Below are 57,671 nucleotides of genomic sequence, written 5' to 3'. Positions count from 1 at the left end.
CCATTGGGCACCACAGCCAACAACCGACCCCATTCGCGGGCCAATTGTTCGGGAGAGATTTTGGGCATGTTGTTTTTTGAATCCGACAAGGGGCGCAAGCTTAGCCGCAAATCGGGAACCGGGGCACACGCTGGTGTATCACATCGTGAATGGAAAAAAGGTCTTTCTGGCAAGGCCGTACTATCCCTTGTTAATGGTTCATTTCATGTTGCAGGAGGTGCTGTATGTTTTCGTTGATTGGAACGCTGTTCGTGGGTTTGATCGTGGGGTTATTGGCCAGGGCGCTCAAGCCTGGCGATGACAAATTGGGTTGGATCATGACGGCGGTGTTGGGGGTGGCTGGCTCGTTTGTAGCAACGGCAGTCGGCAATTGGTTGGGCTGGTACCGGCCTGGTCAAGCAGCAGGCTGGATCGCTTCGGTGTTGGGTGCGATCACCTTGTTGGTGATTTATGGCCTGATAAAGAAAAAGGACTAACGGGCATGAGAAATACATTGCCCAGCGCCCAAACGCTTGCTGGAGCCGATCCGGCCTTGCAGGCGGCGGTGCAACGCAGTCGGCGGTTATTGCATCGGCGCGCTTTGATGGCAGCAGTAGCTAGCAGTGTGCCTGTTCCTGGATTGGATTGGGCTGTGGATGCGGCCCTGCTATCGCGCCTGCTGCCGCAAATCAATGCCGAGTTTGGCCTGCTGCCAGAGCAAATTGCACGGCTAGATCCCCACCAACGTGAGCAGGTACAAAAGGCCGTGGCAATGGTTGGCTCGGCGCTCATTGGCAAACTCGTGACCCAAGATTTGGTGCTCAAGTTGGCCCAAACCGTGGGTATTCGCATGGGCAGCAAACAACTGGCGAAGTATGTGCCATTGGCTGGTCAGGCGCTGTCTGCCGCATTGGGTTACGCCACTTTGCGCTATTTGGGTGAACAACATCTGTGCGACTGTGTGCAAGTGGCCAAGACGGCGCAACTCACCTTGCCAGCGCCTGGGCGCTGAAATGCTCAGAAGCTGGGGCGCTCTCCAGCAGGAATCTGCGAGGGCGACAGGGCCGGCGGCTGCATTGCAGTGGGGTTGGCTGTGCAGGTTTGCGGATCGCTAAAGTAGGCCGCAGGGCCATGTTGCTGTAAACGCTGCAAATAGCAGCCATAGTGCTTGGCCCAACCAAAAGCCTGTGTGTCAGCCAGCAGCCCTGGCACATTGGCCACCTTGATCTCTTGGATATACAGGTGCTGGCCCGCAGTGGCTTGCAACAAGCCTTCGGTCAACAGCATGTCAGACAGCAGGTAATTGGCATACGGTGGCGCAATGCCTGTGTGCTGTACGGTAGCATCTAAGGACAGAGGTGCCAACTGTTCAATGGCCGCGGCCAAATCGGTACGTTGGAGCAAGGCGCTGTGGTGTGGCTGTGTGGTGGGCAGCAGCCGTTGCACGGCTGTTTGCACACCCTGTGTCACGGGGCGGCTGATGGCCGTCATGCTCACAGATTCAGGCAAAGCAGCCGCAAGATCATGCAATTGCTCTTGCAAGAGTTGACGCGCTTGGGCCAGTTCTGTGGCATTCAGGGGTTGCAGCGTGCAAGCCGGTGGGGCCTTGGGGCGCAACTGTTGGCACAACACCCGATGCCAAAATTTTTGCCCCAAGGCTTTACCATAGGTGCTGCGTTCCCCAGCAATTTGCAAACTGCCACCACCAATGTCCAGAATGTGGCTGGTTTGCAGGCGTGCGCCCAATTTTTGCCGGGCAGCAGTGTAGCCATAACTGCCTTCTACCGTTTGGGGGATTACCAACAGCGCCACGCCGCTGCCGGTATGGATCTGTTGCAAAGCAGATAGGGTTTGTTCTGCCGACTGGCTCCAAGCCAGACGCCACGCCGAAAAGCCTCCGGCCACCCGCTGACAACCAGAATCCAATTGGGCTTGCACAGGCAACTGGCGCAGGGCCGTGGTGGTGGGGGCGATGATCTCTTGCAGCCCACGCCCAGCCCAAAGGGGGCTGAGGTAGTCAATGTCGACACGGGCTGTGGGCTGGCTGTTGGACGCCCCCACCCGTATGCCAGAAGACCCCACATCAAAAGCGATGCGGCAGTGTTCGTCGGCATGGGCGGCCATGGCCGTCAGCCCCAAGCTGCAAGCCCACAAGCACTGGCGCAGACGGAGATACATCACAGGTGCAGATAACCCATGATGCCTGCACCCAACCCCAGTGCAGTGGAGCCATAGACCCCCAGCAACATCCACCGCTTGCGTGTGAGCAGGGCGATAGCGGCCAACGCAATAGCGACTTGCAGCAGCGTGGTACCCATAGCCCAACGCTCATGCACCCGCATCTCTAGCTCGCTCTTTTTGTTGGCGGTCTCGGCAGCCAGCTCCAACTTTTCGGCTGCCGCCTTGATCTCCACTTTCTCTTGTTGGTAGCGCCCTACTTCTTGGCGAAATTTTTCTTGTGCATCACCCGACGTCAGGGTGACCGACAGCTCCGCCAAATTTTGCTTGTTGCTTTTGGCTTGGTAGTAGTTCCATTGGTTGGAGGCGGCCGTTTTTTGAATCGAGGCTTCGTTTTTGTACAGCAGCGCGGCATTTTGCGAATGCCCACCCATATAGCCAAACACGGCACCAATGGTTGAAATAATGGCCGTCAGTACCGCCAGGCGCGACGTGAAATCATCGCCGCCATGATGGGCGACATGCTCAACCTCATGGTCGTGCGGGCCATGAACGTGAAATCCACCACCAGACATGCAATTTCCTTGGAAACAAGACAGGGCGGCTATGGTAACAAGACCAGCGCAAAGCTGTGCAGAAGGGCCAATGGTTTGCCGGACAATCGGCGGCTTTGTCTTCTGGAGAAACCCCCATGGCCTTTGCCGACCACTTACAACAGCTCCCCTCTATTACCCATCTGGCCGCCCTAGAGCTGATCGACAGCACTGGGCATGTGGCCGCCACCATTGAGAACAAACCGGGCAAAGCCGGATCGCTGGCAGTTTATGCGGCTTTGGCAGCCCAACATGGCGGCATCAATGCAGCCGCTGCCCAACAAGGGCTGGATCTGTTTGCCGAACACACCGACGATGCCCGTGCCCATCCTGGCAAACATCCCAACATCGACCGCCTGCTGGCAGTGGTGGCATCAGGACAAGGCTATACGGTACGGCTGATTCCAGCATAAGCCCCGCACGTTAATACCTGCATAGCTTCTTTGTGTTCAAAAAATCATTATTTGCATACAATAAGTCTATGTTTGGTATTTTATTGGTGGCATCCCCATGGTGGCAAAAGACTTACAGTACAAGGAAGTTCGGGGTCTGAGCCGTGGTTTAGGGCTGATCCGGGCTCTGAACCGGATGCCGGGCGGGTTTGCATCTACCAGCGAGTTGGCTCGGTTGTGCGGCATTCACCGCACAACCGCCAAGCGTTTGCTGGAAACCCTGCGTGCGGAAGGTTTGGTGCGCTCGGGGAGTCGCGATGGTCAATACCACTTGACCCAAGATGTGCGCCAGCTCAGTGAAGGCTTTTGTAATGATGCCTGGATTGCGCAGGTAGCCGCACCGCTTTTACGGTCGGCGGTACGCGAGTTGCTCTGGCCTTGTGATTTGGCTACTGTGCAGGCGGGTTGGATGATTGTGCGCGAGTCCACCCACCGCTGGAGCATGTTGTCACAGCACCATGCCATGCCCGGCGATCGAATGCCCTTGCTATCGACTGCACTGGGGCGTGCCTATTTGGCGGCCTGTAGCGCCGAAGAGTTGGAAGCTCTGCTGTGCTACTTGGATGAGAATACTGCGCAGATGGATGTGGACCCTTGCCAACGCAGGCATATTCACCAGATCGTGGGGGAGACCCGCACCCGCGGCTTTGCTTTCAATGATGGCGAGTGGAGCAAAGAGCCGCATTTTGCGGCGGTGGCCGTGCCGTTGCTCAGTGCAGGTTGTCTGCTGGGTGCCCTGAACATGGTTTTTCCCAAAAATGCCATGTCTCTGACAGAGATTACCGAACGCTATGTGCCCAAGCTGCAATTATTGGCCGTTCGCATTGGAGCGCATATTTCTTTGCCACCCACGCATTGAGCAAAAAAGGTGCTGCATCGCCACTTGGGCAATACAGCACCTATTCAAAACCCAGGGGTGTCGCAATGTTCTCCGTAGAGCACCCTGTGTTCAAGCTCCATCCCAACCACCATCAGGCTGGAGCCTGTTTCTGGCGTTAAAACACGTGGCGGATGCCTACGGCATACACATTCTGTTTGCTGTCGCTCGACGTCGTGACTGCCATGCTGGCCTTGCCACCGTTGTCTACCTTCTGGTGGGAGTAAGCGCCATAGACAGAAGTGCGTTTGCTAAGGTAATACAGTGCCGAGAGGTTGAACTGGCGCACGTCTTCATCGCGTACTGATTTATCGTTGAGGTGCTGGTATCCAGCAGCCAGATGCCAACCGCCCACGGGTATTTTGACCATCAGGTGAAGCACATCACCATCGCTGTCCTTGACGTTTTTGGCGTTCTTCTGGCTGGTGTAGATACCAGCGAGCTTAGCCATGCCCAGATCGTAGCCCACCCCAAGTGCCCAAAGCTTGTCATCATCGGTGGTAGCGGTACAGCCCGTGGTGATGCTAGAACACTTGCGTACGATATAACCCAAGCCAGAACTGAGCGCACCAGCGTTGTAGCCCAGGCCTACCGATGAAAGCTGGCCAGTCTTGGCGCTGCTGGCATCGGGGCGTGATTGCCACATGGCGTTGAATTTGAAGCCCGAGAACTCTGGTGAGGTGTACTTGAAAGAGCTGTCGATGCGGGTGCCACCGAGGGTATTGTCAAAGCGTGCCACCGTCGAACCGGGGGCTGCAATGCCATCGACCGCACCACCGCCCACACCAAAGGTGGGAGCACCACTGAGCGCAATCAAATGATCATAAACAGGGGTGTACTGACGCCCCAACGTGAGAGTCCCCAGAGTGCTGGAAGACAGCCCCATGAACGCTTGTCGGTTAAACAACGTGGTGGTGGAAGAGCTGGCACCAGTGGTGACATTCAGGCCACTTTCCAGAGTGAACAAAGCACGCAGGCCACCTCCAAGGTCTTCGGTGCCACGAAAACCAAAGCGCGATGTTTGCAGGTAGCCTGAAGCCATTCGGGTTTCGCTTTGGCCCGCATTGTTGCTGTTGTGCATTACACCGGCATCCACAATGCCATAGAGGGTAAGGCTGCTGGTGGCATTTTGTGCCAGTGCGGGGGTGCCTATGGCAGCGATGGCCAGCGCGAGAAAATGCTTGTTCATGCTTGTGTCCTTGATGTTGTTGTCGTGGGCCGGGGCTGGAAGGCCCACTAGCGGAAAAACACACCCCCTCTGGAAGGAGGTGGCCGACAGATTTTTCAAGGATTAGGCCGTTAACCCAACACTGTGCATCGGGTGCACAGTGTGTTCGGGCTTGTACCAATGGTCAGAGGTATTAAAACATGCAAATAAATACCTATTTATTATTTTTGTATACCAGAACCTTCAGTGCCCGATCTGGCGACACATCGGCAAACACCTGCGGATTGGCAACCTGCTCTTGCAGCGCCAGCGTGGGGGCCAATGCTTGCATTTGCTCCTGCAAAAAGGCCAGTCCCAGTTCGGGCGCATTCAGGCACAGCAGTGCATGACCGCCCGGTGCTAGCAAATCAGGCAAGCGCCGCATGAGTCGGGCGTAATCCTTGGTGGCAATGAAACTACCCTTCTGATAGCTGGGCGGGTCCACAATCACCAACCCATACGGGCCATTGCGGCCAATTTTTCCCCAAGAGCTGAAAATATCGTGGCCCAGAAAACTGGCACCACCGGCCAGCCCATTGAGTTGGTGGTTGTGTTGCCCAATCGCCAGAGCGCCCCGCGCCATGTCCACATTGACGACTTGGCTGGCCCCTGCTTGCAGGGCTACCACGGAAAAAGCACAGGTATAGGCAAAGAGATTGAGGACTTTGAGTTTGGGATGACAAGCAGTATGGTGGCGCACCCAACGACGGCCCTCCGCCATGTCCAAGAACAGTCCGTGGTTTTGCCCGCGCAACACATGCACCCGAAAACGGCTACCGTTTTCTGTGACGATATGGGGTTCGGGCACACTGCCCCGCATGAGCCGAGTGTGGGCATGGCCTTCTGCACGGCACTGGAATACCCAATTGAAGGCTTGCTCAGGGGTCAATTGCTGCCAGCGTTGTTGCAAGGCGCTGCCCAGTATGGACAACACATCTTCCGCCACCGGCTGGAAGCTGGTCAATACCCAAACCGGCGGATAGGCGTCCAGTGTCCACTGTTCACATCCCGGATAAAGCCCCCCCCGGCCATGAAAGATGCGCTGCGCATCTTGGGGCAGTGGCATGGTGGCAATGGCGTCGAGCAGGGCTTGCATTGGCGTAGGACAAAACATCAAGCCAGCCACTTAACGACAACCCGCTTCACCAACCCAAAAAGACTCCAAGCCCAAGTCAAGCGACTGTGTACCTTGCTGAAAATACACATGCTGATCCAGTGCCGACACCCCCAAATAGGATTGGGTGCCGGTGTAGTAGCGGTAGGCACTGAAGGGGGGGCGGCCTGTGGTCTGGGTGCTGGCCGATGGCCACAACAGATCGGTCACCATACGCTCCGCCCAATTGAACAAACAGTCTGTGGAGCTGACCGTACCAGCCACCGCCACACGCAAGGCCTTGCTCCAGCCATCGTAGTAGCCATACATGCCAGGGCGCACTTGCAATAGCACCTGTGAACCGCCAGAGGCTGTGAAGTTAAAGCCCGACGTGCTGGCCGCTGGTGCGGGCGTACTGGCCGAGGCGATGGCCTCTACCCCAGACAGGCGAATGTCATCAATGTACCAACCAATGCCCCGGCTGGATTGGGGATAGAAAGAACCACCGACATAGGCATAACGCAAGCGCAACAGCACCGACTGATCAGCAAAGGCCGCCAGCGAAACCGATTTGCTGTTAAAGCTGGATTCACCAAAATTAGAGGTGGTGCCGCTTTGTTGCCCAGCTTGGCGATAAATTTCCTGCCAGTTGCTGCCCTCATCGGTAGAGACTTCCACCAGCGCCACTTGGTTGGCGCTGGACAAGCCCAAACGGCTAGCAAAGCTGAGTGTGGCACTGCCGCTTGGCACAAAGGCCGACTGGAGTTGCAACGTCTGGTCGGTGCCAGTGGTGTGTGCCAAATGGAAGGAGCGCCCCCCGCTGGCCGAGATATCGGTAGCAATCGGGCTGTAGCCGGTGCTGGTGTTGGCAACAAAGGCGGTGGTACTGCCTTCTGCCCCTTCGTCCAGCGCATAGGGTGCCAATGTAATGGCACGCCATTGGAACTCAGTGGCCGCGTTGCTGCCTGTAAATTGGTAACTGCCGGTTTGCCCGGCAACCAGCGTGGTGGCTCCGGTGGGTTGTAGGTTGGGGGTGTCTGTGCCCGGCACATCAGGATCAAACACCGTGACGCTGTAACTGAAACTGCGTGTCTGGCCGCCCACACGGACATTGCTCACCGTGACTTGATAGACCGTATCGGCACTCGGGCGGCTCCAACTACTGCCATCGGTATAAGTGCCAGGCAGCCAGACCAAGGTAGGCTCACCATAGCCGTTTTGCAAAGTTTCTAGGCGGGTGGCCAAAGCGCGACCATTTTCGGTCATGCTGACACTGGCCCCAGAGAAATCCGCCCCCGGATAGGCCAATGACCAGCGGGGATACACCGTGGTGTAAGGCACAAAGCCCGCAGGGGGCCAAGCCACAAAGTCGTCGCGCACAGTAGGGCGGGTAGCTCCTGAGTTGCCATCAAACACCCAAACGGCATTGGCCGACAAGGTGTTGGCCGCGCTGGGGGTCACATCCCCCACCCCCATGATCTTGGTCTGTGGGTACAAGAGCCAGCGCCGATGCCCCACAGGAGCGTTGTTGCTGCCCTGATCGCGGATGTAGCCGTTAGCCACCGAATCAGCCCCGGCCTGGCCCAGCGACAAATTGGAGTTACGGGCACCTTCTGCACCTTCGGCGGTGTAGCAGGCCCAAGCACTGTCTGGATAGTGGCTCAGTGCGCCTTGGGCCGACATCATCAGTGCCGTTTGTTGTGCCTTGCGGTTGTAAGTGCTGTCCAGTCCAATGCTGGCGGGCACGCCAGCCATCGCTCGGAACCAGTTGATACGGCGCAGTGTCGCCGCCTTATAGTCACTGTGGGTGTCACCTGCCGTACAGGTAGACAAATCGCCACTCCAGCCACTGGCCACATTGTTGGAAGAAGCAAAAACGGTGCGATAGAAAAGCCGCGCTGCCTCTCGGCTTGCGAGGCTAATCTGATAGCCTGCGTCTTGTGTGGTGCTGTACGGTATCTGTCGCCAGCGTTCTACCGGCGTATCTGGCAATGTGGAGGGCGACTCTGGTGCGGTAGGCCCAGCAAACGGCACCCCATTCCAAGCGGTTGCATGGGCTGTGGTCTGGGCGAACGCAGAGGCATATCCTCCCAAGGCCAAGGTCAGGGCGGTCATGGCGGGTAGGATGCGTTTCATAGTGTCTTTGAATGGTTCAAGAAGAAGGCGCTGTATGCAGCTTTGATTTTCCCCCATTCTGTTATGGGGTTGGCACATGGTTCAACATGGCCCGCCACGACCGCCACTGGGGCATGAAGGCATCCATCACCGACACAAACCGGGCGTTGTGGCTGGGTTCAATCAGGTGGGCCAGTTCATGCACTACCACGTACTCCAGACACTGCGGCGGTTTTTCGGCCAAAGCGGTATTCAAGCGAATAGATTTTTTGCTCGGGGTGCAACTGCCCCACCGGGTTTTCATGCGCTGCACCAACACGCTTGAAGACTTTACGCCCATCAAGGGTTCCCATTTCTTGAGCAGGGGCAACACTGCTGCACGGACTTGCTCTCGATACCACCCCTCTAACAATGCCGCCCGCTGCTGGACAGATGTGCCAGGACGCACATAAAGCACCATCTGCGGGTGTTGACCCTCCATACGGGGCACCGTGTCGCACTCAAACACGGTCAATCGATGGTGCTGGCCCCACAGCACATGGCTCTCACCGTCGATAAATTGGTGGGGGGCTGGACGCGGTTGCGCCTCCATTTTGCGCTGCTGGGCCTGAATCCACGGCCACTTAGCCAAGGCGAATGCCCGAAGGGTGTCCTGTGCCATGTGTTTTGGCGCAGAAATTTGCACTTGTCCGCTGGGTGGGCCAACACGCAAATACACATGTTTGATGTGTTTTCGGACGACATGGACGGTGGTGCTGCCCAATGCAATGGTTTCAATCATCACTCTGGTGGCGATGTGGCGACTTCCGTCGGTAATGGAAAAGGCTGCGCAATCCTCCTAGGACATGCGCAGCCAGCCACTGGGGCACCCACCTTGTCAGTGGCTGGCAAGCAGCCTCACTTTTTGCTGGGTGGCAAATCGGTGCAAGAGCCGTGCGCCACCTCTGCCGCCATGCCAATGCTCTCGCCCAGCGTGGGGTGTGGGTGGATGGTTTTGCCAATGTCTACTGCATCGGCACCCATTTCAATCGCCAAGGCAATCTCGCCAATCATGTCGCCCGCATGGGTGCCCACCATGCCACCGCCCAAGATTCTGCCGTGGCCGTGCGCCTCGGGTGAATCGTCAAACAACAGCTTGGTCACGCCTTCGTCGCGGCCATTGGCAATGGCGCGGCCCGAGGCTGTCCAAGGGAACAAGCCCTTTTTCACCTTGATGCCTTGCGCCTTGGCTTGGTCTTCGGTCAGGCCGACCCAAGCCACCTCGGGGTCGGTGTAGGCCACGCTAGGAATGACGCGGGCATTGAAGGCGCTGGCCGCCAGTTCCTTGTTGCCTTGCAGTTCCCCAGCAATGACTTCTGCCGCCACATGGGCTTCATGCACGGCTTTGTGCGCCAGCATAGGCTGGCCCACGATGTCGCCAATGGCAAAGATATGCGGCACATTGGTACGCATTTGGATATCGACATCGATAAAACCGCGCTCCGTTACCGCCACACCAGCTTTGTCCGCCGCCAGCTTCTTGCCATTGGGCGTGCGGCCTACCGCTTGCAGCACCAAGTCATACACGCCTTCGGACTTGGTGCCATCCAAGCCTTCAAACTGCACCTTGATGCCTTCGGGCGTGGCTTCTGCGCCCACCGTTTTGGTTTTCAGCAGGATGTTGTCAAAACGCTTGGCATTCATCTTTTGCCAGATTTTGACCAAATCGCGGTCGGCCCCTTGCATCAGGCCGTCCATCATTTCGACCACATCCAAGCGTGCGCCCAAGGTGGAATAGACCGTGCCCATTTCCAGCCCGATGATGCCACCGCCAACGATGAGCATTTTTTTCGGCACACCGGCCAGCGCCAGCGCACCTGTCGAATCCACTACGCGCGGGTCATTGGGCATAAAGGGCAGGCGCACCGCTTGCGAACCGGCAGCGATGATGGCTTTTTGGAAGGCCACCACTTTTTTGCTGCCGGTAGTTGCTTGGCCTGTGCCAGTGGTTTCTTGCACTTCCAAGTGGTGCGAACCGACAAACTGACCCAGACCACGCACGATGGTCACTTTGCGCATCTTGGCCATGGCCGCCAAGCCGCCGGTCAGTTTGGCAATCACCTTTTCTTTGTGGCCGCGCAGTTTGTCCACGTTGACGCTGGGTGCGCCAAAATCCACACCCAAATCCCCCAAGTGGGCCACTTCGTCCATCACGGCGGCTACGTGCAGCAGGGCTTTAGACGGGATGCAACCCACATTCAGGCAGACACCACCCAAGGTGGCATAGCGTTCTACCAGCACCACCTTCAGGCCCAAGTCGGCAGCGCGGAAGGCCGCCGAGTAGCCACCGGGGCCACCACCCAGCACCAGCACATCGCACTCCACATCGGCGGAGCCGGTGTATTGCACCGCACCCGGTACGGGGGCCGTGGGGACGGCTGGTGCCGCTGCTACGGGGGCAGCAGCTACTGGGGCTGTCGCAGCAGCAGCGGGTGCTGGCGCAGCCGCATCGCCTGCGGCCTCTAGCACCAATACCACACTGCCTTCGCGCACCTTGTCGCCCAAAGCGACTTTGAGTTCTTTCACTACACCAGCGTGGCTGGAGGGAATCTCCATCGAGGCTTTGTCGCTCTCAACGGTAATCAGGCTTTGTTCTGCCTTGATGTTGTCACCGGGTTTGACCAGCAACTCAATCACGGCCACATCGGCAAAATCGCCAATGTCTGGGACTTTGATATCTATCAGTGCCATAGCGTGGCCTCCTTACAGCAGCACGCGACGGAAGTCGCTGAGGATTTGGCCCAGATAGACGTTAAAGCGTGCCGCAGCCGCCCCGTCAATCACGCAATGGTCCCAAGTCAAAGACAGGGGCAACATCAGGCGCGGCACAAACTGTTTGCCGTCCCAAACGGGCTCCATTTGGCTCTTGCAGACACCCAAAATCGCTACCTCAGGGGCGTTGATAATCGGGGTGAAATAACGGCCACCAATGCCGCCCAAGCTAGAAATGGTGAAGGTGGCACCACTCATGTCTGCCGGGCCAAGTTTGCCATCGCGCGCTTTTTTCGCCAGCTCGCCCATTTCTTGGCTGATTTGGAAAATGCCTTTTTTGTCGGCATCCTTAATCACCGGCACCACCAAGCCATTGGGCGTGTCGGCAGCAAAACCGATGTGGTAATACTGCTTGTAGATCAGTGCATCGCCGTCCAAGCTGCTGTTGAACTCGGGGAACTTCTTCAGCGCAGCCACGCAAGCCTTGATGATGAAGGCCAGCATCGTCACTTTGATGCCGGATTTTTCGTTCTCTTTGTTGGTGGAGATACGGAAGGCTTCCAAATCGGTGATGTCGGCATCGTCATGGTTGGTGACCGCCGGAATCATGATGGCGTTGCGCAACAGATTGGCACCGCTGATTTTTTTGATGCGGCTGAGTTCTTTGCGCTCAATCGGGCCAAACTTGGCAAAGTCCACCTTGGGCCAAGGAATCAGGCCCAGTTCAGAGCCACCACCCGTACTGCCTGATGCAGCAGGGGCTTTGGCCGCTTGGGCCAAGGTTTGGATGGCCCCCGCCATGACCGACTTGGTAAAGCCTTGGATATCGGCTTGGGTGATACGGCCTTTGGGGCCAGAGCCTTTGACTTCGGCCAGCGGCACGCCCAACTCGCGGGCAAACTTACGCACCGAGGGCGAGGCATGGGGCAAGCCCAGTGCCGGGGTGGCGGTGGGGTTATGGGCTTGGGCCGCTGCTGTGGGTGCTGCCGCAGCTACTGGGGCAGCGGCTACTGTTGGGGCAGGGGCAGCCACTGGAGCTGGCGCAGCACCCGCTGCACCTTCCAGAACAGCCAACAAATCGCCAATGTTGACCTTATCGCCCACCTTGACTTTCAGCTCTTTCAGCACCCCAGCATGGCTGGAGGGAATCTCCATCGAGGCTTTGTCTGACTCTACGGTAATCAGGCTTTGCTCGACCTTGATGCTATCGCCGGGTTTGACGAACACCTCAATCACGGCCACATCTTTAAAGTCGCCAATGTCGGGCACACGCACTTCCACTGGGCCAGCAGCCGCTGCCACCGCAGGGGCCGCTGCCGCTACTGGGGCCGCTGCCGCTACTGGGGCAGCTACAGGTGCTGCCGCCACAGGGGCCGGGGCTGCCGCCACAGGCACAGCAGCCTCGCCAGCGGTTTCTAGCAGCAGCACCACGCTGCCTTCTGCCACCTTGTCGCCCAAGGCGACTTTGAGCTCTTTCACCACGCCTGCGTGGCTGGAGGGAATCTCCATCGAGGCCTTGTCCGACTCAACGGTGATCAAGGATTGCTCAGGTGCAATGCGGTCGCCGGGTTTGACCAACAGCTCAATCACTGCCACTTCACTGAAATCCCCAATATCGGGGACTTTGATTTCTACCAATGCCATGTTTGTCTCCGGTGGGGTGGTTTAGGCGTACAGCGGATTGACCTTGTCGGCATTGATGCCGTACTTGGCAATGGCTTGGGCAACGCGCTCGCGTGGCACCTCGCCTTGTTCGGCCAAGGCGGTCAGGGCCGCCACGACGATGTAGTGGCGGTTGATTTCAAAGTGTTCACGCAGTTTGCTGCGGAAGTCGGAACGGCCAAAACCATCGGTGCCCAGCACCTTGTAGCTGCGGCCTTGCGGGATAAAGGCGCGGATTTGCTCGGCATAGGCCTTGATGTAGTCGGTGGAAGCGACGATGGGGCCGGTGCTGGTGTTGAGTTGCTGTGCCACAAAGGGCAGGCGTGGTGTTTCTAGCGGGTGTAGCAGGTTGAAGCGTTCGGCATCTTGGCCGTCGCGGGCCAACTCGTTAAACGATGGGCAGCTCCAAACATCGGCTTGCACGCCCCAATCCACCGCCAGCAGTTCTTGTGCGGCAAACGATTCGCGCAAGATGGTGCCCGAGCCGAGCAATTGCACCCGTGGGCCAGCCACGCCTTGAGCGCCGGGTTTGCTCAGATACATCCCCTTGATGATTTGCTCTTCGGTGCCGGGCTGTAGGCCGGGCATGGCGTAGTTTTCGTTCAGCAGCGTCAGGTAGTAGAAGACGTTGTCTTGTTTTTCTACCATGCGCTTGAGGCCGTGGTGCAAGATCACGCCCACTTCATGGGCAAAGGTGGGGTCGTAGCTGATGCAGTTGGGAATGGTGCCTGCCAAGATATGGCTGTGACCGTCTTCGTGTTGCAAACCTTCGCCATTGAGCGTGGTGCGGCCCGAAGTGCCGCCCAGCAAGAAGCCCCGCGCCTGCATATCACCCGCAGCCCAAGCCAAGTCGCCAATGCGCTGGAAGCCAAACATGGAGTAATAGACATAAAACGGCACCATGATGCGGTTGCTGGTGCTGTAGCTGGTGGCGGCAGCAATCCAGCTGCTCATGCCACCGGCTTCGTTGATGCCTTCTTGCAGAATTTGCCCCGCCTTGTCTTCTTTGTAATACATCACTTGGTCTTTATCGACCGGGGTGTATTGCTGGCCCAAGGGGTTGTAAATACCAATTTGGCGGAACAAGCCTTCCATACCAAAGGTACGGGCCTCATCCACCAAAATCGGCACCACGCGCGGGCCCAAAGCTTGGTCACGCAGCAATTGGGTCAAAAAGCGCACATAGGCTTGGGTGGTAGAGATTTCACGGCCTTCGGCGGTAGGCTCTAGCACCGCTTTGAAGGTTTCTAGCGCGGGCACCGTAAAGCTCTCTTCGGCCTTTTGGCGGCGTTGGGGCAAATAGCCGCCCAGCGCCTTGCGCCGCTCATGCAGGTACTGCATTTCTGGGGTGTCGTCTGCCGGTTTGTAGAACGGCACTTTAGCCAACTCGCTGTCGGGCACCGGAATGTTAAAGCGGTCGCGAATATATTTGATGTCTTCGTCAGTCAGCTTTTTGGTTTGGTGGACGGTGTTCTTGGCCTCGCCCGCTTTGCCCATGCCATAGCCCTTGACGGTTTTGACCAGCAACACCGTGGGTTGGCCTTGGTGCTTGACGGCGCGGTCAAAAGCGGCAAACACCTTTTGCGGGTCGTGGCCGCCCCGGCGCAGGTTCCAGATGTCATCGTCGCTCATGTGGGCCACCATCTCGAGCGTGCGCGGGTCACGGCCAAAGAAGTTTTTGCGCACATACGCCCCATCAAAGGCTTTGAAGCCTTGGTAGTCGCCGTCTAGCGTCTCCATCATCAGCTTGCGCAGCGCACCGTCTTTGTCGCGCGCCAGCAGCGGGTCCCAGTCGCTGCCCCACAGCAGCTTGATCACGTTCCAACCAGCGCCCCGGAATTCACCCTCCAACTCTTGCACGATTTTGCCGTTGCCACGCACCGGGCCATCCAAACGTTGCAGGTTGCAGTTGATGACGAAAATCAGGTTGTCCAAGCCCTCGCGGGCGGCCAAGCCAATGGCACCCAAGCTTTCGGGTTCGTCCATTTCGCCATCGCCGCAAAACACCCAGACTTTGCGGTTGCTGGTATCGGCAATGCCACGGGCGTGCAAGTATTTGAGAAAACGGGCTTGGTAAATCGCCATCAGTGGGCCTAAGCCCATCGACACGGTCGGAAATTGCCAAAAGCCGGGCATCAATTTGGGGTGCGGGTAGCTGGACAACCCCTCGCCATCGACTTCTTGGCGGAAATGCAGCAGTTGCTCTTCGGTCAGGCGGCCTTCTAAGTAGGCGCGGGCATAAATGCCGGGCGAGACATGGCCTTGGAAATAAATGCAGTCACCGCCGTGGTTTTCGCTCTCGGCCTGCCAAAAGTGGTTGAAGCCCGTGCCAAACATGGTCGCCAGCGAGGCAAACGAGCCAATATGGCCACCCAAATCCCCCCCGTCTGCCGGGTTGTGCCGATTGGCCTTGACCACCATCGCCATGGCATTCCAGCGCATATAGGCGCGCAGACGCTCCTCAATCTCGATGTTGCCGGGGCAATGGGCCTCTTGGTTGGTCTCAATCGTGTTGACGTAAGCCGTATTGGCGGAGAACGGCAGGTCGATGCTGTTTTGACGGGCTTCTTCGAGCAATTGCTCAATCAAGAAGTGCGCGCGCTCTGGGCCTTCTTTGGCAATGACCGCACTCAGGGCATCGAGCCATTCGCGGGTTTCTTGGCTGTCGATGTCGGGGCCGTTGTGCAAGGCCTGGGGATCGGTCGGTGCTGACATGGTTTGTCTCCTATCGGTAAACCGTAAAGAAAGTATGTGCGCGCAGGGACGCTGCATGGCAAGTTTCGCACATTTTTGCATTATTTCAAATAATGACCATTAATATCACAATATAAAAAATTGTTGCAACTGCACATTTTGTGGCGCACGGTCAGCCCCCCAAAGTCAAGCCGGGCCGCCCTACACTTGCAGGCTATGGTTTCAAGTTTTATCACTGCCTCCCGCCAACGTACGGCGGCTTTGCTGCGCCGGTGCGATGACTGGTGGCGCGGCCTGTCGCCCCACCACCAAGACCGTTTTGCGGCCCTGGCCCCGTTGGCGGCGGTGTTGTTGTTCATGGCAGCCATCGTGGCGGCCTTTTGGTATTTGCGCACCGAAGAGGCTGAACGCGAACATGAGGCGCTGCGCCGCGATGTGGAATACGCCCAGCAACGAGTGCGTCTGCGCTTGCTAGAGCGCCAAGAGCAGGTGATGCGCATTGCCCGTGATTTATCCAACCAAGATCTGGCCGAAGAAGCCTTTGGTCAGCGGGCCGAGGCCTTGGTCAATCAGTACCCAGAACTGCAAGCCATCACTTGGGTAGATGAATATGGACGTACCAAAGCCAGCCATCCAGCCCCTTCATTGCCGGGGGAGCTGATCCGCAGCCGTGGCGAAGTGCTGCAAGGCGATGAAACCGCGCAAACCTTTGATTTGGTGCGTGAGCAGCAGCAGCCCGTGTATGCCCAACAAACTGCCAAGGCCAGCCAGCCTGTACCCTTACTGCAGTTGCAAGTGCCCCTGAATGTGCAAGGGCGCTTCAATGGTGTCGTGCTGGCCGAGTACTCCGTCGATGGCCTGATGCGCTACGGCACACCTACTGAAGTGCTGGCCCGTTATGCCATCACTTTTCTGGATGCAAATGCACAGGTGTTGGCAGGAACTCCGCTGGCCCCGCGCACACGCGCTCTGCCTTGGGGCAACATGGGCGTTCATGACGCCAACGCCTACGAAGTGCCCATTTCTCCAGTGGGCGACCGACTGGTCTTGCGGGCGCAGGCGTACCGCACCTCGTTGGGCGTCGTAGGCAGTGGCTTATTTTGGTTGGTGGTCACCCTCAGCGCCATCACTGTCTGGATGCTGCTGGCTACTTGGCGCCACACCCGTCGGCGTATGCAAACACAGTTGGCGCTGGTGGCCGAGACCAACTTCCGCCGGGCAATGGAAAACTCCGTATTGACCGGAATGCGTGCCTTAGACATGCACGGCCAGATCACCTATGTGAACGCAGCGTTTTGTCAGATGACCGGCTGGAGCGAAGAAGAGCTGGTGGGACAAATCCCCCCCTACTCCTATTGGCCTGAATCCGATTACGAACACCTGCACCACCATTTGCAAGAGGAGCTATCGGGCAAGACCATGCCAGGGGGCTTTCAAGTGCGCGTGCGCCGCAAAAATGGCGTGCTGTTCGATGCCCGGCTCTACGTCTCGCCCCTGATTGATGCAGTGGGCAAACAAACCGGCTGGATGACCTCGATGACCGACATCACCGAGCCCAACCGCATTCGTGAGCAACTGACCGCCTCACATGAACGCTTCACCATTGTGCTGGAAGCGTTGGATGCCTCGGTCTCCGTGGCTCCATTGGGCAGCCAAGAACTGCTTTTTGCCAACAAGCTGTATCGACAGTGGTTTGGCTCTCATACGGCGGGGCACCTGCAATTGGTAGCGCAGGCCGGTGTGCTGCCCACAGCCACAGCCACCAGCGCCGACGATGAAGATGGCCTGATGGGCCTGCCCACCGATTCGGTCACCAGTGCCCATACCGAAAACGCCGAAATCTACCTGCCCGAATTGGGCAAATGGCTAGAGGTGCGCTCACGCTATCTGAGTTGGGTGGATGGTCGATTGGCGCAGATGGTGATTGCCACCGACATCACCCCGCGCCGTTTGGCTGAAGAGCAAGCTGCACGCCAAACCGAACGGGCACAATCGGTCAGCCGCCTGATCACTATGGGGGAAATGGCTTCTAGCGTGGCCCATGAGCTCAACCAGCCCCTGACCGCTATCAGCAACTATTGCAATGGCTGCATTTCACGGCTGCGCAATGGTCAGCTCAGTGAAGAAGCCCTGCTCACTGCCTTGGAGAAAACGGCGCACCAAGCCCAACGCGCAGGCCAAATCATCCAACGCATCCGGGCTTTCGTCAAAAAGAGTGAGCCCAACCGCCAATTGGCCGATGTGGCCAAAATGGTGGCCGAGGCCGTGGAGTTGGCCGACATTGAACTGCGCCGCCATAACGTGCGCCTAACGCACCATGTGGCCGCCCGCCTACCGCCAGTGATGGCTGACGCCATTCTGATTGAGCAGGTATTGATCAACCTGATGAAAAACAGTGCCGAGTCTATTGCCCACGCCAACCGCCCAGCATCGGGGCGCAGTGTAGAGCTGCGCGTGGTGCCCAAGACGATAGAGGGGCAGGCTGTAGTGGAATTTGCTGTGCAAGACACAGGACAGGGCTTGGCTGAAGAAATCCGCGACCGGCTATTTGAAGCCTTTTTTTCCACCAAGCAAGAAGGCATGGGCATGGGCCTGAACCTGTGCCGCAGCATTGTCGAATCGCACCAAGGCCGGATGCAGGCACAGAACCTCTACAACGGCTCGGAAGTAACGGGTTGTCTGTTCTCTTTCTGGTTGCCACTGGCAACCCCCCTCGGTGATACGGCACCCACTGTGCTAGCCAATGCCTCCCCGGCCAAAGGGCTATCGCATGGTGCTGATGCCGAAAAAAACCGCTAAATCAATGGGCTGAATGACAAAATGCAGGCGCCCGCTCTTCAAGTACGGCTGTCACAAAGGCCACTGTATGTAGCGGGTTTGCTGTTGTTGGCACTCGTGTTGATCGCAGCATGGCCGGTGACCGACTTTTGGCGAGAGCGCCAGCGCATCTTGGCCGATGCGGCCAGAATGGCCGTACAACAAAGCCAGCTCATGGGGCGCTCGTTTGGTGACACCTTTCTGGCCACCGACTATGTGCTGCGCGATGTGATTGGCAGGGTCGATCTTGCCAAAGATTTAACCTACCCCCACCCCGATACCAGCACCAGCCAGCGCCTCGATACGCTGCTAAAAGAGAAAATCACCACCGTGGTGGGTTTGAGTGATCTGGTATTGCTCAATGGCGACTGTCTTTTTGTGGCGGTAGCCATGTACCCGTTTCGGGGCACCAAGAGCCGGCAAAATTTTTGTACCGAAAGCCACGTCACTCCGGGGCAAAGCCTGCGCATTCAGTATATGCCGCAGGATAAATCGGTCTCTCAGCGCCCGGTGGTTCTCATATCGCGCATCGTTGGCTCAGCGGAGGGGCGCCTTCTGGGCGCTGCAATGGCTGTGATTGATCTGGAATATGCCCAACAATGGATTGCCGCCTTGGCCGTTGATCACCATGACGTCCTGACGATTGTGGACACCAATGGCACCTTGTTGGCACGCAACCCATTCCAGCCCCAATCATTGGGTCGACGCACTTCATCGCCATCGGGCCAACCCAGTTTTGCCGAAATCGGCGATGCGGCCACCTTCATTGCAAGCTCACCCATTGACGGGCGCGAACGTGTCTTTGGTCTGAGCCGGTTGGCCCGGTTTCCGTTTGTGGCCATCGTGGGTTTAGACAAAACGCGCGTGCTGGCGGGCTGGCAACGGCGTGCATGGCAGTTTAGTGCTGGTTTTGTGGTGCTGGCCCTGTGCTGTGTGGTGGCGTTGCGTGCGCATCTGGCGGCTGTGCGCCAAGCGGAGGCGATGCGCGTCTTGGCTACCACCGATGCACTCACGGGCATTGCCAACCGCAGGCACCTGATCGATATTGGCAATCAGGCGTTTGTCCATGCCAACCATGACGGCCAAGCACTCTCGGTGCTCATGCTGGACATCGATAAATTCAAATCCGTCAACGACCGATGGGGTCACGCCACGGGTGACCGTGTCATTCAAACCATGGCCCAGCTCATCGCCTCGACCCTGCGCGACCAAGACACGGGTGGCCGCCTTGGTGGCGAGGAGTTTGCGGTGATTCTCCCGGCAACGGACGTTGCCGAGGCCTTGACGCGCGCCGAGCAACTGCGTCATTTGGTGCAATCGTCAGAAGTGCTGCACACCGATGGAACCACCATGGTGAAATTCACCACCAGTATTGGTATTGCCTCGCTGATGCCGGGCGATGGTTCATTCAATGCCCTGCTGCAACGTGCCGACAGGGCGCTCTACCGGGCCAAACACCAAGGCCGCAATTGTTCAATGCTGGCGGAATTGACCTAACGCCACGGTATGCCCAAACCGTGTGGCCCACCGTTGCGCAGGGCTGCCTGTGTCGAATGCAGGCGCAGAACATCTACAATGGCTCAGAGGTCACCAGTTGCCTGCGCTCGTTCTGGCTGCCACTGGCCGTGCCTTCTGGTGATACTACAAATACTGTAGCAAACGCACACCCCCAAGGACAATTGCATGAGTTTGATTCCGAAAAAAGGCACTGTTTACGTGGTCGATGACGATGAGGCCGTGCGCGATTCGCTGCAATGGCTGCTCGAAGGCAAAGATTACCGGGTACGCTGCTTTGATTCGGCTGAGTCGTTTCTGGCGCGCTACGACCAGCGCGAAATTGCGTGCCTGATCGTGGATGTCCGCATGGGCGGCATGACGGGTCTGGAGTTGCAAGACCGACTGCTAGAGCGCAAGTCCCCCTTGCCCATCGTCTTTATCACTGGTCACGGCGATGTACCGATGGCCGTCAACACCATGAAGAAGGGGGCACTGGACTTTATTCAAAAGCCCTTTAACGAAGACGAGCTGGTGCATCTGGTCGAGCGCATGTTGGAGCATGCCCGCGAAGCCTTTACCGACCAGCAGCAAGCGGCCACCCGTGAAGCCTTGATGTCCAAACTCACCACCCGCGAAAGCCAAGTGCTGGAGCGCATTGTGGCGGGCCGCCTGAATAAGCAAATTGCCGACGATCTGGGCATCAGCATCAAGACCGTCGAAGCCCACCGTGCCAACATCATGGAAAAACTGGGTGCCAATACGGTGGCCGATTTGCTCAAAATCGTGCTCGGGCAGAACGCGCCCAAAGCGTGACCCTCTTGCCACCCTGTCTTTTTTTTCCTGTTCTTCATTTTTCATTGCACCATGACTGCCCAACTCATTGACGGCAACGCCCTTTCTCGCCAACTGCGCACCGAAGTGGCTGCGCGCGCTGCTGCCCTCAAAACCCAAGGCATCACCCCCGGTTTGGCCGTGATTTTGGTAGGAGACAACCCAGCCAGCCAAGTCTATGTGCGCAACAAAGTCAAAGCGTGCGAAGAAGCCGGTTTCTATTCGGTGCTGGAAAAATACGATGCCAGCCTGAGCGAAACCGAACTGTTGGCCCGGGTGGAGGCACTCAACAACGACCCAGCCATCCACGGCATCTTGGTGCAGTTGCCCCTGCCGCAACACATTGACGACCACAAGGTGATTGAAGCCATCTCGCCCCTCAAAGATGTCGATGGCTTTCATGTAGCCAGTGCCGGTGCTTTGATGGTAGGCGAAGTGGGCTTTAAGGCCTGTACCCCCTATGGCTGCATGAAAATGCTCGAATCCATCGGCATGAAGGATTTGCGTGGCAAACACGCCGTGGTGATTGGCCGCTCCAATATCGTGGGCAAGCCCATGGCCATGATGCTGCTGGCAGCCAATGCCACTGTCACCGTCACCCACAGTGGCACGGCAGATTTAGCGCACCATACCCGCCAAGCCGACATCGTGGTGGCCGCCGTGGGCAAACGCAATGTGCTCACTGCCGATATGCTCAAACCCGGTGCCGTGGTCATTGACGTGGGCATGAACCGCAACGACGAAGGCAAACTGTGTGGCGATGTCGATTTTGACGGCTGCAAAGAAGTCGCAAGCCATATCACCCCCGTGCCCGGCGGCGTGGGCCCCATGACCATCACTATGCTGCTGGTCAACACGATGGAAGCGGCTGAACGCGCCGCCGGGGCTTAACCATTCTTTACACACGTTCTCCTTGAACCTGTAGCCCACAACGCCATCTGAACCCGCATGAGCAACCCCCTCCTCGACTTCTCCGACCTGCCCGCGTTCGACCGCATTGCACCCGCTGATGTGGCCCCGGCCATCGACACCCTGTTACAACAGGCCAATGCAGCACTGGAAACCGTCACGGCCCCCGATTTTCCTGCACAGTGGGAGACCATGGCCCAAGTCTTGGACGTGGCTACCGAGAAGCTGGGGCGGGCGTGGGGTGCCGTCAACCACCTCAACAGTGTGGTCGATACCCCAGAGTTGCGAGCGGCTTACAACGAAGTGCTGCCGCGCGTTACAGAATTTTGGACGCGCTTGGGCGCCGATGAACGCCTCTATGCCAAATACAAGGCCATTGATGTGCAAACACTCAATGTAGAGCAGCGCCAAGCCCTGAAAAATGCTGTGCGCAACTTTGTCTTGTCTGGCGCTGAGCTCACGGGCGCGTCCAAAGAGCGATTTGCCCAGATCCAAGAGCGCCAAGCCGAGCTGCAACAAAAGTTCAGTGAAAACGCCTTGGATGCCACGGACGCCTACGCATACTATGCCAGCGCCGAAGAGCTCGATGGCGTGCCCGAAGATGTGCAACACGCCGCACGCGCCGCCGCCCAAGCCGAAGGCCACAACGGTTACAAGCTGACGCTGCGCATGCCTTGCTACCTGCCAGTCATGCAGTTTGCGCGCAGCAGTGCCTTGCGCGAAAAACTCTACCGCGCCTACGTCACCCGTGCCTCTGACCAAGCTCCAACAGATGCACTGAAATTTGACAACACCGCCTTCATCCGCGAAATTTTGGCCTTGCGCCAAGAAGAGGCGCAACTGCTGGGCTATGTCAACTTTGGCGAGGTCTCCGTGGTGCCCAAGATGGCCCAATCAGCCGCCGAGGTCATTGCCTTTCTGCGCGATTTAGCCCAACGGGCACGGCCTTATGCCGAAAAAGACGTGGCCGATTTGCGTGCCTTTGCTGCCGACCATTTGGGCCTGCCCGACCCACAGGCTTGGGACTGGCCCTACATTGCCGAACGCCTCAAAGAGGCCCGGTATGCTTTTAGCGAGCAAGAGGTGCGCCAATACTTCTTGGCCCCCAAAGTGCTGTCGGGGCTGTTCAAAATCATCGAAACCCTGTTTGAAGTCAACATCCGGCCCGATCAAGCGCCCGTCTGGCATCCGGCAGTAGAGTTCTACCGTATTGAGCGTGCTGGTCAATTGGTAGGCCAGTTCTATCTGGACTTGCCTGCCCGCAGTGGCAAACGCGGTGGTGCTTGGATGGACGATGTGCGCACCCGCTGGTTGCGTCCCGACACTGGCACGCTACAAACCCCAGTGGCCCATCTGGTGTGCAACTTTGCCGAAGGTGTCGATGGCAAGCCCGCCCTGCTCACACACGACGATGTCATCACCCTGTTCCACGAATTCGGCCACGGCCTGCACCACATGCTCACGCAGGTCAATGAGCGCGATGTCTCAGGCATTGCTGGCGTAGAGTGGGATGCGGTCGAATTACCCAGCCAGTTCATGGAAAACTTCTGCTGGGAATGGAACGTGCTGCAGCACATGACCGCCCATGTCGAAACTGGCGAGCCGCTGCCGCGCGCCCTCTATGACAAGATGATTGCCGCCAAAAACTTCCAAAGCGGCATGCAAACTTTGCGTCAAATTGAGTTTTCGTTGTTTGATATGCTTTTGCACACCGAACACGATCCGAGCCAAGATTTCATGCCGTTGCTGGGCTTGGTGCGCGCCGAAGTGGCAGTATTGCAACCACCAGCCTTTAGCCGCACTGCTCACACCTTCAGCCATATCTTTGCCGGTGGCTATGCGGCGGGCTACTACAGCTACAAATGGGCTGAAGTGCTCAGTGCCGATGCCTACGCCGCTTTTGAAGAAACGGCCAGCCCTGATGGCGCCCACAACCCCAACACGGGCCGGCGTTACCGCGAGGCCATCTTGGAGGCCGGGGGCAGTCGCCCTGCAATGGAGTCATTCAAGGCATTCCGGGGGCGCGAGCCTAGCCTTGATGCACTGCTGCGCCACCAAGGCATGGCCTGATGGATGGCTGGAGAGATTGTTACCATGTCAAATTCGCATACCCTTCGTCCTTGGAGCATGGCCCTGTTGCTGGGTTTGTGTGCAGGGGCTGCCCTAGCGCAGCCGGTGTACCGTGTGGTTGGGCCGGATGGCAAAGTCACCTTCTCTGACCGTGCGCCCAGCTCCAATGCCGCAGCCGTCACCAGCGGTAGCACCAGTGCAGGGGCCAACAACGCCGGTAGCAGCCTGCCTTTTGCATTGCAGCAAATCGCCAACCGCTTTCCAGTCACTTTGTATACCGGCAACGATTGCGCACCTTGTGCCAGTGCCCGCAACCTGCTGGTGCAGCGGGGCGTGCCTTTTTCTGAGCGCACTGTCTCCAGCAACGAAGACATCGCTGCCTTGCAGCGCCTGAGCGGCAGCGCCAGCCTGCCATTTGGCACGATTGGCAGCCAACAACTCCGAGGGTTTTCTGATGCAGAATGGACACAGTTTCTAGACGCCGCCGGCTATCCCAAACAATCACAATTGCCCAGCTCTTACCGGCGGCCAGCCCCCGCCCCATTGGTCACAGTCCAGTCATTAGATCCAACACGGGCCACCCGCAACCAAGAATCCACCCCCACCGGGGCAGATGCTAACGCACCTCTGCCCAGCGGCCCCACGCCCAGCAACCCGGCCGGAATACGTTTTTAATCCATTGATGGACTGTGGTGCTTCAGCGACCCTCCTACCAGCCCGCATGCTTGCGGGCTGTTTGCTTTGGCCCCAACCTACCCAAGAGAAAAAAGCAGCGTTCCATTATGTTGGTTTCTATTGCATGATGGCCTATCGATGAGAAATCTGTTTTTTCAGGGGCCAGCGCCAACCAGTGCTGTTGGATGAGCCACCTTTCAGGACTACCGCCCCATGCACTTGCGCATTGCCCCGCCTATGGTGAGCTTGACGGCCTCTGCAGCCACACGGATCAGTCTGATTTATTTTGTGTTGGCCAGCGTATGGATATGGGGGTCTGATTGGTTGACTCAAGCCTTGCCCAGCCCAGAGGTCAATTGGTGGGGCTATGTCCAATCGTGGAAAGGGCAATTCTTTGTGTTGCTCACCACAGTGCTGTTGTTTTTACTGGTGGGCCGGGAAGAGCGGCGCCAAGCAGCCTTATTGGCCGAGTTGCGCGAGATCCAGTCACGGTTGGAGCACCTGGTGGATGTGAGCCCCACCGTCATCTACGCGATGGAACAGAGTGGTGCTACCCAAAACCGTCGGTGGACTTATGTCAGTGGCAATGTCCGAGGCGTGACAGGCTATGACCCCGAAGAAATTCTGGGAGCAGATGACTTTTGGTGGAGCCGCCTGCACCCAGACGACCATGCACGGGTTCGCGAGGCATTGGCAACGATGGAGCAAGGTGCAAACACCTTCGCCATGCACTACCGCTGGCAGCACCAAGATGGCTCCTACCGCTGGATGGAAGACCAAGCCTCCATTAACCGCGATGCAAACGGCCAAGTGCTGGAGGTGGTGGGCAACTGGCGGGATGTGAGCTTTGAAGTCCATGCCCGAGAGGAAATGCGCTCGCGGCAAGAATTGCTGGCCACTTTTGCCGACCATGTGCCTGCCGCAGTGGCCTTGTTTGACCGAGACATGCACTATGTGCTGGCCAGCCAACGTTGGCTGGATGATTACGGACTGAATGCCCAGCCAATGGGGGACGGTTCGCGTTATGGGTCATTTCCTCAGATGCCCCAACGTTGGCAACAGGCACATCAACAAGCTTTTGCTGGAAAAGTAACCCGTTGCGAAGAAGATCAATGGGTGCGTGATGATGGAGCGGTACAGTGGCTGCGCTGGGAGGCACGGCCTTGCACCACAGTGAACGGACAGGTACAAACCATTGCTATCCTGACCGAGGACATCACCCAGATCAAGCGCGATCAGGTGTTGTTGCAGGCCTCTGAAGAACGCTGGCGTTTTGCCATTGATGGCAGTGATTTGGGCCTCTGGGATTGGGATGTAGCCACCGGCACCGTGTTGTTTTCCACCCGTTGGAAAAGCATGTTGGGCTACGAAGAAGCCGAAGTGGGTTCAGCATTGTCCGAATGGGAAACCCGCGTGCATCCCGAGGACATGCCCAGGGTGATGGAAGATGTGCAGCAACTCTTGCAAGGCCACACCACGTTCTATAGCAATGAGCACCGTGTGCTGTGCAAGGATGGCCGATACAAATGGATTCTGGATCGAGGCAAGGTGGTGCAGCGTGATGACAACGGCCAGCCATTGCGCGTCATTGGCACCCACACTGACCTGACTGAACTCAAGCAACGTGAAGCCGCCTTGGACTTGCATGCCGGGGTCTTTATGAACAGCCTTGAGGCCATTGTGATTTGTGGCCCAGACAACACGATCAAGTCGGTCAATCAAGCCTTTACTGAAATCACGGGCTACAGTGCCGAAGAAGTGCTGGGGCACCCCCCCTCCTTCATTGCCTCAGGGCGCCACGATCAAACCTTTTACAACGAGATGTGGCGCCAAGTGCAAAATGCCGGACGTTGGCAGGGCGAGATCTGGAACCGGCGCAAAAACGGTGAAGTATTTGTGGAATGGCTGACCGTGAATGTAGATCGGGCATCCACCGGGGAAATACGGCATTACTACGCCATCTTTAGCGACATCACCCAGCGCAAGCAAGACCAAGACCGAATCAGACACATCACACAGCACGATGCCCTGACCGATCTGCCCAATCGTACCGTACTGCGTGATCGGCTGGAGTTGGCACTGTCCCATGCCCAGCGCCAGAGCGAACCTTTGAGCGTGCTGTTTTTGGATCTGGATCGTTTCAAGAATATCAACGATTCTTTAGGGCCGAGAGTAGGTGATGCCTTACTCATTGAGGTGGGCAAGCGCCTGCGCCAAGCCGTGCGCGAGCAAGACACCGTCTCGCGCCAAGGGGGGGATGAGTTCACCCTGCTGCTGCCACAGGTGAATGCAGATGGGGCCGCCCATGTCGCCCAGAAGCTGCTCGATGAGTTGTCCCAGCCGATGGAAGTGGGCAGCCATCAATTGGTGGTGCCGCCCTCTATTGGCATTGCGGTGTATCCGGCAGATGGCAAAGATGCCGATGGTTTGTTGCAGGCCAGCGATATGGCCATGTACCGGGCCAAAAATGCGGGAGGCAATACTTTCCGCTTCCATAAAGCCGAGATGCAACAACGGGTCAGCCGGGTGCTCCAACTAGAGAACGCCCTGCACCGTGCCTTGCGCAACGATGAACTGCTGCTGCATTTTCAGCCTCAGCTGCAACTCACCTCCAATGCCGTGATTGGTTGTGAAGCCCTGATCCGGTGGCAGCACCCAGAAATGGGGCTGCTCTCACCCGCCGAGTTCATCCCGATTGCTGAAGAAAGCCGTTTGATCTTGCCGATGGGCGATTGGGTGCTTCAGGCTGCGGCAAGCCAATGCAAAGCATGGCAACAAGCCGGATTGCCCCCCATTGTCATGGCCGTGAATGTGTCGGCCTTGCAGTTTAGCCAACCCGATTTTGCCCAGCGGGTAGACAGGGTGTTGCAAATCACGGGGCTCGATGCCTGTTGGCTCGAAATCGAGCTGACCGAGAGCGTAATGGCTGAAGACCCAGAACGGGTAATTGTCACCATACAACAGTTGCATGGCCTGGGCGTGCGGTTGTCAATTGACGATTTTGGTACAGGATATTCTTCGCTGGCCTATCTCAAACGCTTCAGTATTCACAAGCTCAAAATTGACCAGAGTTTTGTGCGCGACCTGATGACGGGCACCCACAGTGCCTCCATTGCCGAAGCCATCATTTCTATGTCGCGCAGTTTGGGCCTGTCCACCATTGCCGAAGGCATTGAAACGCAGGAACAGGCACAGTGGTTGACAGGTCGGGGCTGTGATCAAGGACAGGGCTATTTGTTCTCTAAGCCTATGCCCGCAGCACAGTTTCAGCACTGGTTTGGTGCCAAGTCTCAACAACCCTGACCTTACCTGCGGCGCCCAAACCGGAAACCCGAGGTGCGGCGCGATGAAGACTGGTATTGCACTTGTACGCTGCTAGCGGGGGGTGCCTGCCAAGCAAAAGCGGGTCTGGCGTTGTGTGTCGCTTCTGAAGGCCGAATGGCTGCGATAGTGGGACGGAAATATTCTCGGTTTTGCCGAAGCTGGCGCTGTGCTTCAGCCTCAGCCTGTTCTAAAGCAGCCACAGCCGCTTGGGTCATGGCCCGCGCATCGGCTTCGGCCTGTGCCTGTGCTTGGGCCTGCATACGGACTTGGGCTTCGGCCAAGGCTTTTTGATTCTGTGCTTCAGTCTCAGCCTTGTGGCGGGCGTAGCGGGCCTCATTGAGCAAAATATCGCTATCGACTTCTGGGCAATGGTCTTGTCCAGTCAGTGGCGCAAACACCATCGATGCCCCTGGCCCAAAAATGGGCGGTATGGTGGCACTAAAGGGGTAAGACATGTCCACAGGGGGGCGAACGGATTGGTGCAAGATCTTGCCGCCGCCATCACGCACCGTGTAGCAGTTCAAGGCCAAGGCTGGAGCAGATGCCATACTGGTGATGGCAGCAAAAGTACAAAGTAGGTGCAGTCGGCGCATATCCCGATTTCACCGGAGTCTTTTCCTGGCGTCAATGGGGGATATGCAACATCCATGCTGTTTGCTTGACATCCTCTCCGGGCTAAACCCCGGAGATTCCTACTGCTAGACGGCGATGCCCCGCCGCGAGAATGTTGCGTGCTGCATTCACATCGCGGTCGTGTACCGCACCGCAATCGCTGCACTTCCATTCCCTTATTCGCAAACCCGCCCTACCTTTCGGACTGCTGGCGGGTATGCTCCCGCAGCACGAGCAAGTTTGGGTTGAATACGCTTCGTTCACTTCCATAAAGACGATACCGGCCTGATGGCTCTTGTATTCCAACATCTTCTTTAGCGTGGCCCAGCCCGCATCCAGTGTGGACTTGGCCATTTTTGTTTTGACCAGCTTTGCGCTGGCTACGTCGCCCACGAAGATGGCGGCGTTTTCTCTCACCATCGTGGTGCTGAATTTGTGCAGCGCATCTTTGCGCTGATTGGCAATTTTTGCGTGGATGGCTTTGACCCGGTGCTTTTTATGCGCCCGTTGTGCTTTAGCCAGTTCCAATTCATGCTGGCGATACCAGCGGCCATGCTCTTTTTTTTCGTTTGACGCCGTGGCACAGTCTCTCAGGCCCAAGTCAATACCCACACTGGCCGTTGCCACTGTAGGCTTAGCTTGTCCCTTGACTACGATATTGAGATACCAACGCCCCCGGTGGTCTTGGCTAAAACTGCCAGAACGTAGCTCATAGTCTGCCAAGCCGTAACTATCCCAAAGGCTCCATTTCTGACCGGCAAAGGCGACTTGCCCTGCCTTGTACTGCAAGGCCCGCGCTTTGAAAGGAATCCAGCCCAAGCTGTATTTGCTGCTCTGGGGGTTGGAGACACGCCAGCACAGCTGGGCCTTTTTGAACTGCCTGCGGGCCTTGGCATAGTCTTCACACACTTGCTGCACGGTGGGCGAACCGATGTGTATGCCATCACACTTGCTGAAACCGTTGGTTAGCTTTTGCAGGTCGTAGCCCGAAAGCCACTGATGACGCTCACGGATGGCGCGGTGGCTGGTTTCGTTGCAAAAATTCCAGACCTGATTAACCTCACGCGCCATCGCAGATAGCACGCGAGCGTGTTTATCTTTGATGCGTAGGCGCAGGGTTTTGGTGCAATTCATGCTGTGCATTATGCTTAAACGCAGGGGGGTCTATGGCTCTCGACCTCGGGCTGAACCCCGAGGCTTCCCGCGCACTGGGTGATGGGGCTATGGCGAATCAGCCAAAGCTAAAGCCCGAGAGCACCCTGTCCATGACCCGATCGGCATAGACGCGCTGTCCGGGGTCTTGGCCTGCGGCCCCCACAGCCACCATCAGCGGCAGCAAATGCTCTTCACCGTGGGGTGGATGGCACAGACGCGCAAAAGGCGCCTGCTCCCAGTTCAACAGCGCCTGACGGCGGGTGGTGGGATCGGCCTCGAGTGCGCTGGTCAACCAACGGTCAAATTGCTCCGACACCGGCCCATATTGCGGATCACCACGGGTGCGCAGGTTATGAAAGCTCATGCCGCTGCCAATGATGAGCACACCTTCATCGCGCAATGGCGCCAGGGCGGCCCCCACTTGCAGATGCAGTTCGGGATCGAGGTCGTGGCCTAGCGAGAGTTGCACCACTGGAATATCTGCTTGCGGAAAGATCAGCATCAGTGGGATGAACATGCCGTGGTCAAAACCACGTTGGGCATCGGTTTTTGCGGGCAACTGTGCCTGTCCCAACAGGTTCACTATCCGGTCGGCCAAAGCAGGCTCACCGCGTGCGGGGTATTGCAAGCTGTAAGTATGGGGCGGAAAACCGTAGTAGTCGTAAATCAACTCGGGCTGTACGCCACTGGTGACGCTGAGTACCGGCTCCAGCCAGTGCGCTGACACCATCACAATGGCTTTGGGGCGCTGCGGCAAGGTGCTGGCTGCCGTGCGCAGATACTGCTCCATGAGCTTCCAAGCATCGGGCGGATTCCAGTCCATGAAGAAGCAGGGGCCACCACCGTGCGGGATGAACCAAGTGGGCATCCGGTGGTGGGCACCAGGGGGCAGGGCTGAGGAGGTGGTAGGCAGGGCAGACATGGTGTGCATTCAAAACAACGATGTCTGCATTGTTGCCGCAGTTGCATCAGCCAACCGCCAAAGGGCTATTAGGGCGGCTGCCAAGGTGCAGCCCTTATAGCGATTGATCAGCCGTTGCGGTTGCGCATCCAGTCGGCGGTTTGCATGAAGCTCTCGTTGAGGCGTTCGCGCAGCGGCTCAGGAATGCCGGTCTCGCGCATGGCCTGATCCATGCAAGCGACCCATTGGTCGCGCTCTTTGATACCAATCGAGAACGGCAAATGGCGGGCACGCAGACGAGGATGGCCTACCCGTTCGACAAAGTAGTCGGGGCCACCCAACCAACCACACAGAAACCAGAACAGTTTCTGCTGCGCTTCGTCCAGTGTGGTGCCGTGGGTGGCCCGCAGTTCAGCGTAACCGGGTTCCAAATCCATCAGAGCATAAAAACGCTCGGTCAGGGCTTGCAGACGTGGCTCACCGCCAATGAGTTCAAAGGCAGTGACTTGGGTTGTCTTGGAGGGGGTCTGGTTGTCGGTATCCATATTTTTCAGAACAGGCTGGGTGTGGGGCTTATTCTGCCGCACGGCGCAAGGTGGTCATCACAGAACGCTGCAGTATTTCCCGCAAGCCCCACCAACCTGCCGCCCATGCCAATAAGGCTCCAGCCACACTGCCAACAAGGGGCACCAGTGCAGAAGCCGTCCATGTAAAGTCAAAGACATAGCGTGCCAAGGCCCACCCCACCACCACAGCCACACTGCTGGCCAATAATCCAGCCAACAGACCAATACCTGCCAGTTCTGCGCGTTGCACTTGGCGCAACAGGCTGGCACGGGCACCCAAAGCCCGCATGATGGCAAATTCTCGCGCCCGCTCCTCACGCGTGGCCGTTACGGCGGCAAAGAGCACCACCAGTCCCGCTGCCAACGTGAAGAGAAACAGAAACTCTACCGCCCGCACCACCTGATCTAGCACGCGCTGCACCTGTGCCAGCGTAGCACTCATATCAATCTGGGTGATGTTAGGAAATTGACGCACCAAAGCATTGTCAAAACCTGCCACTGTAGGCGCTCGATATGCCGCCAGATAGGTCATGGGAACATTGGAGAGCTGATCGACGGGATACATGGCAAAGAAATTGGCCCGCATTGATCCCCAATCAACCTTGCGCAGACTAGTGATGCGCGCATCGGTCATGACACCAGCAATGTCAAACCGCAAGCGATCACCCAGCTTCAAACCCAAGGTTTGGGCGATGCCCTCCTCCATGCTAATGGCATCCTTTTCTCCCGCCGTCCAGCGCCCAGCAACAATCTGATTGTGCGCAGGAGCTTGGGTGGCCGTGGAGAGGTTGAACTCCCGATCTACCAAGCGTTTGGCACGGTCTTCGCTGTAGTCGTTGGCATTGACGGGACGGTCGTTGATAGCTACCAAGCGTCCGCGAATCATGGGATACCAATCGTATTGGCGCACACCAGCCCCATCCAGCGCCCCCCGAAACGCCGCTGCCTGATCGGGTTGGATGTTGATGACAAAGCGGTTGGGAGCATGCGCCGGTGTGGCTTGGCGCCAACTGTGGATGAGGTCAGTGCGCAACAACACCAACAGCACCAAGGCCAGCAAGCCCACGGCCAAACTGCTGATCTGCACCACAGCATAGGCTGGCCGGGCCGCCATCTGCCGTGTAGCCAATACCAGCCAACGTGGGGCACTGTGTTCACGAACACTATGGCGCAACAGTTTGACGGCCAACCAGCCCAACACGGCAAACAGTGCCACCGCCACAGCAAAGCCGCCTACGGCAATCAAACCCAAGCGACTGTCTTGGCTTACCACCAGTAGCAGTGCGGCAAATCCCACCATACCCGCAGCCAGTGCCACCAAAGAAGCAGGCCGCAAAGCACCCACCTCACGCCGTATGACGCGCAAGGGCGGCACTTGGGCCAATTGCAGTACGGGCGGAAGGCCAAACGCCAACAACAGCGTCAGGCCCACGCCCAAGCCCAGCAGTGCGGGCCACAGACTGGGGTTTGGCAAACTGGCATCGAGCAGGCCTGCCAGCAACCACACAAAGCCGTGGTGTACTGCCCAACCCAATGCCACCCCCAACGTGCTGGCACACAGGCCCACCAGTGCAAACTCTACCGCGTAGCTACCAGCAATGGTGCGTTGGCTCTGACCCAACACCCGCAGCAGTGCCGAAGCGTCCAGATGGCTGGCTGCAAACCCCCGCGCCGCCAAAGCAACCGCCACCGCGGACAACAATGCGGCCAGCAGCGCCACCAAGTTCAGAAATTTTTGGGCACGCTCTAGCGTTTGCTGCATTTCGGGGCGGCCACTGTCGAGCGACTCCACACTCACCCCATGCACAGAGGGCTTTTGTGTCTCTTGAACAGCCCAAGCCTTGAATTGTTCTACGGCAGCCTCCGGCCCCGCCAAGGCCATCCGGTATGTGATTCGACTGGCAGGCTGCACCAGCCCCGTAGCCCTAAGATCGGCCTCATGAATCATGACCCGTGGTGCAAAACTCAAAAAGCCAGAGCCCCGGTCTGGCTCCACAGTGATAATCCGGGCAATGCGCAGGGTGGTATCCCCCAACAACAAGGGCTGCCCCATTTGCAAACCCAAAGCCTCTAGCAGTGCACCATCTATCCAAGCTTCACCAGGTGCAGGGATGGCTTGCGTCGGGTAGCCTGCACCGTCTGGTGTATCGGCCACCTGAAGTTGCCCCCGCAGCGGGTAACCTGGCGAGACGCTTTTGAGGGCCACCAGTTTAGCCATGCCACCTTGGGCATCACTGGCCCGGGCCATCGTAGGAAAACCCAAGGTGTTGACGTTTTGCAACCCCAGATTTTTTGCCTGTTGTGCAAAGGCTGCGGGGGCAGGCTGGTCACTGACCACCACCACATCGCCCCCTAACAATTGCCGCGCATCGCGTTGCAGCCCCCCCTGAAGCCGATCAGAAAAAAAGCCTACAGAGGTCAATGCCGCCACAGCCAGTGTGACAGCCACCAACAGCAGACGCAACTCACCAGCCCGCCAATCACGCCACAGTGTGCGCCACCCTAAAAAGAAAAAGGTAAGGTTCATCGCACTATGACTAGGGCACATAGATCAAAGTTCGGCCCAAGCCGGGATATGTTCCCAAAAGGCACCAATCTGTGTGCCCCGAGAGGCGGCCATTCCTTTGGCTACTGCGTAATGGTGCAGCGACTCTTGGAGTTTGCACAGCGCACTGACCCCACCCACCAAAAACAGACATTCGCCAAGCAAACGCAATTGCTGACGGGCCTCTTCATCGCCTTGGCAGGCTCGGTCGGACAAGACAAAAAGTTCGGCCAGTGGTGTTTGCATGCTGAGATGGATAGAGGTGGACGGAAAACCCTGAATTATCCGGGCAGATATCCTCACACCTCCTCAGGAGCAGCGCCCCGGCGGCCACACCCCAACGATGCCAGCATGTTCTGCCCTGCTTTTCAGGCCGTTTGGGCCTGCACGAGCTGGAGCTCGGCCATCATTTGCTCACGCATAATGAACTTCTGCACCTTGCCAGTGATGGTCATGGGCATGTCTTGCACGATGCGGATATAGCGTGGCACTTTGTAGTGGGCGATTTGGTCGCGGCAAAAGCCCCGAATGTCGTCCTCGGTGCAAGTGTGGCCGGGCTTGGGCACAAGCCAAGCACAAATCTCCTCGCCATATTTCATATCCGGGACACCAAACACCTGCACCGACTGCACCTTGGGGTGGCGAAACAGGAATTCTTCGATCTCGCGTGGATAGACGTTCTCCCCCCCACGAATCAGCATATCCTTGGCGCGGCCCACAATGTTGCAATAACCTTCCTCGTCCAAAGTGGCAAGGTCGCCCGTGTGCATCCAGCCGTCTTGCACCGCCTCTTGAGTACGATCAGCATCACCCCAATAGCCCTGCATCACAGAGTAGCCCCGTACCAGCAACTCCCCCTTCTCGCCCACCGGCACCACCTGCCCTTCAGCATTCACCACCTTGGCTTCCAATAATGGCTGGATACGGCCCACAGTGGCCACGCGACGTTCTAGCGGATCGGTGGTGGCACTTTGGAACGAGACAGGCGAGGTCTCTGTCATGCCGTAGGCAATGGTGATCTCTGAGAGATTCATATGGGCCACCACGCGCTTCATGGTCTCGATAGGGCAAGGAGATCCTGCCATGATCCCAGTGCGCAAGTGCGACAGATCAAACTCGGCAAAACGCGGGTGGTCTAACTCGGCAATGAACATGGTGGGCACACCATGCAGGGCGGTACAGCCCTCTTCGCTGACCGCTTGCAATGTCATTACCGGATCAAACGACTCCCCCGGAAACACCATCGTCGCGCCCACGGAGACACAGGCCAACACCGACATCACCATGCCAAAACAGTGGTACAAGGGCACCGGCACACACAGCACATCCGCATCGGTAAAACGCATGGCTTGGGCCACAAAACGGGCATTGTTCACCACATTATGGTGGGTCAGGGTGGCTCCCTTGGGGTTGCCTGTAGTGCCACTGGTGAACTGAATGTTGATGGCATCGTGGCACGACAATCCTGCGCCCACCGCATCCAAGGCAGCCACATTCAGTTGTGCTTGGCCCTGCGCCAGCAGATCGCCATAATTGAGCATGCCCGCAGTATGCCCATCACCCAGCCGAATCACGGCCTGCAACATCGGCAAACGAGCGGCCTTTAATGCCCCTGGAGCGCAGGTGGCCAACTCAGGGGCCAAACGCTGGAGCATTTCTAGATAGTTGGAGCTCTTGAGCTGCTCGGCTGTCACCAGCGCACGGCAGCCTGCCAATTGCAGCGCATATTCCAACTCCGAAACCCGATAGGCGGGATTGATGTTGACCAGCACCACCCCGATACGGGCGGTTGCAAACTGCGTGACCACCCATTCCACCCGGTTAGGTGCCCAAATACCCACCCGATCCCCTGCCTGCAAGCCCAGCGCCAAAAAGCCTGCCGCCAACGCATCTACCTGCTCCTGCAGTTGTGTCCAAGTCCAACGCACCCCCTGCTCCCGAAAGACAACTGCCAACTTGTCTGGAAAGCGCCGCACGGCATCGGCCAAAAATTGTGCAATGGTGGCCTCAGACAGGGCTGCATCGGTGCGCCCCTTGACCTGCGACAAGCCATGCTGCGGTGCAATATTCCAGTCTTGGACAACGGATGCGGTCATTGTTGTGTCTCCTGCTTCTCGCGTACGTGAAAAAAATCAAATTGTGCAGACACGAAACACACCAAAATGGACAAAATGGTTGCAAAACCAACCCAGAGAGGTTCTCCCATGTCCCCAACGTTTCTTTCTCGTATAGCCATCATCGGTGCCTTGGCTGCGCTCGTCACTGGTTGTGCAGTAGACGACCCCTACTACTACGATGATGGCCCATCGGGCGCTCCGGTGTACCGAGACCATTACTACGGTGGCAGCCCCAGCTACTACGATGGCCGTCACAACGATTACCACCGCAGAGACAACTACTACCGCAATGACTGGCGTGATCGTGATGATCGGGGTGGACGCCATTCCGTGCGGCCCGACGCCAGAGATAACCGTGATGGCCGTGATGGCCGCGACGCACGGGATGGCCGCGATGGACGTGATGGCCGCGACGGCAGTCGCCCACCCCGGCCCCAATCGCCCACACAAAACAACCCACCACCACGCAATCCACAGCAGGGCCATGCCCAGCCCCCCCGGCCTAACCCTCCGCCACAGGTACACAACAATCCACCACCACGCCCTAACCCCCCGGCCACGTCCCATCCACCCGCCAAATCAGATCGCTACAACCCCAAGACCGGCCAGCACCTGCCCAGTGCCAATGACATGCCCTGATCACACGGTGCCTCCACTGCACAGGCCTTGCACTACGGTGGGGTAACGCAGCGACAAGCGCAGCTCTTGGCGCAAACGACGGTTCTCTAAACGGCGCGACTCCCCCATAAAACTCCACAGGAGCGGGGGGAGTTGCTCTTGTGCCTGATGGCGTGACCAACGCGGAGGTCTGGGCAACCCATAGAGATCAGCGGCCAAATCAAAGTAGTCCCCCATGCGCAGTTCGGTGTTGTCGCTGGCATGGTAAATGCGCTGTGCAGCACCACGCCACAGGGCCAATCGACAGGCCTGCGCCAAGTCATCTGCATGGATATGGTTGGTAAACACATCCTCGTTGGCTTGTAATACTGCGGTGCCACGCAACAGCCTCGCCCGTGGCGTTCCTCCTTCACGGTCTGGGGCATAAATGCCTGGCACACGCAAAATACTGACCCGCACGCCCGCTCGCCCCAAATCCCGGCGCAAGACGGTTTCTGCATGCACACGCCGCTGCGCGCGCGCTGTGGCTGGGGCTACGGGGCGGGTCTCTGCCACCCAAGCACCCGCACAATCCCCATACACACCGCTGGTAGAGGCATATACCAGCGCCTGTGGCAAACGCCCCCGGCGCAGGCTGCGTGCCAAAGCCAATGTGCGTGGATCATGATGCAAAACACCACCATCCGCCGCTTGCCCCGGTGGCGGTGCCAAATGCAGCACATGGGTAGCCAAGCCCGCCAAGCGGCGCAAACTCGAAGACTGATCCAAATTGCCCAATAAAGGCGTGATGCTGGCAGCACGCAATACCGGCAACCGCTCTGGGCTGGACGTCAAGGCGTAAACCCGACCACGCAATGCACTCTTGGTTAGAGACGACGCCAGGCGCTGCACACGCAAACCCACATCACCACAACCAATAATCAACCACCGAGGACGCCGAAAACGTGCAGGCAACGCCCTGCGCAAGCCAACAAAAGCAGTAATAGTCATGGTATTGAACAACACACACGCAAAAAACGCAGGCAGACAGGACAACATGGCATTCCTGCCCGGATATAAATGCCACAGCATTGACGATCTGGCTGAACAGGCAAAATCCACCTTGTTCAACCTGTTTGATCTTCCAAGGATACCCAGCCCATGAGCAACACAACTGCCACCGTACAAATTACCGTGCAACCCAGTGGGCGCACTTTTTCTGCCCAAGCAGGCGAAACCATCTTAGAGGCCGCCATCCGCAACGGCATCGGCCTGCCCTACGGCTGCAAAGACGGCGCCTGCGGTTCCTGCAAATGCCAGAAGCTAGAAGGTGACGTGCTGCATGGCGACTACCAAGCCAAGGCCATGAGCGCCGAAGAAGCGGCTGCAGGCTTGGTGCTAACCTGCCGTGCCCAAGCCCAATCCGACGTGGTGCTGGAGTCACGCCAAGTCACAGACGAAAGTGCCTTCCCCATCAAACGGATGCCCGTGCGCGTCAGCACCCGCACACAGCTCTCGCATGATGTCATGCGGCTGCAACTGCAATTGCCCGCCAACGATCCCTTCCGTTACCACGCCGGACAATACATCGAGTTTATTCTGCGTGACGGCGCCCGTCGGGCCTATTCAATGGCCAATGCTCCCCACACCCAAGCGCAAGCACCCAGCATAGAACTGCACATCCGCCACATGCCCGGTGGCCGCTTTACCGATCATGTCTTTGGCGCACTGAAAGAAAAAGAGATTCTGCGCATCGAAGGGCCGTTTGGCAGTTTTTACCTGCGTGAAGATAGCGACAAGCCCATCATTTTGCTGGCCTCGGGCACCGGCTTTGCCCCCATCAAAGCCTTGATCGAGCAGTTACAGTTCAAGGGCAGTACGCGGCCAGTCCACCTCTACTGGGGCGGGCGCCGCCCAGCCGACCTCTACATGGACACTTGGGTACACGAACAAGTTGGCGCCATGCCAACACTACGCTACACCCCCGTGCTGTCGAACACGCTGCCCGAAGACGGCTGGACGGGCCGCACAGGCTTTGTCCACCAAGCAGTATTGGACGATTTTGCCGATCTGACCGGCTACCAAGTCTATGCCTGCGGCGCCCCCATTGTGGTGGACTCGGCACGGCACAGCTACACCCAAGAGCGCAACCTGCCAGCCGAGGAGTTTTATGCCGATGCCTTTACCAGCGAGGCCGACAAACAGCCACAGGGCTAAATCAGCCCTAACTCAAGGCAACAGCTGTTTTTCTAAGCGCCAGATCCCCCGCAACACAGCGTAGCTCTGGCGCTGCCCAGCCACAGCCTCTTGGCCCAGTTCCAATTGCAACTCCACCCCTTGTGGTACCTGATAGCCAAGCGTGGTGGCGGTGCGATGGGCACGGTGGTAGCGATTGAGCCGGGTTTCTGTGGCCAACAAAGCAGCGCCCGGCCCCTGCAAATGGTGGCTGGCCTGCACATGTTCAGTGCGGACACCCCATTCCCAACGTGGGCGCCATTGCCAACGCGCATCCAGCCAGCCCCCATAAGATGTTCCCCGGTAAGCAGCATTTCCGTTGGCGGATGCCAGCCCCCCCTGATCACGACGCCACCAGCCAGCAGCGGTAACAACCCACGGCACATCATGGCCCCGCCAACGGGCGCTGGCAGCCGTCAGATCAGTGCTCCCCGCAAAGCAAGCCACCTTTCCGACCGTACTGTCATTGCACAACGGTGACGCATGGCTATGCCCTCCACCCACATTGCTGGTGCGGCTCCCACGCCCCTCAGGCTCCCAATGGGCAGCAAAGCCATCCAGCGCCAGCTGGCCCTGGGCCATAGGAACGACTGTACCGATATGGAGGGCAGGCACCACTGACCCCTGTGCTGCCCCCGGAAAGACGGCTCCTTTCCACAACCCCACGTCCACCGTTGCAGGCCACTGGGCCAGCGCACCACGCCAGCCCAGTTGCACACCATCATCCATCCAGTCACCGCCCAGAGTCGCTTGCTTAGCCAATGGCATCAAAGCAAAGCGGTCAAAGTGACCCGCACTCTCCAACACCACACCCATCGCAGGCCGCTGCCGCCCTGCAGTGAGTAGCCAAGTGGTCTCTCCCTGGGGTTGACGCATCTGCACCCAAAATGCTTCTGTGTGTGCGCGGTCACTCCCGTGCTTGCCTATGGCGGCGTAAGCCATCCACTGTGGGCTCCAGCGCCAAGCAGCATCCAATACACCGTGCTCCAGCCCCCAATGTCGCCGGTCACTGCCCTCATCGCCCTGTAACAAAAAGCCATCCATGCGCGCTGAAGGCAAAACAGCGTCTGCATGGAGGTAGGTGACGGCTACAGCCGCACCCACACGCAGACCATGCTGCTCCTGTGGTGCTGCCTCTGCCAGCTCGGCACTGCCGTGCGCCACCGCCCACAACGGACAGCCAGCCAGCAACGCCGCCACAGCGACCTTACGGGCGCGGCCACGGATTGGCATAGCGGGAATCGGTAAGAAATTCATGGTCGGTCAATGTCTTGAGAAATGCAACGATGTCGGACTTGTCCTGAGCGTTCAGGTCGATCAGGCTCACCAGTTCACTTTTGTGCGGGTTTTGGCGGCCATCCCCAGCATGGGGGCCAGTAGTTATGTTTCTGCCACCGGCAGCATAGAAATCCAGTACATCTTCCAGCGTAGCGATGGTGCCGTCGTGCATATATGGGGCTGTCACTTCCACATTGCGCAGGCTGGGTGCACGAAAAAATCCCATGTCCTTGACCAACGCCGTTAACTCAAACACCCCCCGGTTATGCTCTGGAAACGCCCCTGTGCCTCCCAAGTTGTACAGCCCTGTATTGTGAAAAGGCGTCTCCACCATCCGGCTGGCGGCATGGACGATCTGGTCGTTAAAGTTAAAACTGCCGTGGCAGTGAAAGCACTCGGCCTTCTCACCAAAAAACAAGGCCATACCGCGTGTTTCTGGCACCGACAACTGCACCTTGCCCTGCAAATATTGGTCATAACGGCTGTGCCCCGACAGCAATGAACGCTGAAAACTGGCAATGGCCTGAATCACATGCCCCCAATCGATAGGCGTGACCACCCCAGGAAACGCTGCTGCAAACTTGGGCGCGTAGACCGGCTCGGCACGCAAACGCTCCAATACCTCGGCCCGGTTATGGTCGTTCACACCCATCTCTACTGGATCGTCACCAAACAGCGGGACCTCCATCTGTTTTTCTAAGGTGACTAAGGAGGGATTGGCCCAAGTCAGCGTGGCGTTGTAAACCACATTGGCTAAACCTTGGGCACCACGCGGATGCACCACACCAGTAGAGCCTACGGCCTGCGCCAAGCCGTCCGTAAAGGCTTTGTCTTGATGGTGACAACTGGCACAAGATTGGGTGCCATTGCCCGACAAGCGCCGGTCATAAAAGAGATGGCGGCCCAGATCTACCTTGGCCTCGCTCATCGGATTGGTCTCCGGCACCTTGGGCACCGGAAAATACGCCGGTAACGTCCACTGCCAACCGTCACCTGATGGCTGCACCGTATCATCGATCGATACGCCGCCCCCTCCGCCACAACCAGCCAGCACAACAACCCCCAACAGGAGGCTGCCAGCCAGCCAGCGCAGCGCCTTGTGTGTGCGCTGCGCGGTGCTCATCGCGCTACAGGCCGGAAAATAGTTTGCGAAACACCTGCCGCTATAGGTAAGCCTGTGCCCGTACCATCGGCTTTCCAATCAATAGCCAATGCCCGGAACACGCCTACACATTCAGGGTCAGTGCCACCCGACATGCAGCCAGCGGCCCCGCCCAAGTTTTTGGTCACGTCATTGCCCGCGACCAAGGCTTGTATGTCCAACGCAATCTTTTGCTGATCAGGGTTGAACGAGGTCAGACGCGCCTCCATCCGATTGGGTGCCTTGCATTGCACCGTCTCTCCGGTAGCGGGGTTGCCGACACAGCCAGTCGACCCCAAATGCACTGCAAAAGTCTTGGCTGTCCAATTGCCCGTAGCGCCCTCGGGGTCGGTCAGTTCAATCTTGGTGAACTTGCGCCCCGACTGCCAAGACCAAGCCATTGCACCAATATCCAACGGCGGCTTGGCTGTGGCCACATCAGAATACAGGGTGTGGTTCAGTGCAAAGGGCACCCCCATCGTCAATTTGAGACCCACGTAGTTTCCAGCAGGCACCGTACCGCGCACCACCGCATTGGTGGCTGGCGTGCCACTGCTACAAGCACCAGTGGCATTTTCTAGGTCAATCAAAGTGACGCGGTCGGTACCGACTGTCAAATTCCAATGGTCATTGGCTGACAAGGTCAGTGGTGTTTCTGTGCCATCGGCTTGCAACAACGCCAGATTAGAGACGTAGAAGCGCAAATCCTTGATTTGCGCAGGCGCACTGCCAGCACCCAACCCCGCCACCACCGTACCGCACTGCACAGGCGTATGGCCTGCCACCGCCACAAATTCCAGTGCCACCTCACGGGTGCTCGCTGCACCATCATCACTACCACCGCCACCGCAAGCTGTCAGAGCCGTCGCTGCCATGGCAGACACCCAGGCAGACAAAGAGAGAGAAGAAAACTTGAACATATCCATCCCGACAATAAATCGATCAAAACCAGTTTGTGTATCTGTAGCCCGACCGGGGCTTTTTCTGGCATCAATGGCTGTGGCCTGACGACTTGGATGGTCGTGGCTGCTGCACCCAAACAACAACCTCTTGTGGGCCAGCATGGGCAAAATGCAAAGTCAGCACAAAACGCTCACCCAGCACCAAAGGACGCTGTAGCCCCTGCAATACCAACGGTGCGGCTTGGTCATGGCGCCAGGCTTGTGCAGAGCGAGCAGGCAAGGCAATCGTTACAGGCAGTGGCTGTGCCCCACCACCATGCACAGCAACGTGCTGTAGCCGCACCACTGGTGCTCTAGGTGTTTGTGCAGCCACCAAACGATCTTCTTGTGCGCCCTCATTGCGCAGAGAACGGAAATACACCCTGCCCTCCGTCTGACCAGGCTCTGTGGGCAAGGCGTATGGGTGGTCAATTTGCAATGCACCAACCGCCACACCATGCGACTGCACAGGCCCAGCAAAGGCCACGCTCGCCCATACCAGCCACGTCAATACCTTTTGGGAGCGCGCAGCCATCCCATCCCAAGACCACACCATGAGACCCATCCTTACAACCTTGCACGCGCAAGCCAACACCACACACCACCACTGGCCATCTAAACCAGTTGTGCGTCTGTGGCGTACGCAGCCAAGCAATGAAGAAAACACCCACAACCCACACACCCACCTTGAATCAGGGCAGGAACAAGCCGGATGACAAATACACGACAAAAGACAACCCCACCCGCAAGGGGTGGGGATGTGAAATCAAGGGGTTGTCAAGATGAGAAAGGCGGGCCACGCGCTGGCATGGGCGGAGCCACCAGCGCAGCAATGCGGGCCGCTGGAATGGACTGCATGGCATAAGCCAGCGATGTATCCAGCAATGAGGGCACTTGTGCCAAAGGAGGAGGAGCCAAGGGGCTCTGGCACAGAGGACAATCCAGCACTGTATAACCAGATTGCACATCGCCGTTGTTGTCTTTGACCAGCAACTTCATGCCATTGTTCATGGAGCAGACCAACTCCATGGATTGCTGCCCTGTGAGGGGAGCAGCAATGGCAGAACTCAAAGACAGCACAAAACACGCCAGCACCCAGCGGATGACAAAAGGCATGGAACGAAGTTTGTGCATTGGCCCATTATTCCATAACCAGCGCAGGGATTTAGCGCCAGTGCCCATGAAATTCAACCCAACAGACGTGCCAAAGTCAACAAGGCCAATAACAACAGCCACACCACGACCGAACGCCAGACCAACCCAACAACGCTGCGCAAATGCCCCACCTCTGGCTCTCGTCCTGGGGTGCGGTCACTGTCGCCAATATCTGCATCTACGGTCATTCCTGGTGGGGCTGGCAGAGCCTCTACCCGCAGTTTCAGTGCCTCCCCCCCCAAGCGGACATTGATAGCACCCGCTGTGGCGGCCAACACGACACCATCGTTGTCGTTGGGAAATCGCTGGGCGTGGAAACGCCAACCATCAATAGCCTCTTCAAAACTACCGACCACGGCAAAACACAGGGCTGTCAGACGGGCAGGCAACCAATCAATCATTGTCCAAGAGCGCAAAGCCACCGCCTGCAAAGCCAAACTGGCGGGTGCGGCCAAAGCGCCACGGCGGGGTGCCCAAAAACGGGCAACAAATTCAGCCATGCGATAAAACACCGCCCCAGCAGGCCCAAGCCCCAATGCTGCCAACAAAGAAAACCACGCCAGCACACCAAACACATGGCGATGCGCCGCCAAAACCGAATATTCGATCACATGGCGCACCATCTCGCTGCGAGGTAAATGGGCGGCATCGACCTGCTGCCACTCGGCCAGCAACATGCGTGCACGCTCTTGGTCGTCTTCTTCCAAAGCATCGCGCAGACGGGTGAAATGGTGGCTAAACTGGCGAAAACCCAGTGTCAAATACAGCACCACAACGCTCCACAGCACGGCAAAAGGCCAGCCCACGCTCCACAGCAGCAACCAATGCACCGCCAAAGCAAGCAGGGCTGGCAGCACCACCGCCAACGACCAAGCCACCCACGCATGGTGGGGCTTGCCAGCATCAAAGTTGCGGCCTACCAAGAGCGCCCAAGTGCGCAATCCGGCATGGATAGGGTTGTGTGCCGCCAGCGGACGCGCCTGCTCGATCAGCAAGGCAAACAGGATGGCAAAGAAACTCATGGTTCCATCATACCCAGCCACTTCTTGTGCATGGCCAGACGACCCGCCTCAAGCCTGTAGGAAGCGGTAAAAATTGCGTAACATGCCCGCCGTAGCCCCCCAAATGTAGTGGGTCTTCTCACCATGTTGATAAGGCATAGAGAACCACTCACGGCGCACGCCCTGCCACTCAAAAGCATGACGCCGATGGTTGGCTGGGTTCATCAGAAAAGCCAACGGCACTTCAAAAATGTCAGCCACCTCGTGGGGATTGGCATGCAAGGTGCATTGTGGCTGCACCAAAGCAACCACTGGTGCCACCACATAAGCCGACCCAGTGACATAAGTGGGCAATGTGCCAATGACCTCTACCCAATGCGGCTCTAAGCCAATTTCCTCCTCGGCTTCGCGCAATGCCGCCGCCGTCACAGACGCATCTTCTGGATCGACACGCCCCCCTGGAAATGCCACCTGCCCCGAATGGCTGGACAGGTGCATACTGCGCTCGGTGAGCAGCACCGTGGGCTGCTCCCGCAACACAATGGGCACCAGCACGGCAGCAGCGGCCTGTGATCGCTCAGAAAAGGCAGGCTCGTACAGCACTTCGGGCTGCCAATGCAGCGGGGGCTGGGCAAAGCGTTGGCGCAATGCCTCTGGGGTCTGTGCCAACGCGGGCACGGGGGGTAAGTGGCTATCTATTCCCAACACAGGCACCTGCTGGGGATCAAAACTGGGCAATCGAGAGCGGGAGGGTGTGGAAGAGAAGGCAGTCACAGCAAACCAGAGATTGAAAAACAAAAAGCCGCTACAGGCAATGCTGTAGCGGCTGATGCGCTCAAGGCGGCGGGGGAAACAGACTTTATGCTGCTGCCACGGCTGCAGGAGCCTTGCGCTGGGGCAACTTTTCTTTGATACGTGCCGACTTACCGCTGCGCTCGCGCAGGTAGTACAGCTTGGCACGGCGCACATCGCCACGGCGCTTGACTTCGATCTTGGCGATCAGTGGGCTATAGGTTTGGAACGTACGCTCCACGCCTTCACCGCTGGAGATCTTGCGCACGGTGAAGCCGCTGTTGAGACCACGGTTACGCTTGGCAATGACCACTCCTTCGTAAGCCTGTACGCGCTTGCGGTTGCCTTCAACCACATTGACGCTCACGATGATGGTGTCACCGGGGGCAAACTCAGGGATATCTTTGTTGAGGCGGGCGATTTCTTCCGCTTCCAGGGTTTGGATCAGGTTCATGCTTGCATCCATCGATCATGTCCGCGCCATAAGTGGCATTGTCGGGATTGACGTTTTGCCTTGCGGTGCAAGGCGGCCGGCCAGAGGATCGAAAAGCCAAAGATTATAGCTTGCCCGGCAAATTGCGCAGTAATGCCTCGTCGGCAGGCGACAGGCGTCCCGCAGCGCGGGCTGTGGCAATCAGCTCGGGGCGGTGCTGTGCAGTAGTACGCAAGGACTGATCACGGCGCCAGCGTTCAATCTGCGCATGGTGACCCGACAACAAGGGGGCAGGCACCACCTCACCTTGCCATTCTTCAGGGCGGGTGTAGTGTGGGCAATCGAGCAGACCATCCAAGGCCGGATTGAAGCTGTCGAGCTGGTGGCTGCCTTCATCATTGAGCACACCCGGCTGCAAACGCGCCACGGCATCCAACAAAGCCAACGCGGCAATTTCCCCCCCCGACAGCACAAAATCTCCCAAGCTGATCTGTGCCGTGACATAGCGATCGATAAACCGCTGGTCAATGCCTTCGTAACGACCACACAGCAAAATGGCACCGGCACTGCCTGACCACTGCGCTACAGCCGCATGGTTAAGCGGCACACCTATGGGTGCAAACAGCACCACGGGCACGGGTGTTGTTGCTTGCGCCCGATCCGCCTGAATGGCGGCCAGACAACGCTCCAGCGGCGGGGCCATCATTACCATACCGGGGCCACCACCAAAAGGCCGGTCGTCCACACGACGGTAATTGCCCTCGGCGTAATCCCGCGGATTCCACAGCCGTACATCGACCAAACCGGTGGCATAGGCCCGCCGGGTGATACCGCTGACCAAGAATGGAGCAAACAACTCCGGAAACAGGGTGATGACATCAAAGCGCATGGTCAACACCGCTCAATAATCAGGCTGCCAATCCACCAATATGCGGCGTTGGGGCAGCTCTACCTTGTCGACAAACGCTGATACAAACGGAATCATGCGCTCAACAGGCTTGCCACCAGGGTGGGCCGCCTCAAGCACCAACACCGTCTGTGGCCCTGTGGACATCAACTCACGCACCTGCCCCAAAGCAACCCCTTCGCGGTTGAAAACCTCCAGCCCGATCAGATCAACCCAGTAATACTCATCTTCTTGCGCAGGTGGAAAATCGGAGCGCGGCACGAAAATACGGGCACCACGCAACGCCTCCGCCGCATTGCGGTCGTCAATGCCTTGGGCAGCAGCCACAATGCTGTCGGAATGGGGCCGCACTTGGCGAATCGCCAGTACGGCAGTACCACTGAAAGTACGGGCACCACGCTCGCTGGGCTGTATATACCAGTGGGCAGCAGCAAACAACGCATCAGGTGCTGCATTGTGCGAAATCACCTTGAACCAGCCCTTGACGCCCCAAGCATCGGCAATGCGCCCCACCTCGATGGCATCAGCGGGCAAAGAGACAGATTCCAGGTTCAGAACAGTGGACATGGCAAGGAATGAGGGAAGACGGAAAAAAGAAAAGGCGGGTTTCGTCAGTGGGCACCGACGAAACCCGCCCTGTATCGCTAATCAGCTGCGATCAGGCGGCCTTTTGGGCAGCTTGCTTGATCAAGCGATCTACCGTGGGGGAGGATTGAGCACCAACGCTCTTCCAATAGGCCAGGCGATCTTGGGCAATACGCAGACCTTCTTCGGTGCTCTTGGCGCTAGGGTTGTAGAAACCCAAACGTTCAATGAAGCGACCATCGCGGCGCACGCGCTTGTCAGCCACGACGATGTTGAAGAAAGGACGGGCCTTGGCGCCGCCGCGAGAGAGTCGAATGACGACCATGATGTGATCCTTGGGGTGGTGGGCCAGGACGGTATGCCTGATCCCGGTGTTCGCAGCGTTTGAGACACGCGACATGACCACCCGGCCAGCGACACGCTGCAAAGCCTGCAATTATAGCGGCTTGCCCAGCAGTTACAGCCCCCTGCTGGGCAAGAGAAGAGCAATTTCAGAACAGATACAGGCTGATCCAGTAAGCAATGGCGGCCACAAAGGCACTGGCCGGAATGGTCAGTATCCAAGCCCAGACGATGTTGCCTGCAACCCCCCAGCGCACAGCACTGGCCCGTTGTGTGGAGCCAACGCCCACAATAGCGCCAGTGATGGTGTGGGTAGTGGAGACCGGAATGCCCAAGCCTGTTGCAATGAACAGCGTCAGGGCGCCACCGGTTTCAGCACAAAAACCACCAACTGGCTTGAGCTTGGTGATCTTTTGGCCCATCGTTTTCACAATGCGCCAGCCCCCAAACATCGTGCCCAAACCAATGGCCGCATAGCAAGCCACAATCGTCCAAGTGGGCGGTGCACTGTCGCTGGCCGAAGCGTAGCCTGTGGCAATCAACAATAGCCAGATGATACCGATGGTTTTTTGGGCATCATTGCCACCATGCCCTAGGCTGTAAGCCCCCGCAGACAACAATTGCAGACGTCTAAACCATTTGTCCACTTTGCTGGGTCGTGTGCGCCGGAAAATCCAAGCCACGGCCACCATCATCAGCGAACCGAGCAAAAACCCCAGCAACGGCGACACAAAAATGAAAGCCACAGTTTTGAGAATGCCCGTGGACACCAAGGCGCCCGCGCCTGTCTTGGCAATCACCGCCCCCACGATGCCCCCAATCAGGGCATGGGAGGAACTGCTAGGAATGCCGTAATACCAAGTAATGACGTTCCAAGTAATCGCGCCCACCAAGGCACCAAAAACAATATGGGTGTCTACCACCCCTGGCTGAACGATGCCCTTGCCCACAGTGGCCGCCACACTCAAATGGAAGATGAAAATGGCGACAAAGTTGAAAAAGGCGGCAAACACCACCGCCTGCGTGGGTTTGAGCACCCCAGTCGAGACCACGGTGGCAATGGAGTTGGCGGCATCGTGAAATCCGTTCATAAAGTCGAACAGGATGGCCAATGCCACCAGCATCACCACGACCCAAAGGGCAGCTTGTGCAGTTTCCATAACGTGTGCAGTCCTGTCCTGCTCAAGCGTTCTCGAGGATGATGCCCTCGATATGGTTAGCCACCGTCTCGCACTTATCGGTGATGGTTTCTAACTGCTCATAGACGGCCTTGAGCTTGATCAACTCGCGCACATCAGGCTCTTCGCGGAACAACTTGCTCATGGCGGTACGCAGCACACGGTCAGCATCGCTCTCGAGTTGGTCGATCTCGGCACAGGTTTTGAGGGCTGCCTCGGCAGTAGACTGATCGGCCACCTTGTCCAACAACCGCACCGCTTCGCGCACACGCTCGCAGCACTTGACGGCCAAGTCCGTCAGACGGGTAATTTCACCCGTCATGTGCTGGATATCGTACAGTTCCATTGTCTCAGCCGCATCTTGGATCAAGTCGGCCACATCGTCCATCGCATTGATCAGGGCATGGATCTGTTCGCGATCGATTGGGGTGATGAAGGTCTGGTGTACCGAGCGATTGACCTCGATGGTGATCAGATCGGCTGCCGCTTCAGCAGTGTCCACGGCCTGACCATATTTTTGGCGCAGGTCGATGTCACTGTAGTTAGAAACCAGCTGTGCCAATGCCTGTGCGGCTTCCACAATGCGATCGGCATGGTGGTTGAACATCTCGAAAAAATTGCCTTCTCGCGGCAGCAGCTTGCCAAATAGCATTAAATCTCCTAGGGAGGAATTAGAAACAACCGTTACGCTGTCATGACAAAACCATGACAAATGCGTGAATAGTGGAAGTTTAACCGTGGCATCTGCCTGTACCAGCACCAATAACAATGCCGGCGGGTGAAAACCCGCCGGCCAGATGAAGCACGCAAGAAGGTGTGGTTTAGAACAATTCGTCGCTGCTCAGACCAGCCATCGCTGTGTCGCTGGCCTTGACGGTTTCGGCATAGGCTATGGCTTGTGGCAGCACCTGATCAGCATAAAAGCGGGCACTGGCCAGCTTAGCACGGTAGAACGATAGATCGCCCTCGCCCTTGTCTAAGTAGTTAGCAGCGACCAGCGCCGCTTTGCCCATCATCCAGCCACCACAGACCGTGACGGCCAAGTGCAGGTAAGGGACAGCAACTGTGAGCACACCGCTCAAACCTGTTTGGGCATTCGCTGCCAACCATTCGGTGGCGTCGGTCCACATCTTCAAACCCGCACCCAAACGCTGGCCTATCGCCTGCAATTCTGGCTTGCCAGACATACCCAGTGCCTTGGCCGTAGCGTAGATTTCGCCAAAAACCACCTTGGCGGTAGCGCCCTGATCCCTCATCAGTTTGCGAAACAACAGATCATTGGCTTGAATGCCTGTGGTGCCCTCGTAGATCGTGGTGATGCGCGCATCGCGCCAATGCTGTGCGGCGCCCGTTTCTTCGATGAAGCCCATGCCACCGTGGATCTGAATGCCAAGCGAAGTCACATCAATGCCCATTTCGGTGCCACCTCCTTTGACAATCGGGATCATGAACTCTGCAAGGTAGAGGCAGCGTTTTGCGGTATCTGGGTCATGCCCGCCAGCATGGGCACGATCGAGCAAACCAGAGGTGTAATAGGCCAGAGCACGACAGGCTTCCACACGCGACTTCATCAACATGAGCATGCGGCGAATGTCCGGATGCTTATCGATGCTCACCAGTGGCTCGCCCGTCAGGGCATCACGGCCTTGCTTGCGGTCTCGGGCATAGGCCAGTGCTTGCTGGTAGGCACGTTCACCCAGCGAAATACCTTGCAGGCCCACACCCAAACGGGCCGCGTTCATCATGATGAACATGTATTCCAAGCCCCGGTTGGCTTGGCCAAGCAGGTAGCCTGTGGCCCCACCACTGTCTCCGTAGGCCATGACACAGGTGGGGCTGGCGTGGATGCCCAGCTTATGCTCTAGCGAGACGCAGTAGGCATCGTTGCGGGCGCCCAACGAGCCATCGGCTTGCACCAAAAACTTCGGCACAAGAAACATCGATATGCCCTTGACTCCAGCAGGAGCATCCGGTAAACGAGCCAGCACAAGATGGACGATGTTGTCGGTCATGTCGTGGTCACCATAGGTGATGAAGATCTTTTGACCAAAGATGCGGTAGGTACCATCGACCTGCGGCTCGGCGCGCGAGCGAATCAGCGCCAAGTCTGAGCCTGCTTGTGGCTCGGTCAGGTTCATCGTGCCAGACCACTGGCCGCTGATCATTTTTTCTAGGTAGACCGATTTGAGTTCGTCACTGGCGCAGGTGAGCAGCGCCTCGACAGCGCCAGCGGTTAGCAATGGCCCCAGCGAGAAGGCGAGATTGGCCGAACAGGCCATCTCTTTGACGGCCAGCCCCAATGTTTCTGGCAGCCCTTGGCCTCCAAACTCGGTGGGTGAGGTCATGCCATTCCAGCCTGCCTCGCAAAACTGGGCATAGGCTTCTTTCCAGCCCGTGGGTGTGCTCACTCCGTTGGCGGTGAGCTGGCAACCTTGGGTATCACCCACACGGTTCAATGGCGCCAACACCTCGCCGGTGAACTTGGCCGCTTCGTCCAGCACTGCATTGACCAAATCGGGCGTGGCCTCCTCAAAACCGGGCAACTGGCAAATTTGCGGTAGATCGACGATTTCGTCCAACACAAAACGCATCTCTTGCACTGGGGCATGGTAGTGGCTCATTTTCTCTGTCTCCTTGGTATTGTCAGAATGGGTTGTTCCACAAAGCGGCTTTGGCTGCCCGGTATTCCTGCTGCATACGGGCAATAACTTCGGGGGTTGACCAGACTTCATTGATGGTGCCTACCCCCTGACCAGCCCCCCAAATATCTTTCCATGCCTTGGCACCACTGGCGGCTGCGCCAAAGTCCATGGCCTTCTTGTCCTGGTCTGGCAGGTTCTCTGGATCGAGGCCCGCAGCGACAATGCTTTTTTTCAGGTAGTTGCCATGCACACCCGTGAAATACGGTGTGTAAACCACATCTTTGGCCGCCGAATCAAGAATGGCCTGCTGATAGGCAGCGACTGCATTGGCCTCGCGGGTGGCAATAAAACGCGTGCCGATATAAGCAAAATCGGCCCCCATTGCCTGTGCGGCCAGCACGGACTGGCCGTTGGTGATGGCCCCAGACAGGGCAATCGGGCCATCGTAGAACTTGCGGATTTCTCCCACCAGCGCAAACGGACTCAAGGTGCCAGCGTGACCGCCCGCGCCAGCACAGACCAAAATCAAACCATCCACGCCCGCTTCTAATGCTTTTTCGGCATGGCGTACGCTGATCACGTCGTGAAAGACTTGGCCACCATACGCATGGACATCTGGGACGATCTGCGTGGGCGCTGACAGGCTGGTGATAATCAACGGCACTTCATGCTGCACGCACAGTGCCATGTCATGCTCCAGCCGCGTATTGGACGGATGAATGATCTGATTGACCGCAAACGGTGCCGCCTGAGGGGCGGCGGCCAGCTCGCGCTTGATCCGGGTCAACCAATCATCGAGCAGTGATTCCGGACGGGCATTGAGCGCCGGAAAGGAGCCAATCACGCCACTCTTGCACTGGGCAATGACCAGATCAGGATTGGACACGATGAACATAGGCGCGCAGATAACCGGCAACGCAAGGTTCTGGTTCAGGGACACAGGAATAGGCATTTAAGCTCCCTCTTTCAATGCACGACGCAAAATCTTGCCCACGTTGGTACGCGGCAAATCCTCACGAAACTCAACGTGCTTGGGCACCTTGTAACCCGTCAACACGCTGCGGCAATGCTGAATCAACGCAGCCGCGTCGAGCGCCGGGTCTTTGCGCACCACAAAAATCTTGACCGCCTCGCCAGAGTGCGCATCGGGCACACCAATGGCGGCTACTTCCATCACCCCCGGGTGCATGGCAACCGCTTCTTCCACCTCTTTGGGATAGACATTGAAGCCAGAGACCAAGATCATGTCCTTCTTGCGGTCTACCAGATAGATAAAACCCTGCGCATCCATATAGCCGATATCACCAGTGCGCAAAAATCCATCCGGATAAAAGACCAAGGCGGTCTCTTCTGGCCGCTGCCAGTAGCCCTTCATCACCTGCGGGCCACGAATGCAGATTTCGCCCGCCTGCGACACGGCCACTTCGGTGCCGTTGTCATCACGAATGGAGACCTCGGTCGAAGAGATGGGCAGGCCAATGGCACCGTTGAACTCTTTCATGTCCAGCGGATTGATGGTGGCTGCGGGAGATGTTTCGGTCAGGCCATAAGCCTGTAGCAATGGCGTCCCCGTCACCTGCCGCCATTTCTCTGCGATGGGTGCTTGCACCGCCATGCCCCCGCCCAAAGTCAAGCGCATGGTCGCGAAGTTGAGCCTAGAAAAATCTGGATGGTTGAGCAGCGCATTGAACAGCGTATTGACGCCCGTTACCACGCTGACGGGGTACTTGCCCCACTCCTTGATGAAGCCAGGAATATCGCGTGGATTGGCAATCAGCAGGTTGCGCGCACCAATCATCAGAAAGGTTAAGCAATTTGCAGTGAGTGCAAAGACGTGGTAGAGCGGCAGGGCCGTAATGATGAATTCCTCTCCCTCGCGCACCACGGGATGAATCCAGTTGTAGGCTTGCGTGACATTGGAGGCCACGTTGGCATGGGTCAGCATAGCGCCCTTGGAAATGCCGGTCGTCCCTCCGGTGTATTGCAAGAAGGCAATATCCGACTGCTCCAGCGGCACAGGTGTCCAGCCGTGGCTACGCCCCATCGCCAACACGGCATTGAAACCAATCGTCCCCGCAATTTGCCAAGGTGGCACCAGCTTTTTGACCTTGCGCACCGCCAGATTCACCAATGCACCCTTGATGCGCCCCAGCATTTCACCCATCGGCGTGACCACCACATGCTTGAGTGCCGTACCGTCCATCACCTGCTGCAAGGTGTGGGCGAAGTTTTCCACAATGACAATGGCTACCGCCCCAGAATCTTTCAACTGGTGCTCAAGTTCGCGTGGCGTATACAAGGGGTTGCAATTGACCACCACGCAACCCGCCCGCAACGTACCAAACAAGGCCACGGGGTATTGCAGCAGGTTGGGCATCATCAATGCCACACGGTCACCTTTCTTGAGCCCCTTGGCCTGCAACCAACCCGCAAAAGCTTGGCTTTCCTGCTCCAAGGCACGGTAGGTCATCTCTTTGCCCATGCTGATGTAGGCCACCTTGTCTGCGTATTTGCGACAGGCATCCTCAAACAACGCCACCAGCGATGGAATGTGATCGATATCGATCTCGGACGGAATGCCCGGCGGATAGCTTTTCAGCCAGATTTTTTCCATGGTTATCTCCTCTTGCCACTTCCGTCCTCAGCCGCCAAGCAGGGACTGCTTCAAGGCGGGGTCAGCGGGCCTGTCACCCAACCACACCTTGAGTAGCGCCGGTGCCAAAGCTGGCGCAGCTATTTGGCCCCGCAGCTGACCATTGAGGCTGACAGCCACCCCATCGGCCATCAAGTCGATTGCCACGGTTTGGCCCTCACGCACCTTGCCGATCTGCTGCATGATGGCGGCCAACTGATCGCAGGCCGCTTGCAGGCCCGCCAACTCACTGGGGCTCAGGTTGGCCTTGAGACCATCGTCCAAAGCAGCATGCAAAGACTGCGCATCCACATCACGCAATAAACGCAGTGCCATGCGGCGCGGTGCAGCGTTGTCGAGCAACACGGCCACTTGTGTCGATTTCTGCGGTACGTAGAGCGCCCCCACATAGAGCTTGATAAAAAGCTTGCTGCGCAGGCCCGCGCCATTGAGTACCAACTCGCGGTTGCCCACACGCAGGCTATCTTCTAAGCGCACCCCGGCCACCTCGGCAGCGTGCAACCCAGGGGCCGTGAGCAACGCTGCCATCAGCGCGCCCCGCCACACGGTCATGGAATTCAACATGGTTTGTCTCCTCCACCAGTCTTTTGCCGGTAGTAGTTTTTCTCGGCGATGTACACCGTGCGTTCCACCACGGTGTGTACAACGCCATGCTCATCTTTCAACTCCACCAGAAAAGTCCGCTCGAGTTCGGGGGTTTGCCCCAGCGCCCTGCGAATCTCGTAGAGCTCTTCGTCGGTCAAGCGGAAATCGGCATAGAGCGTCGTATAGCCAGGCTTCTTGTAACGGATGCTGGCTGCCTTGTCCCAAACGATGTAGCCCTCGCCCAAGGCTGCCATCAGCATCATGGGATGCGCACCATCGGTGATCGCAAACAGCGAGCCGCCATACAGCGAACCGACAATATTTCTTGTCTTCCACGACAATGCCAAACGCACACGGATATGGCGCAAGTCATGCGCCACATACACCACGCGTCCACCCGTACCACGAAAGGCGGGATGGAAGTTGAATCCCATCCGCACCATACGTGCCCGCCAAGCGGGGGGCCATTGAGCCATCCAGGCGGGTTTCATGGGCAACAAACGTCAAATGCGCTCAAAAATACCGGCAGCGCCCATGCCCGTGCCAATACACATCGTGACCATGCCGTACTTTCCCCCTGTGCGTTGCAAGCCATGCACAACGGTGGCTGTGCGGATGGCCCCGGTAGCGCCCAGCGGGTGCCCCAACGCAATAGCACCACCGAGCGGATTGATCTTTTCTGGGTTCAGGCCCAGCTGCTGAATCACCGCCAGTGACTGCGCAGCAAAGGCCTCATTCAATTCGATCCAGTCCAGATCGTTCTGACCAATGCCTGCCTGCGCCAAGGCCTTAGGAATCGCTGCAATCGGCCCAATACCCATGATTTCAGGGGCCACGCCACTGACGGCATAACCTGCAAAACGAGCCAGCGGGGTTAAATTGTGCTGTCGGAGGATCTTTTCCGACACCAGCATCACCGCCCCCGCGCCATCAGACATCTGCGATGAGTTGCCCGCCGTGACCGAACCCCGCGCATGAAACACCGGCCTCAGCTTGCCAAGTTTTTCCAACGAGGCATCCGCACGCGGGCCTTCGTCTGCCGTCATCGTGCGCTCGCGCTGCTGGATCTGACCCGTTTGCAGGTCAGGCAGACTTTCGCGCAGGACATACGGCGTGGTCTCGGCTTGGAAGTGCCCAGCAGCCAAGGCAGCACAGGCTTTTTGGTTGGAAGCCAGGGCAAACGCGTCTTGTGCCTCACGGGAAATCTTCCACTGCTGAGCCACCTTCTCTGCTGTCAGCCCCATGCCGTAGGCAATACCCAAATTTTCGTCCTTGGCAAAGATAGCCGGATTCATTGCCATCTTGTTGCCCATGATTTGCGGCATTACGCTCATCGACTCGGTGCCCGCAGCAATCATCACATCTGCCAAGCCCAAGCGAATCTGGTTGGCCGCATCGGCCACTGCTTGCACGCCAGAAGAACAAAAACGGTTGATGGTGACTCCCGGAACCGTCACGGGCAGACCCGCCAGCAGAGCGCCAATGCGGGCCACATTCATGCCTTGTTCGGCCTCTGGCATGGCACAGCCAACGATGACATCACCGATCAAGGCAGGATCGATGCTGGGCACTTGTGCCACCACGGAGCGCAACACAGCGGCCAGCATGTCGTCGGGCCGCACATGGCGGAACATGCCATTGCGCTTGGCCACGGGCAAACGGGTCGCGGCAACAATGTAGGCGTCTTGAATCTGTTGTTTCATTTTTTCTGTCTCCTGACCCGATTAGTTACGCAGTGGCTTGCCGGTTTCCAGCATGTGTTGCACTCTGGCTTGGGTTTCGGGGGTCTTGAGCAATTCGACAAACAAGCGCCGCTCGACGGTGAGCAACCACTCCTCATCCACCAAGCTGCCACCTTCGACCTCACCGCCACACAAAGCAGTGGCTGCCGCCTTGGCAACGCGGTAGTCGTGTGCCGAAATCATCCCGCCCTCTTTCATGTTGAGCAGCATCATCTCCAGCGTTGCAATGCCGGTCTTGCCCGCCACCGGAATGCCACGCGCCATCAGCGGGGGGACATAACCCACATCGGCCATTGCACGGGCCTCTTTGATCGCCACCCAGAGCAACTCATTGGCATTGAACAGCACGGTATCGGTAGGCTGGGCAAAACCGTGGTCGATGGCTTCCAGCGCACTCTTGGCCACTTTGGCCATAGCAATGTTCTGGAACACCGGTTGCAGGAAATTGAAGACCTCGTTTGGTGTGCTCGATGCCGCAGCCCAGCGGGCGGCACGGATGGCAAACTCCTTGCAACCGCCACCGGCTGGAATCAAGCCCACGCCTGCTTCCACCAATCCCACGTAGCTCTCCAGCGCCAGCACACGCTTGCTGGCGTGCATGACAAACTCGCACCCCCCGCCCAGCGCCATGCCCTGCACAGCTGCCACAACCGGCACCTGTGCATACTTGAGGCACTGCGATGTGCGCTGGAACTTCTCGACCGTGGCCTCCAACACATCAAACTGACCGGCGGCACAAGCGGCCCCCACTTGTTGCAGATTGGCCCCTACGGCAAATGGTGCCTCATGCCAGATCACCACGCCATCCAGAGCCAATTCGGCATGCTGCACTGCCGCCATCACGCCATCGAGCACTTCATTGCCAATGGTGTGCATTTTGGATTTGACAGAAATGATGCCAATGCGGGCATCTATCGTAGGCAGCACCCACAGGCGAACACCATCGTTCTCATACAAAGTGGTGCCCGACTTTTCCGGCGAGGCCACCGCCTCCCCCAGCACCCGTTCTGGAAACAATTGACGCTGATAAACCGGCAGCATCGAGCGAGGAACGTAGGTTTTCTGGCTTGCCGAGTAAGACCCCTCGGCGGTATGCACCCCCATACGCCCTGCTTCCAACGCCCAGCCAGGCAGCGGTGTTGCGCTCATGGTCTTGCCCGCAGCAATATCGGCAGCAATAGCCTGCGCCGTAGCTGCCCAACCTGCTGCCTGCCAAGTCTCAAACGGCCCTTGCGCCCAGCCAAAACCCCAACGCATCGCCAAGTCAAGGTCACGGGCATGGTGCGCGATGTGCTCCAACTGCACTGCCGCGTAGTGGAAGATGTCGCGGAAAATAGCCCACAAAAACTGTGCCTGTGGATGCTGTGAGGCCCGCAGCGCCAAGAATTTCTCTGCTGGGTTCTTGATTTTCAAAATAGCGGCCACGTCTTCAGCAACCTGACCCACCGAAGGGCGATACGCCTGCGCTGCCAAATCCAACACCTGGATTTCTTTGCCCTGCTTACGGAAAATCCCACCACGGGTTTTCTGGCCCAATGCACCCTTCTCAATCAACCCGTGCAACCATGCAGGCACCTTGAAGTGGCTGTGCCACGGATCATGGGGCAAGGTGTCTTGCATGGTCTTGACCACATGTGCCAACGTGTCCAGACCCACCACATCTGCCGTACGGTAGGTGGCACTCTTAGGCCGGCCAATCTTCGGGCCAGTCAAGGCATCCACTTCATCAAAACCGAGGCCAAAAGCCTGGGTGTGGTGCATCACGGCCAAAATCGAAAACACACCAATGCGGTTGGCTACAAAGTTAGGGGTGTCCAATGCCCGAACCACCCCCTTGCCCAAAC

At 57.8% G+C, this 57,671-nt stretch carries 51 protein-coding genes (2 of these 51 cut by a window edge); 13 read left to right on the top strand and 38 right to left on the bottom strand.

Going from position 1 to position 57,671, the window contains the following annotated elements; genetic code table 11:
- A protein-coding gene (locus ACYVB2_RS05150; protein WP_382430836.1) for a diguanylate cyclase crosses the window boundary here: on the bottom strand, window positions 1-68 show its start. 1,315 nt of this gene lie to the left of the window's left edge; the window shows 68 of its 1,383 coding nt (coding positions 1-68); its start codon is at window positions 66-68; its stop codon lies beyond the left edge, outside the window.
- Window positions 69-224: 156 nt separating this feature from the next.
- On the opposite strand from ACYVB2_RS05150, the gene ACYVB2_RS05145 reads away from it, so the two are divergent.
- Both ACYVB2_RS05145 and ACYVB2_RS05140 read left to right on the top strand, forming a co-directional pair.
- The gene (locus ACYVB2_RS05145) at window positions 225-476 is read left to right on the top strand and encodes a GlsB/YeaQ/YmgE family stress response membrane protein (protein ID WP_382430838.1); all 252 of its coding nucleotides are present in this window, start codon (window positions 225-227) and stop codon (window positions 474-476) included.
- Window positions 477-481: 5 nt separating this feature from the next.
- The gene (locus ACYVB2_RS05140) at window positions 482-991 is read left to right on the top strand and encodes a hypothetical protein (protein WP_382430840.1); all 510 of its coding nucleotides are present in this window, start codon (window positions 482-484) and stop codon (window positions 989-991) included.
- Between the two features lie 5 nt (window positions 992-996).
- Here the strand turns inward: ACYVB2_RS05140 and ACYVB2_RS05135 are convergent, their stop codons facing one another.
- Together ACYVB2_RS05135 and ACYVB2_RS05130 are read right to left on the bottom strand one after the other, a co-directional pair.
- Window positions 997-2,157 (bottom strand): hypothetical protein, encoded by a 1,161-nt coding sequence (locus tag ACYVB2_RS05135; RefSeq protein WP_382430842.1) that lies wholly within the window; start codon window positions 2,155-2,157, stop codon window positions 997-999.
- Window positions 2,157-2,732, bottom strand: a complete 576-nt coding sequence (locus tag ACYVB2_RS05130; RefSeq protein ID WP_382430844.1) for a DUF4337 domain-containing protein — start codon at window positions 2,730-2,732, stop codon at window positions 2,157-2,159. Before ACYVB2_RS05130 ends, ACYVB2_RS05135 begins: the two co-directional genes overlap by 1 nt.
- Before the next feature lie 116 nt (window positions 2,733-2,848).
- On the opposite strand from ACYVB2_RS05130, the gene ACYVB2_RS05125 reads away from it, so the two are divergent.
- Both ACYVB2_RS05125 and ACYVB2_RS05120 read left to right on the top strand, forming a co-directional pair.
- Window positions 2,849-3,163, top strand: coding sequence for a DUF2322 family protein (locus ACYVB2_RS05125; protein ID WP_382430846.1), 315 nt, complete (start codon window positions 2,849-2,851; stop codon window positions 3,161-3,163).
- A 97-nt stretch (window positions 3,164-3,260) separates the two neighbouring features.
- The gene (locus ACYVB2_RS05120) at window positions 3,261-4,061 is read left to right on the top strand and encodes a DNA-binding transcriptional regulator (protein ID WP_382430848.1); all 801 of its coding nucleotides are present in this window, start codon (window positions 3,261-3,263) and stop codon (window positions 4,059-4,061) included.
- A gap of 136 nt (window positions 4,062-4,197) precedes the next feature.
- On the opposite strand, the gene ACYVB2_RS05115 is transcribed toward ACYVB2_RS05120, so the two are convergent.
- From ACYVB2_RS05115 to aceE, 7 genes are all read right to left on the bottom strand, one after another.
- Window positions 4,198-5,268, bottom strand: coding sequence for a porin (locus tag ACYVB2_RS05115; RefSeq protein ID WP_382430850.1), 1,071 nt, complete (start codon window positions 5,266-5,268; stop codon window positions 4,198-4,200).
- 193 nt (window positions 5,269-5,461) lie between these two features.
- Window positions 5,462-6,382: a class I SAM-dependent methyltransferase gene (locus tag ACYVB2_RS05110; RefSeq protein ID WP_382430852.1), complete on the bottom strand. Its 921-nt coding sequence runs from the start codon at window positions 6,380-6,382 to the stop codon at window positions 5,462-5,464.
- 30 nt (window positions 6,383-6,412) lie between these two features.
- Window positions 6,413-8,515, bottom strand: coding sequence for a CAP domain-containing protein (locus tag ACYVB2_RS05105; RefSeq protein ID WP_382430854.1), 2,103 nt, complete (start codon window positions 8,513-8,515; stop codon window positions 6,413-6,415).
- 61 nt (window positions 8,516-8,576) lie between these two features.
- A complete protein-coding gene (locus tag ACYVB2_RS05100) occupies window positions 8,577-9,275 on the bottom strand; it encodes a M48 family metallopeptidase (protein ID WP_382430856.1) in 699 nt (232 codons plus the stop codon).
- A 116-nt stretch (window positions 9,276-9,391) separates the two neighbouring features.
- Window positions 9,392-11,224, bottom strand: a complete 1,833-nt coding sequence (gene lpdA, locus ACYVB2_RS05095) for a dihydrolipoyl dehydrogenase (protein ID WP_382430858.1) — start codon at window positions 11,222-11,224, stop codon at window positions 9,392-9,394.
- 12 nt (window positions 11,225-11,236) lie between these two features.
- On the bottom strand, window positions 11,237-12,889 hold the full coding sequence (gene aceF, locus ACYVB2_RS05090) for a dihydrolipoyllysine-residue acetyltransferase (protein WP_382430860.1): 1,653 nt from the start codon (window positions 12,887-12,889) through the stop codon (window positions 11,237-11,239).
- Between the two features lie 21 nt (window positions 12,890-12,910).
- A complete protein-coding gene (aceE, locus tag ACYVB2_RS05085; RefSeq protein ID WP_382430862.1) occupies window positions 12,911-15,622 on the bottom strand; it encodes a pyruvate dehydrogenase (acetyl-transferring), homodimeric type in 2,712 nt (903 codons plus the stop codon).
- A 195-nt stretch (window positions 15,623-15,817) separates the two neighbouring features.
- Between aceE and ACYVB2_RS05080 the strand changes: the two genes are divergently transcribed.
- From ACYVB2_RS05080 to ACYVB2_RS05050, 7 genes are all read left to right on the top strand, one after another.
- Complete coding sequence (locus ACYVB2_RS05080; protein WP_460535559.1) at window positions 15,818-18,400, top strand: PAS domain S-box protein; 2,583 nt, start codon at window positions 15,818-15,820, stop codon at window positions 18,398-18,400.
- 96 nt (window positions 18,401-18,496) lie between these two features.
- On the top strand, window positions 18,497-19,915 hold the full coding sequence (locus ACYVB2_RS05075; RefSeq protein WP_460535556.1) for a sensor domain-containing diguanylate cyclase: 1,419 nt from the start codon (window positions 18,497-18,499) through the stop codon (window positions 19,913-19,915).
- A 186-nt stretch (window positions 19,916-20,101) separates the two neighbouring features.
- Window positions 20,102-20,728 (top strand): response regulator transcription factor, encoded by a 627-nt coding sequence (locus ACYVB2_RS05070; protein ID WP_382430868.1) that lies wholly within the window; start codon window positions 20,102-20,104, stop codon window positions 20,726-20,728.
- Window positions 20,729-20,779: 51 nt separating this feature from the next.
- Window positions 20,780-21,637: a bifunctional methylenetetrahydrofolate dehydrogenase/methenyltetrahydrofolate cyclohydrolase FolD gene (gene folD, locus ACYVB2_RS05065; protein WP_382430870.1), complete on the top strand. Its 858-nt coding sequence runs from the start codon at window positions 20,780-20,782 to the stop codon at window positions 21,635-21,637.
- A gap of 57 nt (window positions 21,638-21,694) precedes the next feature.
- On the top strand, window positions 21,695-23,725 hold the full coding sequence (locus tag ACYVB2_RS05060; protein WP_382430872.1) for a M3 family metallopeptidase: 2,031 nt from the start codon (window positions 21,695-21,697) through the stop codon (window positions 23,723-23,725).
- A 24-nt stretch (window positions 23,726-23,749) separates the two neighbouring features.
- On the top strand, window positions 23,750-24,400 hold the full coding sequence (locus ACYVB2_RS05055) for a glutaredoxin family protein (RefSeq protein WP_382430874.1): 651 nt from the start codon (window positions 23,750-23,752) through the stop codon (window positions 24,398-24,400).
- A 213-nt stretch (window positions 24,401-24,613) separates the two neighbouring features.
- On the top strand, window positions 24,614-27,703 hold the full coding sequence (locus tag ACYVB2_RS05050) for a sensor domain-containing protein (protein ID WP_382430876.1): 3,090 nt from the start codon (window positions 24,614-24,616) through the stop codon (window positions 27,701-27,703).
- A gap of 2 nt (window positions 27,704-27,705) precedes the next feature.
- On the opposite strand, the gene ACYVB2_RS05045 is transcribed toward ACYVB2_RS05050, so the two are convergent.
- From ACYVB2_RS05045 to ACYVB2_RS05015, 7 genes are all read right to left on the bottom strand, one after another.
- On the bottom strand, window positions 27,706-28,272 hold the full coding sequence (locus ACYVB2_RS05045; RefSeq protein WP_460535548.1) for a hypothetical protein: 567 nt from the start codon (window positions 28,270-28,272) through the stop codon (window positions 27,706-27,708).
- Between the two features lie 127 nt (window positions 28,273-28,399).
- On the bottom strand, window positions 28,400-29,470 hold the full coding sequence (locus ACYVB2_RS05040; protein WP_382430880.1) for an RNA-guided endonuclease InsQ/TnpB family protein: 1,071 nt from the start codon (window positions 29,468-29,470) through the stop codon (window positions 28,400-28,402).
- 97 nt (window positions 29,471-29,567) lie between these two features.
- Entirely contained in the window at window positions 29,568-30,413 is an 846-nt protein-coding gene (locus tag ACYVB2_RS05035; RefSeq protein ID WP_382430882.1) for a DODA-type extradiol aromatic ring-opening family dioxygenase, read from the bottom strand.
- A 107-nt stretch (window positions 30,414-30,520) separates the two neighbouring features.
- Window positions 30,521-30,937: a group II truncated hemoglobin gene (locus tag ACYVB2_RS05030; RefSeq protein ID WP_382430884.1), complete on the bottom strand. Its 417-nt coding sequence runs from the start codon at window positions 30,935-30,937 to the stop codon at window positions 30,521-30,523.
- A 28-nt stretch (window positions 30,938-30,965) separates the two neighbouring features.
- Entirely contained in the window at window positions 30,966-33,485 is a 2,520-nt protein-coding gene (locus ACYVB2_RS05025; protein ID WP_382430886.1) for an ABC transporter permease, read from the bottom strand.
- Window positions 33,486-33,509: 24 nt separating this feature from the next.
- On the bottom strand, window positions 33,510-33,749 hold the full coding sequence (locus ACYVB2_RS05020) for a hypothetical protein (protein ID WP_382430888.1): 240 nt from the start codon (window positions 33,747-33,749) through the stop codon (window positions 33,510-33,512).
- A gap of 122 nt (window positions 33,750-33,871) precedes the next feature.
- Window positions 33,872-35,599, bottom strand: a complete 1,728-nt coding sequence (locus ACYVB2_RS05015; protein WP_460535541.1) for an AMP-binding protein — start codon at window positions 35,597-35,599, stop codon at window positions 33,872-33,874.
- Window positions 35,600-35,707: 108 nt separating this feature from the next.
- Between ACYVB2_RS05015 and ACYVB2_RS05010 the strand changes: the two genes are divergently transcribed.
- Window positions 35,708-36,259 (top strand): hypothetical protein, encoded by a 552-nt coding sequence (locus tag ACYVB2_RS05010; protein ID WP_382430890.1) that lies wholly within the window; start codon window positions 35,708-35,710, stop codon window positions 36,257-36,259.
- On the opposite strand, the gene ACYVB2_RS05005 is transcribed toward ACYVB2_RS05010, so the two are convergent.
- The gene (locus ACYVB2_RS05005; RefSeq protein ID WP_382430892.1) at window positions 36,260-37,228 is read right to left on the bottom strand and encodes an SDR family oxidoreductase; all 969 of its coding nucleotides are present in this window, start codon (window positions 37,226-37,228) and stop codon (window positions 36,260-36,262) included.
- A gap of 150 nt (window positions 37,229-37,378) precedes the next feature.
- Here ACYVB2_RS05005 and ACYVB2_RS05000 point away from each other — a divergent pair, with 150 nt between their 5' ends.
- Entirely contained in the window at window positions 37,379-38,434 is a 1,056-nt protein-coding gene (locus ACYVB2_RS05000; RefSeq protein WP_382430894.1) for a CDP-6-deoxy-delta-3,4-glucoseen reductase, read from the top strand.
- Window positions 38,435-38,446: 12 nt separating this feature from the next.
- Here ACYVB2_RS05000 and ACYVB2_RS04995 read toward each other — a convergent pair whose 3' ends face one another.
- From ACYVB2_RS04995 to ACYVB2_RS04900, 20 genes are all read right to left on the bottom strand, one after another.
- Complete coding sequence (locus ACYVB2_RS04995) at window positions 38,447-39,685, bottom strand: hypothetical protein (RefSeq protein ID WP_382430896.1); 1,239 nt, start codon at window positions 39,683-39,685, stop codon at window positions 38,447-38,449.
- Window positions 39,660-40,853 carry an MbnH family di-heme enzyme gene (locus tag ACYVB2_RS04990; RefSeq protein ID WP_382430898.1) on the bottom strand — a complete coding sequence of 398 codons (1,194 nt, stop codon included), beginning with the start codon at window positions 40,851-40,853 and terminating at the stop codon, window positions 39,660-39,662. The genes ACYVB2_RS04995 and ACYVB2_RS04990 overlap by 26 nt, the downstream gene beginning before the upstream one ends.
- Window positions 40,850-41,746 (bottom strand): MbnP family copper-binding protein, encoded by an 897-nt coding sequence (locus tag ACYVB2_RS04985; RefSeq protein WP_382430900.1) that lies wholly within the window; start codon window positions 41,744-41,746, stop codon window positions 40,850-40,852. The genes ACYVB2_RS04990 and ACYVB2_RS04985 overlap by 4 nt, the downstream gene beginning before the upstream one ends.
- A 115-nt stretch (window positions 41,747-41,861) precedes the next feature.
- Window positions 41,862-42,368, bottom strand: coding sequence for a copper chaperone PCu(A)C (locus tag ACYVB2_RS04980; RefSeq protein ID WP_382430902.1), 507 nt, complete (start codon window positions 42,366-42,368; stop codon window positions 41,862-41,864).
- A gap of 221 nt (window positions 42,369-42,589) precedes the next feature.
- Entirely contained in the window at window positions 42,590-42,946 is a 357-nt protein-coding gene (locus ACYVB2_RS04975; protein WP_382430904.1) for a hypothetical protein, read from the bottom strand.
- A 53-nt stretch (window positions 42,947-42,999) separates the two neighbouring features.
- Window positions 43,000-43,989 carry a CobD/CbiB family protein gene (locus ACYVB2_RS04970; protein WP_382430906.1) on the bottom strand — a complete coding sequence of 330 codons (990 nt, stop codon included), beginning with the start codon at window positions 43,987-43,989 and terminating at the stop codon, window positions 43,000-43,002.
- Between the two features lie 48 nt (window positions 43,990-44,037).
- Complete coding sequence (locus ACYVB2_RS04965) at window positions 44,038-44,742, bottom strand: CoA pyrophosphatase (RefSeq protein ID WP_382430908.1); 705 nt, start codon at window positions 44,740-44,742, stop codon at window positions 44,038-44,040.
- An 85-nt stretch (window positions 44,743-44,827) separates the two neighbouring features.
- Window positions 44,828-45,214: a 50S ribosomal protein L19 gene (rplS, locus tag ACYVB2_RS04960; protein ID WP_382430910.1), complete on the bottom strand. Its 387-nt coding sequence runs from the start codon at window positions 45,212-45,214 to the stop codon at window positions 44,828-44,830.
- A gap of 103 nt (window positions 45,215-45,317) precedes the next feature.
- Window positions 45,318-46,082, bottom strand: a complete 765-nt coding sequence (gene trmD, locus ACYVB2_RS04955; protein WP_382430912.1) for a tRNA (guanosine(37)-N1)-methyltransferase TrmD — start codon at window positions 46,080-46,082, stop codon at window positions 45,318-45,320.
- 12 nt (window positions 46,083-46,094) lie between these two features.
- On the bottom strand, window positions 46,095-46,667 hold the full coding sequence (rimM, locus tag ACYVB2_RS04950) for a ribosome maturation factor RimM (RefSeq protein ID WP_382430914.1): 573 nt from the start codon (window positions 46,665-46,667) through the stop codon (window positions 46,095-46,097).
- A 91-nt stretch (window positions 46,668-46,758) separates the two neighbouring features.
- Window positions 46,759-47,010, bottom strand: coding sequence for a 30S ribosomal protein S16 (gene rpsP, locus ACYVB2_RS04945; RefSeq protein ID WP_382430916.1), 252 nt, complete (start codon window positions 47,008-47,010; stop codon window positions 46,759-46,761).
- A 166-nt stretch (window positions 47,011-47,176) separates the two neighbouring features.
- The gene (locus ACYVB2_RS04940; protein ID WP_382430918.1) at window positions 47,177-48,187 is read right to left on the bottom strand and encodes an inorganic phosphate transporter; all 1,011 of its coding nucleotides are present in this window, start codon (window positions 48,185-48,187) and stop codon (window positions 47,177-47,179) included.
- Between the two features lie 22 nt (window positions 48,188-48,209).
- The gene (locus tag ACYVB2_RS04935; protein ID WP_382430920.1) at window positions 48,210-48,857 is read right to left on the bottom strand and encodes a DUF47 domain-containing protein; all 648 of its coding nucleotides are present in this window, start codon (window positions 48,855-48,857) and stop codon (window positions 48,210-48,212) included.
- A 169-nt stretch (window positions 48,858-49,026) separates the two neighbouring features.
- Complete coding sequence (locus ACYVB2_RS04930) at window positions 49,027-50,826, bottom strand: acyl-CoA dehydrogenase C-terminal domain-containing protein (RefSeq protein WP_382430922.1); 1,800 nt, start codon at window positions 50,824-50,826, stop codon at window positions 49,027-49,029.
- Window positions 50,827-50,848: 22 nt separating this feature from the next.
- A complete protein-coding gene (locus ACYVB2_RS04925) occupies window positions 50,849-51,799 on the bottom strand; it encodes an NAD(P)H-dependent flavin oxidoreductase (RefSeq protein ID WP_382430924.1) in 951 nt (316 codons plus the stop codon).
- A complete protein-coding gene (locus ACYVB2_RS04920; protein WP_382430926.1) occupies window positions 51,800-53,461 on the bottom strand; it encodes a long-chain-fatty-acid--CoA ligase in 1,662 nt (553 codons plus the stop codon).
- A gap of 27 nt (window positions 53,462-53,488) precedes the next feature.
- A complete protein-coding gene (locus ACYVB2_RS04915; protein ID WP_382430928.1) occupies window positions 53,489-54,064 on the bottom strand; it encodes a chalcone isomerase family protein in 576 nt (191 codons plus the stop codon).
- Window positions 54,058-54,576: a DUF4442 domain-containing protein gene (locus tag ACYVB2_RS04910; RefSeq protein WP_382430930.1), complete on the bottom strand. Its 519-nt coding sequence runs from the start codon at window positions 54,574-54,576 to the stop codon at window positions 54,058-54,060. The genes ACYVB2_RS04915 and ACYVB2_RS04910 overlap by 7 nt, the downstream gene beginning before the upstream one ends.
- Window positions 54,577-54,588: 12 nt before the next feature.
- Window positions 54,589-55,788, bottom strand: coding sequence for an acetyl-CoA C-acyltransferase (locus ACYVB2_RS04905; RefSeq protein ID WP_382430932.1), 1,200 nt, complete (start codon window positions 55,786-55,788; stop codon window positions 54,589-54,591).
- Between the two features lie 21 nt (window positions 55,789-55,809).
- On the bottom strand, window positions 55,810-57,671 hold the 3' portion of the coding sequence (locus tag ACYVB2_RS04900; RefSeq protein ID WP_382430934.1) for a 3-hydroxyacyl-CoA dehydrogenase/enoyl-CoA hydratase family protein. The gene runs 538 nt beyond the window's last position; 1,862 of the gene's 2,400 nt are visible here — the last part of the coding sequence; the start codon falls outside the window, past its right edge; it ends in the stop codon at window positions 55,810-55,812.

Source organism: Giesbergeria giesbergeri, assembly GCF_054779375.1.
Note: the sequence above shows the minus strand (reverse complement) of the source record. Positions and strands in the feature narration are given on the sequence as shown.

Excerpts from the sequence above, each read along its gene's own strand:
- ACYVB2_RS04995 (WP_382430896.1), bottom strand. The coding sequence starts at position 39,685 with ATGCCAATCCGTGGCCGCGCCCGTAAGGTCGCTGTGGCGGCGTTGCTG.
- ACYVB2_RS04920 (WP_382430926.1), bottom strand. The coding sequence starts at position 53,461 with ATGGAAAAAATCTGGCTGAAAAGCTATCCGCCGGGCATTCCGTCCGAG.
- ACYVB2_RS04985 (WP_382430900.1), bottom strand. The coding sequence starts at position 41,746 with ATGGCAGCGACGGCTCTGACAGCTTGCGGTGGCGGTGGTAGTGATGAT.
- ACYVB2_RS04970 (WP_382430906.1), bottom strand. The coding sequence starts at position 43,989 with ATGAGTTTCTTTGCCATCCTGTTTGCCTTGCTGATCGAGCAGGCGCGT.
- ACYVB2_RS04980 (WP_382430902.1), bottom strand. The coding sequence starts at position 42,368 with ATGGTGTGGTCTTGGGATGGGATGGCTGCGCGCTCCCAAAAGGTATTG.
- ACYVB2_RS05100 (WP_382430856.1), bottom strand. The coding sequence starts at position 9,275 with ATGATTGAAACCATTGCATTGGGCAGCACCACCGTCCATGTCGTCCGA.
- folD (WP_382430870.1), top strand. The coding sequence starts at position 20,780 with ATGACTGCCCAACTCATTGACGGCAACGCCCTTTCTCGCCAACTGCGC.
- ACYVB2_RS05105 (WP_382430854.1), bottom strand. The coding sequence starts at position 8,515 with ATGAAACGCATCCTACCCGCCATGACCGCCCTGACCTTGGCCTTGGGA.
- ACYVB2_RS05050 (WP_382430876.1), top strand. The coding sequence starts at position 24,614 with ATGCACTTGCGCATTGCCCCGCCTATGGTGAGCTTGACGGCCTCTGCA.
- ACYVB2_RS05115 (WP_382430850.1), bottom strand. The coding sequence starts at position 5,268 with ATGAACAAGCATTTTCTCGCGCTGGCCATCGCTGCCATAGGCACCCCC.
- ACYVB2_RS04975 (WP_382430904.1), bottom strand. The coding sequence starts at position 42,946 with ATGCACAAACTTCGTTCCATGCCTTTTGTCATCCGCTGGGTGCTGGCG.
- ACYVB2_RS05135 (WP_382430842.1), bottom strand. The coding sequence starts at position 2,157 with ATGTATCTCCGTCTGCGCCAGTGCTTGTGGGCTTGCAGCTTGGGGCTG.
- ACYVB2_RS05080 (WP_460535559.1), top strand. The coding sequence starts at position 15,818 with ATGGTTTCAAGTTTTATCACTGCCTCCCGCCAACGTACGGCGGCTTTG.
- ACYVB2_RS05000 (WP_382430894.1), top strand. The coding sequence starts at position 37,379 with ATGAGCAACACAACTGCCACCGTACAAATTACCGTGCAACCCAGTGGG.
- ACYVB2_RS05125 (WP_382430846.1), top strand. The coding sequence starts at position 2,849 with ATGGCCTTTGCCGACCACTTACAACAGCTCCCCTCTATTACCCATCTG.
- ACYVB2_RS05025 (WP_382430886.1), bottom strand. The coding sequence starts at position 33,485 with ATGAACCTTACCTTTTTCTTTTTAGGGTGGCGCACACTGTGGCGTGAT.
- ACYVB2_RS04940 (WP_382430918.1), bottom strand. The coding sequence starts at position 48,187 with ATGGAAACTGCACAAGCTGCCCTTTGGGTCGTGGTGATGCTGGTGGCA.
- ACYVB2_RS05040 (WP_382430880.1), bottom strand. The coding sequence starts at position 29,470 with ATGAATTGCACCAAAACCCTGCGCCTACGCATCAAAGATAAACACGCT.
- ACYVB2_RS04915 (WP_382430928.1), bottom strand. The coding sequence starts at position 54,064 with ATGTTGAATTCCATGACCGTGTGGCGGGGCGCGCTGATGGCAGCGTTG.
- rplS (WP_382430910.1), bottom strand. The coding sequence starts at position 45,214 with ATGAACCTGATCCAAACCCTGGAAGCGGAAGAAATCGCCCGCCTCAAC.
- ACYVB2_RS05110 (WP_382430852.1), bottom strand. The coding sequence starts at position 6,382 with ATGCAAGCCCTGCTCGACGCCATTGCCACCATGCCACTGCCCCAAGAT.
- ACYVB2_RS05015 (WP_460535541.1), bottom strand. The coding sequence starts at position 35,599 with ATGACCGCATCCGTTGTCCAAGACTGGAATATTGCACCGCAGCATGGC.
- trmD (WP_382430912.1), bottom strand. The coding sequence starts at position 46,082 with ATGCGCTTTGATGTCATCACCCTGTTTCCGGAGTTGTTTGCTCCATTC.
- ACYVB2_RS05145 (WP_382430838.1), top strand. The coding sequence starts at position 225 with ATGTTTTCGTTGATTGGAACGCTGTTCGTGGGTTTGATCGTGGGGTTA.
- ACYVB2_RS04935 (WP_382430920.1), bottom strand. The coding sequence starts at position 48,857 with ATGCTATTTGGCAAGCTGCTGCCGCGAGAAGGCAATTTTTTCGAGATG.
- ACYVB2_RS05120 (WP_382430848.1), top strand. The coding sequence starts at position 3,261 with ATGGTGGCAAAAGACTTACAGTACAAGGAAGTTCGGGGTCTGAGCCGT.
- ACYVB2_RS05140 (WP_382430840.1), top strand. The coding sequence starts at position 482 with ATGAGAAATACATTGCCCAGCGCCCAAACGCTTGCTGGAGCCGATCCG.
- ACYVB2_RS04930 (WP_382430922.1), bottom strand. The coding sequence starts at position 50,826 with ATGAGCCACTACCATGCCCCAGTGCAAGAGATGCGTTTTGTGTTGGAC.
- ACYVB2_RS05060 (WP_382430872.1), top strand. The coding sequence starts at position 21,695 with ATGAGCAACCCCCTCCTCGACTTCTCCGACCTGCCCGCGTTCGACCGC.
- ACYVB2_RS05045 (WP_460535548.1), bottom strand. The coding sequence starts at position 28,272 with ATGGCATCTGCTCCAGCCTTGGCCTTGAACTGCTACACGGTGCGTGAT.
- ACYVB2_RS05005 (WP_382430892.1), bottom strand. The coding sequence starts at position 37,228 with ATGACTATTACTGCTTTTGTTGGCTTGCGCAGGGCGTTGCCTGCACGT.
- lpdA (WP_382430858.1), bottom strand. The coding sequence starts at position 11,224 with ATGGCACTGATAGATATCAAAGTCCCAGACATTGGCGATTTTGCCGAT.
- aceF (WP_382430860.1), bottom strand. The coding sequence starts at position 12,889 with ATGGCATTGGTAGAAATCAAAGTCCCCGATATTGGGGATTTCAGTGAA.
- ACYVB2_RS05020 (WP_382430888.1), bottom strand. The coding sequence starts at position 33,749 with ATGCAAACACCACTGGCCGAACTTTTTGTCTTGTCCGACCGAGCCTGC.
- ACYVB2_RS04910 (WP_382430930.1), bottom strand. The coding sequence starts at position 54,576 with ATGAAACCCGCCTGGATGGCTCAATGGCCCCCCGCTTGGCGGGCACGT.
- ACYVB2_RS05055 (WP_382430874.1), top strand. The coding sequence starts at position 23,750 with ATGTCAAATTCGCATACCCTTCGTCCTTGGAGCATGGCCCTGTTGCTG.
- aceE (WP_382430862.1), bottom strand. The coding sequence starts at position 15,622 with ATGTCAGCACCGACCGATCCCCAGGCCTTGCACAACGGCCCCGACATC.
- ACYVB2_RS04925 (WP_382430924.1), bottom strand. The coding sequence starts at position 51,799 with ATGCCTATTCCTGTGTCCCTGAACCAGAACCTTGCGTTGCCGGTTATC.
- ACYVB2_RS05010 (WP_382430890.1), top strand. The coding sequence starts at position 35,708 with ATGTCCCCAACGTTTCTTTCTCGTATAGCCATCATCGGTGCCTTGGCT.
- ACYVB2_RS04905 (WP_382430932.1), bottom strand. The coding sequence starts at position 55,788 with ATGAAACAACAGATTCAAGACGCCTACATTGTTGCCGCGACCCGTTTG.
- ACYVB2_RS05070 (WP_382430868.1), top strand. The coding sequence starts at position 20,102 with ATGAGTTTGATTCCGAAAAAAGGCACTGTTTACGTGGTCGATGACGAT.
- ACYVB2_RS05030 (WP_382430884.1), bottom strand. The coding sequence starts at position 30,937 with ATGGATACCGACAACCAGACCCCCTCCAAGACAACCCAAGTCACTGCC.
- ACYVB2_RS04990 (WP_382430898.1), bottom strand. The coding sequence starts at position 40,853 with ATGAGCACCGCGCAGCGCACACACAAGGCGCTGCGCTGGCTGGCTGGC.
- ACYVB2_RS05035 (WP_382430882.1), bottom strand. The coding sequence starts at position 30,413 with ATGTCTGCCCTGCCTACCACCTCCTCAGCCCTGCCCCCTGGTGCCCAC.
- rimM (WP_382430914.1), bottom strand. The coding sequence starts at position 46,667 with ATGTCCACTGTTCTGAACCTGGAATCTGTCTCTTTGCCCGCTGATGCC.
- rpsP (WP_382430916.1), bottom strand. The coding sequence starts at position 47,010 with ATGGTCGTCATTCGACTCTCTCGCGGCGGCGCCAAGGCCCGTCCTTTC.
- ACYVB2_RS05130 (WP_382430844.1), bottom strand. The coding sequence starts at position 2,732 with ATGTCTGGTGGTGGATTTCACGTTCATGGCCCGCACGACCATGAGGTT.